This window comes from Tanticharoenia sakaeratensis NBRC 103193 (genome assembly GCF_000963885.1).
In the GTDB taxonomy this organism is placed as follows: Bacteria; Pseudomonadota; Alphaproteobacteria; order Acetobacterales; family Acetobacteraceae; genus Tanticharoenia; species Tanticharoenia sakaeratensis.
This window is the reverse complement of record NZ_BALE01000009.1, coordinates 55839-113509: the sequence shown is the minus strand read 5'-3', so window position 1 is coordinate 113509 and position 57671 is coordinate 55839. Positions and strand designations below refer to the sequence as shown.

Here is a 57671-nt window from a genome sequence, read left to right as displayed (position 1 = left end):
GGCGGGCAAGGTTGCCAAGCGCCTGCCCTCGAAGATCGAGCGCACGGCCAAGCGTGCCGACGAACTCGCACGCGGCATGATCACAGGCGGCACGTTGTTCGAGGAGCTGGGCTTCTATTATGTCGGTCCGGTCGATGGTCACGACCTGAACCAGCTCGTCCCGATCCTGCGCAACCTGCGCGATGCGGACGACAAGGGACCGATCCTTCTGCACGTCATCACCGAGAAGGGCCGCGGCTACAAGCCGGCGGAAGCAGCAGGAGACAAGTACCACGCCGTTAGCCGCTTCAACGTCATCACCGGTGAGCAGAAGAAGGCACCGGCCGGCCCGCCGTCCTACACATCGGTGTTCGGACGCGAGCTGGTTCGCCGTGCGACGACCGATGAACGGCTGGTGGCTATCACCGCAGCCATGCCGAGCGGCACCGGACTGGACGCCTTCGCCAAGGCGTATCCCGAGCGCTTCTTCGACGTGGGTATTGCCGAGCAGCATGCCGTGACGTTCGCGGCCGGCATGGCGACCGAGGGCCTGCGTCCGTTCTGCGCCATCTATTCTACGTTCCTCCAGCGCGCCTACGATCAGGTCGTGCATGACGTGGCCTTGCAGAACCTGCCCGTCCGTTTCGCGATCGACCGCGCAGGTCTCGTGGGTGCGGACGGCGCGACGCATGCCGGTTCGTTCGATCTGAACTATCTCTGCTGCCTGCCGAACATGGTCGTCATGGCACCGAGCGACGAGGTCGAACTCCTGCACATGTCGGCAACCGCCTGTGTCTATGACGACGGTCCGTCCGCGATCCGTTACCCGCGTGGCAACGGCCTCGGGCTTGATCTTCCCGAGGCGGGTGAAGTCCTGCCGATCGGACGCGGTCGCATCGTGCGCGAAAATGCGCGTGGCGGGATTGCGATCCTCTCCCTCGGCACGCGTCTTCAGGAATCGCTCAAGGCCGCCGATCTGCTGGCAGCCCAGGGACTGGCGACGACGGTCGCGGATGCGCGTTTCGCCAAGCCGATCGACACGGCGCTGGTGGAGCAACTCGCACGCGAACACGACGTGCTGATCACGATCGAGGAAGGCGCTGCCGGCGGGTTCAGCTCGCTCGTCGTGCGTCATCTGGCAGAGACCGGGCTGCTCGATCAGGTCAAGTTCCGGCCGATGGCACTGCCCGACACGTTCATCGACCACAACACGCCCGAAGCGCAGTATGACGAAGCTGGGCTCAACGCGCGTCATATCGCCGAGACGGCGGCATCGGCGCTGGGCGTGAAGATCGCGGCCCAGCAATCGGCCTGAAATCGTGGCGAAACGTCGGGCCGATCAGCTCCTCGTGGAGCGCGGCCTCGTCGAGAGCCGGACCCGTGCGCAGGCACTGATTCTCGCCGGCCTCGCCTATAACGGCGACCGGCGGATCGCAAAAGCCGGCGACCTCCTGCCCGAGGAGGCCGCCGTCTCCCTCAAGGGGCAGGATCACCCCTGGGTGTCGCGTGGCGGGCTGAAGCTCGACCACGCCATGACGGAATTCGGCCTGGATGCGACGGGACGGATCTGTCTGGACGTCGGCGCATCGACCGGCGGCTTCACGGATGTTTTGCTGACACGTGGCGCTGCGCGGGTTTTCGCGGTCGACGTCGGCCATGGCCAGCTTGCCTGGAAGCTGCGTTCCGATCCGCGCGTCACCGTTCTCGAAAAGACGAACGCTCGCGGTCTCGACGCAAACCTGATCCCTGAACCCATCGGTGCGCTGGTGTGCGACGCAAGCTTCATCGGCCTGCGGACCGTGCTGCCCGCGGGCCTCAGCTTGTGCGTGCCCGGGGCCTGGGCAGTGGCGCTTATCAAGCCGCAGTTCGAGGCGGGGCGCGCAGAAATCGGTGCGAAAGGCGTCGTGCGCGATCCGGCCGTCCACCAGCGTGTGTGTGACGAAATAGAGGCCTGGTGGCGCACCCTGCCGGGATGGCGGGTCGTGGGTATCGCGACCAGCCCGATTACCGGCCCGGAAGGCAACCGAGAGTTTCTGATCGCCGCCGTTCGCGAAGCTGGCGAGGCCGGCGCCTAAAGGCGCGGGTCCAGTCGCGGGAGGACGCTGCTCCGTCTGCGAAGGCCCGCATCGGATATCCGTGCGCGGTCCGGCAATGCTCGTCGGATATGAGCCGATCTCGAGCGCTATCGCCCTTCTGTCATCAGACGTTGTCGCGGACAGGCCTCGAGAAGCCAGACGAGCCTTCAGCGGTCAGTCCTGATTCTGACAATCTCCTGATGGGGGCAACATCATTAATCCCCCTTTACGGGACTCTCTGACCTGCTGCGCGTCAGGACCAGGTCAAACAACTCGTTCATGATGTCGAGCTTTTCGTGCCCCATCCCGACGCCCAGTGATACGTGCTTCAGGATGGCGTGCGTATCCTCCATCATCAGGACTGGATGTGACCCGTTAAGGGATTTTCCCCTTAACATCTCGATGTCCACACTCTCGGACTGTATTGCCGCATAGTTCATGATCGGCTGATCGCCGAACCGGTCGGTCTCGTAACGCCGAGTCAGGGCCGCGACCTTCAGGATATTGGTGAAGATCCTTTGCGTGGCGTCATGATCGTTGAACATCATGATGCCCGATGTCGCACGCAGGAACGGTTGCGCACCCAACTCGCTGCCAAATCCCAGCATCCACCCGCCATGCCAGTTGAGGGCCGTTTCGGATTCGGTGTCATTGAAGCTGCAGATGTCGGCTCGATCTTCGCGATAAAGATGAAGCCCGGGATCACACGCCGCGTCGATGACCAAAGACGAGATATCGCCGGATACGATGATGTCGATATCCAGATAGATAACCGGACAATACTTCCTGATGTTCCGCGAGAAGATATGATACCGTTCGTATAAAGGAGAGTGGCTTGTCGGGCTTTCGACCCTAACATTTCGGGTATAGGGGTTCAAGATATAGGAGAGGGTGGTGCGCTCGTCGCGATCTGCGATGATGATGATGTCTCCATTATACTGCCCGAATAACCTCAGCGAGGTCACGGCAAGTGCCATGCATTTGTAATACTGATCCGAGCCGAAGACACAGAAATAGACGACCGGTTCGATGCGGATGAACGAACGTCTGCGCTCGAAGGAGCCGAAGATCTCCACCTCATTGTCGCGGGCGCCCTGACCCAGAATCGGACCGGGCCGTCCGCTGAGCCTGTATTCCACCGGCCCGCACGCGACAAAGGTGTGCGCCTCCCGTTTTCTGAAGCCGTCGAACAGAACACGTTGCCTGGAGGACGTCTCATGCCAGCTCTCGTCGGAGGCCCGTCTCAGCCAGTCAAAGGTTTCAAAGGCAATGAGCGCGTAGCTCTCCCAAGGAAGCACATGGCTTTGCGTGAATGCTGCCGTGCCATCCGGCATCGCGGACAGGTTTAGACTGGACGAATGGAAGGAAATGGCATCATGCGGGCTGCCGCCGAGGCCTATGACCAGCGGCGTTCCCGCTTCGGAAAAAACGGGACTTTCTGCGACGCCGTCTGAGATCATGGCCTCCAGGCGGCCGAACCGGTTCCGCCGCAGGAACCACGCGCCGCCTTCAACCTGGAATACCAGAAGCGGGCTGAACTCAGACTCTGGAGCCGCATGAAGGAGTGTCCCCGCTTCGGAGACGCACAGCAGTGTCTCATGATGCGTGACGACGCAGGATGTGGCTTCGAGCGGGATTGCAAAAGCGCCGCCAGCTCGCTGGGACAGGGCATTCGCACCTGCCGCAGGCTCCGCGGACTGGGCCGCAGGCGCGTCGCCCGGTTGAGGCTGGCGGTCAGCCGGGCGTTCAGGCGTCTCGTCGGAAAACGCGGTCATCAAGACGAGGCTCCATGGTTCGAACAGGCGTGCCAACCCCGATCATGGGAGATACGGCATCGGATCAGAGCCCGGCAAGGCGATTGACCTTGAATCTCCCTCCCTCCGCCGTGCTATGGCTCCGCCCATCATGAATGCCGTGTCCCCTGCCCTTGCCACCGACCTGAACGACGCCGAACGCGAACGCATCCGTGCGAAGGCGGCGCTGTTCGCACCGCCGCCCGCCGTCCTGGAAGACGGACGCCGGGAGCTCGTCGGCCTTTCGCGCGAGGAACTGGCGCAGGCACTGGCCGATATCGGCGAAAAGCCGTTCCGCGCAAAGCAGCTCTGGCACTGGATATACCACCAGGGCGCGACCGATTTCGGGCGCATGAGCACGATCGCGAAACCGCTGCAGGAAAAACTTGCCGAGCGCTTCGTGATCGGACGGCCGAGCACGTCCCTCGAGCAGACGTCGACAGACGAGACCCGCAAGTTCCTGTTCCGCTTCCGCGACGGACAGGAAGCGGAGACGGTCTATATTCCCGATCGGCGCGAGGACCGTGGCGCGGTCTGCATCTCGTCGCAGGTCGGCTGCACATTGTCGTGCACGTTCTGCCATACCGGCACGCAGAAGCTCGTTCGTAATCTGGGCGCGGCCGAGATCGTGGGCCAGTTCATGGCGGCACGCGACAGCTACAACGAATGGCCAAGTCCCAAGGGAGACACGCCCCGGCTGCTGTCGACGATCGTGCTGATGGGCATGGGCGAGCCGCTCTACAACTACGACAATGTCGCCAAGGCCATGCGGATCATCATGGATGGCGAAGGCATCGGCCTTTCGCGTCGCCGTATCACGCTGTCCACCTCCGGCGTCGTACCGATGATGGATCGCTGCGGCGACGAGCTGGGCATCAACCTTGCGATCTCGCTCCATGCGGTGACCGACGAACTGCGCGACCAGATCGTGCCCCTGAACCGCAAATATCCGATCACGGAGCTGATGGCGGCCTGCCGTCGCTATCCTGCCGCCTCGAATGCGCGGCGTATCACGTTCGAATACATCATGCTGCGCGGGATCAACGACAGCGAGGCCGACGCGCGCGAGCTCGTGCGGCTGATCCGCGGGCTGCCGGCCAAGGTGAACCTGATCCCGTTCAATCCGTGGCCCGGATCGGACTACAAGCCGTCCACGAAGGAACAGCTTGCGAAATTCGCGCAGATCGTCATGGACGCGGGCTATGCGGCGCCGATCCGGATGCCGCGCGGACGCGACATTCTTGCGGCCTGCGGGCAGCTCAAGACCGAAAGCGAACGCGCGCGCGCCAGCGCACGCTGATACGACGCCGCCGCGTCGTTCAGGGCTGCGTGGTGCAGATCATGGCGGCCCGCGTCTGGCCCATTTCGGACGTGAAGCGTGCTTCGTTGCCGCGGGTCCACCATGTCACGGCATCGACGGTGTATTTGCCGCCGTCAGCCGAGATCACCTCGGTCATGACATGCGTGCGTCCGTTGACCGGCACGATCGCGAGGTGGATGTCGTCCGTGTTGATGTATTCCACGCGAAACGGACCGCTCGGCAGCATTGCCTGAAGTGCTCCGATTTCATCGAGTGACGCGCCGTTGCGGTCGAGCCGGCAGCGATACACGTTGGTCAGCCGCTGCACTGCCGCGCCGGGCTCAAGTGCGATCGTCAGGGCCTGCTGCGGACGTGTCGAGGCATCTGCCGTGCTACCCAGCGCCAGCACGCCGAGCAACAGAGAGATCCTGCGAACCGCGATTCGTTTCATCTTTTCGTTGTCACCGACAGCGCGCGGTTGATCAAGTGGATCATCTGGCGCCGACGGTCATCGCTTCGCTCGAGGCCAGACCGTGCCCGACAGGGCCTGCATCCCGGTAGGCCGGCCCGAACGTGCCGATTGCGCTTCCCGTCACGGGATCATTGGCGAGCGGGATCCTCGGGTCGTCGCCCGGGCGGGAATGACAGCCACCGCCAATCGATCGAAGTATGCACAGTATCCGTCCCGCCGTGGTCCACCGCTCCGGCGGTGTGTGCATGGCAACAGGCATCGGTGCGGGCTCATAGCGCGATATGCCGATAGCCTCGTGCCGGACCACCAGTGACGGCGCAGCAATTGCCGGGGTGTCGCTGCGTGGCATGGGAAGCAGCGTGGAAAATGCGCCGGGTCGCGCCGGCACGGCATGCGCGCCCGGTATCGCCAACAGGACACCTGTTGCCAGAAATGCCGACGCGATCCGCCATTTTGTCATCATCATTGACCCATTCGGGAGGTCGCCTGCTCGGGGCGCTGGTCGTGCGGCTTGCGAAATGCTATCGGGACGCCTCATTACAGTTCGGAGGATCAGCCATGGCCGCGCGGCAGGTCAAGAAAGTCGTACTCGCCTATTCGGGCGGTCTGGACACTTCGGTGATCCTGAAATGGCTGCAGACGGAATACGGCTGCGAGGTCGTGACGTTCACGGCCGATCTGGGTCAGGGCGAGGAACTCGAGCCCGCGCGCCGCAAGGCCGAGATGTTCGGCGTGAAGGAAATCTTCGTCGAGGACCTGCGCGAGACCTTCGTGAAGGACTTCGTGTTTCCGATGTTCCGCGCGAACACGCTGTACGAAGGCCAGTATCTGCTCGGCACGTCGATCGCCCGCCCTCTGATCGCGCAGCGCCAGATCGAGATCGCGGAGATGGTCGGCGCCGATGCCGTAGCGCACGGCGCGACCGGCAAGGGCAACGATCAGGTCCGCTTCGAACTTGCCTACTATGCGCTCAAGCCTGACGTCACGGTCATCGCACCCTGGCGCGAGTGGGATCTGACGTCGCGCACCAGACTCCTCTCGTTCGCAGAAGCGAACCAGATCCCGGTGACCAAGGACAAGCGCGGCGAAGCACCGTTCTCGGTGGATGCGAACCTCCTGCACTCGTCCTCCGAAGGCAAGATTCTCGAAGATCCCGCTGTAGCGCCCGACGAGATCGTCTTCCAGCGCACGATCTCGCCGGAAGCAGCACCGGATGTCGCGACTGAAATCGCGATCGACTTCGCAGGTGGCGATCCGGTGGCGATCAACGGCGAGACCATGTCGCCCGCGACGTTGCTGACGAAACTCAACGAATATGGTCGTGCCAACGGCATCGGCCGGCTCGACCTTGTGGAAAACCGTTTCGTCGGCATGAAGTCGCGCGGCATCTACGAGACGCCGGGCGGCACGATCCTGCTGGCTGCGCACCGCGCAATGGAGACCATCACGCTCGATCGCGAAGCGGGTCATCTCAAGGACAGCGTGATGCCGCGCTATGCCGAGCTGATCTACAACGGCTTCTGGTTCTCGCCCGAGCGCCGCATGCTGCAGGCACTGATCGACACGAGCCAGCATTCGGTCACCGGTCGCGTGCGGCTGAAGCTCTACAAGGGCAATGTGATCTGCGTGGGTCGCGAGAGCCCGAACAGCCTGTATGATACCCGTGTTGTGACGTTCGAAGAGGACGAGGGCGCCTACAACCAGGTGGACGCGCAGGGCTTTATTAAGCTGAATGCGCTGCGGCTTCGTCTTGGCGGCCAGATCGGCCGTCGTGGCGGTGCACTCTGACGCGATTGTCGCATTTTCCTGGCTTGTGCCCGACTGGATAATCGAACATCTGATCTGATGATGCCTGATCGTCTCAAATCCCTCCGCATCCCGGCCGTCGCCCGCATGGCCGCTCTGGCTCTTGTCGCCGCAGTTCCGCTTGCGGGATGCGGCGGGCAGCAGGAGCAACCCGAGCTGACGCCCGAGCAGTTCATGGCGCAGGTCTATACCCAGCCAGGGGTGAAGAAGCTGCCGGATGGACTGGCCTACAAGGTCATCCAGTCTGGTCCGAAGGACGGCGACCAGCCGCACAAGGGCCAGATGATGATGCTCATCTATGAGGGCCGCCTGCCCGATGGCGGGATCTTCGACAGCTCCGAACAGCACGGCAACGGCGCCTACATGCAGATGCCGCTCGACGGCCTGGTGCCGGGCTGGATGGAAGCCCTGCCCATGATGCACGTGGGCGATATCTGGATGCTCTACGTGCCGCCCAACCTCGGCTACGGCAAGCGCTCGATGGGCATCATCCCGCCCAACTCCCCGCTTGTCTTCCGCGTCCAGCTGCTCGGCGTGGGCGGCAGCGACGGTTAGCCGCCGCCGCACGCGCCGACGTTACGTCGACGCGTGTTCGCCCGGCACGGTAAAGTGCTTGTCGCAGCGCGCTTCATAAAGCTCGCTATCGCCCGTCTCCAGCCGATGACCGGTTTCGGCCCGCTTGGCGCTCCAACGCGCCGGTTCATTGCAGACATGGCAGCGCGCCAGCAGGTGTTCGTGCCGGTCCGCGAGTTCCGCAAGCCGCGCCATCACGGCGAACGGACGACGCCGATAATCCATATCCAGCCCCGCGATCAGCAGATCGACGCCAGATGCGCGCGTGCGGAGAATGTCGTCCACCACATCGCCGTTGTAATGGGGCGCCACCATGAAATGCGCTTCGTCCAGCACGACGAGACGCGCACGCATGGCATCTTCGGGCCAAGCCGACACGTCGCGCGCGGGACAGGGCGGTGTTGCGCGGCTCGTCAGCTTGTCGCCGCCACGCGTATCGAATGCAGGCTTCAGAACGAGCGTGCCTTCGGGATCGCGGCGAACGGCGTCGATCAGATGAGCGGATTTGCCTGAAAACATGGGCCCGCTCAGCAGGGTCAGGGTCCCCGTCACGAGGCAGGCCGCATACGTGTTGCGCGGTTCCGGCCCTTGCTCTCGGTCCATTTGACGTGTCTTGTCATCTGCGTGCCATTCATCGATCGTTCACTGCGTCTGCCGCTCCTGCTTGCCCTCCTGATGGTGGTCGCATTCGTGATCTCGCGATGTGTCGCGGATCGCGATCTCGGCTATCGCAACTTCGGCGACAACTGCGGAATCTGTCATCACGGCGGAACCGGTCAGGCTGGCGAAACACCCCAATTGTTCGGGCGCGTCGACCTGATCGCAAAAACGCCGGAAGGCAAGCGTTATCTGATCGATGTTTTGCTGAACGGACTGAACGGTCCGATCACGGCCAGTGGGCAGAGCTACAACTATTCGATGCCGTCCTTCCGGCGGCTTGACGATGCAACGATCGCGCAGATCCTGTCCTACGCATCGGCCCACGGCCAGACCCATCCGGCACCCGTGTTCACGGCGGCCGAAGTCGCGAATGCACGCCACGAAAGCATGCCGTCGTGGAAGGTTCACGACCTGCGCGACAAACTGGCCGCAACCACGCCGCTGCCCTGAGGGTCGGTTTGGGCCTCGGCCTCCTCCATATCCTCGCCCGGCAGTATATGGGGTCGATAGGCTAGGATTGCGGCCAGTGCCGCCGTTCCCGCGAAAACGCTCATCTCGATCGCACCGGCCAACGTGCGGCCTGTTGCAAACCACGGAATGAAAAAGCCTGACCAGGCCTGGCCCAGGGACGCCGCCGCATAGCTCGTGCCCATGCCGAATGATCGTGTTGCGGATGGAAAGCGCTGTGACAGAAAATGCGGGATGACGGCCCAGATGCTGTTGCCGAACGCGCCGACTGCCAATGCCGTCATGAACATGAGTGGATAGCTATGGACCGTGACGAACGGGATGATGACCGCGATCGTGACCAGAAAATAGGCATAGAGAACCGGTCGCTCTCCAAACCGCGTCGCGAGCGCTCCACAGACCGGCTTGCCGACAAGCGAGCCTGCGCAATAGGCCGCAACCAGCGGGAAGACCTGTCCGGGTGTCAGGTGCTGCACCGTGCGCAGCAGCGTCGGATAAAATGTATAGAGCGCGGCGTTCTGAAACTGCACGACGGCCATGAAGGCGATGGCCTGCAGGGCCGCGCCATCAAGCCTGAACATGCCAAATGCAGGTTGCGGTTCGGCAGGCCGGGGCGCTTTGCGCAGTGCCAGCCAGACAGGACTTTCGGGCACGCCGATACGGATGAAGATCGCCAGAAGGGCCGGTGCCACGCCTAACAGAAACAGGGCGCGCCAGCCGTAGCGCGGCAGGATGACAGCCTGAGCCGCCGCCGCGCAGAAGAAGCCGAATTCGTATCCCATCATCATCAGGGATGACGCGAGTGCCCGCGCGCGAGGCGGCACGCTTTCCATGAGGAGCGCGGCCGACGCCGTCCATTCGCCACCGAAGCCGATGCCGAACAGGAACTGGATACCGACCATCACGACATATGATCCGGCCATGGCTGTGGCGCCCGAGAATGTCGCGAACCAGACGACCCCGATCATGAACGTCAGCTTGCGGCCATAGCGATCCGCAAGCCAACCCCATCCCGCGTTGCCGAGCACGCGCCCGATGCTCTGGGCCGCGATGATCAGCCCCATCGCTGTCAGATCGACGCCCAGCGACCGCCCCATGTCCGGCAGGCAGAGCAGCAGCGCGACCTGATCGAACGCATCGAGAAACCAGCCGAGGAACGCTGCGAAAGTTACGCGCCAGTAAGGCCGCAGGAGTGCGAGAGGCGACCGCTGGTCATCATCCATCCCTTACACCGCCCCCATCTGGCTGGTCAGGGCGCGGTCGAGGTATTGGCCCGCGCGGATCAGCGCCAGATGGGTGAAGGCCTGCGGGAAATTCCCCAGATGCTCGCCAGCCGGGCCGAGTTCTTCCGCGAACAGTCCTACATGGTTGGCATAGGCTAGCATCTTCTCGAACAGGAAACGCGCCTGCAGAAGATCGCCGGATCGGGCCAGACATTCGATGTACCAGAATGAGCACATGGTGAACGTGCCCTCGATGCCGTTCAGGCCATCCTCGTTGACCCCGTCCCGGGCCCGATAACGGTAGACGTGGCTGTCATCGAGCAGAAGTTCGCCGACGGCGCGCAGGGTGGAACGCCAGCGCGGATCGCCATCACCGATGAACCCGACCAGAGGCATGAGCAGGCACGACGCATCGATCGTATCGCTGCCGATCGACTGCCCGAAGAACTGCCGCTCCTCGTTCCAGAAGTTCTTGTGCACGTCGTTGTAGATCGCATTGCGCTCGCGCGTCCAAAGCGCGATGTGCCCGGGCAGCCCCCTCTCCTGCGCCAAGCGGATCGCGCGGTCGAACGCCACCCAGCACATGACACGCGAATGCAGGAAATGCCGCCGCCCGCCGCGCACTTCCCAGATGCCCTCGTCCGGCTGGTTCCAGTGGTCGCACAGCCAGTCCATGCCGACCGTGACGCTCATCCAGTCTTCGTAGCTCAGGCGCTCGCAAAACCGGTCAGCCATATAGACCGCGTCCAGAAGCTCTCCGTAGATGTCGAGCTGAAGCTGGTCTTCGGCTGCGTTGCCGATCCGCACGGGTTTCGATCCGAGATACCCCTTGAAGTGGGTCAGGTCGGTCTCGGTGGAGATGCGTCGGCCGTCGATGCCATACAGCACGCGAAGACCCTCGTTCTCGAATGCCTCGCCACGACGCGCGTGCATCCAGCGTATGAAATCGGTGGCTTCCGCCCGATGTCCGGTCTGCATGAAGGCATAGATCATGAAGGACGAATCGCGGACCCAGGTGTAGCGATAATCCCAGTTCCGCTCTCCGCCCACGGTTTCCGGTAGCCCGAACGTCGCCGCCGCGACCATCGATCCGAACTCGGCCGACGTCAGTAGCTTGAGGACAAGGAGCGATCGCGTGATCGGATCATGCCAACGTCCGCGATACGGCGAACGGGCCACCCACTCACGCCAGAAATTGGCCGTCGACTTGAATGATTCCGACAGCAGGGGCACGTCCGAACACGGATTGGCGCCTTCGAGTTCTGCATCGAGCGTGAAGATCGCACTTTCGTTCACGCCCAGCGTGAAACGGGCGACGCCGTCCCCGTTCTCGATCAGGATCGGCACCGACGCGCACAGGCGCAGCGTCGGCAGCCTCGCGCCTTCGGGCAGGAACAGGACAACCTGATCGTCGATCCGGCGTACAGTGTGTCGAGCGCGCGCATAGTCGAAACGCGGTGCACAGCGCATGGTGCAGGCGATCTCGCCCCGCACCGACTTGATCCGGCGGACCAGACGCTGGATCTGGTTCTCCGGTCCGAGCGGCATGAAATCGGAGATCTCGCTCACGCCCTCGTGGGACAGCGTGCGCGTCAGAAGGATGTTCGTATCCGGCACGTAGAACTGCGTGTGACGACCACCGTCGAGCGTCGGTGCGAGCTCGAAGACGCCGCCGTCATCATCGAGCAGGCGTGCGAAGATCGACGGGCTGTCGAAGCGCGGCCAGCACATCATGTCGACGGCGCCGTCCAGCGCGATCAGCGCCGTGGTCCGCAGATCACCGATGACCGCGTGATTCTCGATCGGCATGAACGGTGGCGAAGAGAGGTTGCGCGTTTCACTCATGGCCAGCTTCCCGGACCAGTGTCCCCAGCGGCAGCCAGCTTCGTCCGTCTCGCTCAAGCAGCGCGTCGGCTTCATCTGGCCCCTGCGAGCCTGCGGCATACGATTTGGCCTGCACGGCGCCGTTGAGCAGGTTTTCCACCGCGCTCCAGCAGGCCTCGATCGCATCCGCACGCTGAAAGAGCATCGGATCTCCGATCATGCAGTCGTAGATCAAGGTTTCATATCCAACATTGGCAGCCTCGCCGAAGAAGTCGCGATAGAGGAACGTGCTATGCACGGGTGCGAGCGTGATCTGGGGGCCGGGTTTTTTGGCCACGAATTCCGTCCGGATGCCGTGCTCGGGATCGATCATCAGGCGCACGACGTTGCGCTGCTGGGACGCGTCGATGTCCTCGTCAGCAAACATGCGGAACGGTGCCGGCCGGAACACGATCGCGATCTCGGTTTCCCGCGCGTGCATCCGCTTGCCGGTCCGCAGATAGAACGGGACCCCGCCCCATCGCCAGTTCTCGATCTCGACCTTCATGGCCACATAGGTCTCGGTGCGACTGTCGGCCGCAACGCCCGGCTCGTCGAGGTAGCCGGGCAAGGCCTGCCCGTCGAGCGTCCCGGCGCCGTATTGACCCATCACGCAGTTCTCGACGGGAATACGGCGGATGGCCTGCAGCAGCTTCGTCTTTTCCAGACGAACGGCGTCCGCCCCGAGCGAGTTGGGTGACTCCATCGCGACCATGCACAACAGGTTGAACAGGTGGTTCGGCACCATGTCGCGCAGCGCGCCCGTATGGTCGTAGAAACCTGCCCTGGCCTCGACGCCGATGGTCTCAGCAGCGGTAATCTGGACATGGTCGATATACTCGCGCCGCCAGACAGGCTCGAACATCCCGTTGGCGAAACGGACCGCCATGATGCTCTGCACCGTCTCCTTGCCGAGAAAATGGTCGATGCGGAAAATCTGGTTCTCGTCGGCGCTTGCGAGGATCGTCTCGTCGAGGGCGCGCGCGCTTTCCAGATCGTGGCCGAACGGCTTTTCAATGATCACGCGCCGATAGCGGTCAGGCGTCTCGCGCAGCATGCCGGCGCGGCCGAGTTCATCGACGATCCCGCCGAAGAACCGTGCGGCCACGGCCAGATAGAAGATGACGTTGCCGTCCCCGACCTTCGATATCAGCCCGTCGAAAAGCTCGGATTTCGTGAAATCTCCGGCGTGAAACAGGGCACTGCGCGTCAGGCGCAGCCATGTGTCATCCCTGATGTCGCCGAGAGACGCTTCCGCCGTCTTGTCCTCGGCGAACGATTCGATTGTGGTGCGCAGGTTCGCCGTCCACTCTTCCGCCGTTCGTTCCTGAAGATCGACGCCGACCAGACGGAACTCCGCGGGGAGCGCGCCGGCGGCTGCCATATTATAGAGTGATGGGACCAGCAGCCGCTTGGTCAGATCTCCGCCCGCCCCGAATATGACCATGGTGCAGGGAGCAGGCGGCTTGCGCTCACGCAGCGCGCGGGGAGTGTCGTCCGTATTCGTGGCCATTATGTCGCCCTTCGGATGCAGGCGGACAGCCTGCGATCAACCCGGTTAAAGCGCCAAGGGCCGGGCGGCGTTGCGATCCGCCCGCTCAGGAAACGACAACGTGAAGAATGAGCGTTCGGATACCCGAGGGGGCGACCCGAACGCCGCGATTCAGGCGAGCGTCTCGATCTTGCGCTCCAGCGTCTTGTGCAAATTCTCGAACGCCTCGTCGAAACCGGCGAGCCCATCCTTCAGCAGCTTGTCGGTCACGCTCTTGAGGTCGATGCCGCACTCGGCGAGCTGCTTGAGAACGCGATGCGCCTCAGGATAGTCGCGCACCATTTCGCGCCGCACCTCACCATGGTCGCGGAACGCGTCATAGGTCGGCAGCGGCATGGTGTTGACCGTATCAGGCGCCACCAGTTCCTCGACGTAGACCACGTCGCGATAGGTCTTGTCCTTGGTGCTGGTGCTGGCCCACAGAATTCGCTGCGTGTCTGCGCCGGCAGCTGCGAGCTTCTTCCAGCGCGCGCTGGCCATCACCTTTTCCCAGTGCTCATAGGCCAGCTTGGCATTGGCGATCGCAACCTTGCCGCGCAGTGCCTTCAGCATCGCGGCGTCGCCCTCGCCCTTCGCGATCTTCCTGTCGATGATCTCGTCGACCAGCAGATCGACGCGGCCGATATAGAAAGATGCGACGCTTGCGATCCGACTGATGGAATGTCCGGCGTCCAGTCGTCGCTCCAGACCCCGCACATAGGCCTCAAGCACGGCGTGATAGGCGTCTTGTGCGAACAGGAGCGTCACGTTGACGTTGATGCCTTCCGCCGTCACCTGCTCGATCGCGCGCGCGCCCGCAGCCGTGCCGGGGATCTTGATCATCAGGTTCGGCACGTTGACCGCCTTCCACAGGCGGCGCGCCTCGGCAATCGTGCCTTCCGCGTCATGGGCCAGCAGAGGCGAGACTTCCAGGCTCACATGTCCGTCGGCACCATCGGTTGCGTCGAACACCGGACGCAGGATGTCGGCCGCGGCGCGGATGTCCGTGACGGCGAGTTCTTCATAGAGTTCGCCGGCCGTGACGCGATGCTTCGCCAGGATCTTCCTGATCTGGGCGTCGTAGGCATGGCCGTAGCCCATGGTCTTCTCGAAGATTGCCGGGTTCGAGGTCATCCCATGCAGCCCGTCATGCTCGACCATGCGCTTCAGGCTACCGTCTTCGGTATGCGTGCGGTTGATGAAGTCGAGCCACGGGGACTGGCCATGCTTGAGGAGGGCCGCGAACCGGCCTGCATCGGCCTTGGGGGCGCGTTGGAGCATCGTGTCTTCCTGTGCGTTACGGCGGGCGCACAGACCATCCCAAGACCTCATTGCCTCCGGCGCCTGTCCGCCGGCCTTCTGGCTTCGGGACCAAACGGACCCTATGGTCTTGTTGCAGTGTGCCAAAGTGTGAAACTGCAAATCTCATGGGCATGTGAAGAACTTTACGCACTTGTCATGCACGCGCACGAGATCGTGTCTTGGAGTGCCATAATCCGACATCCCTGCCATCGCCGCGAGGTCCCTTGACCGCCTGCGCGCGTCAGCCGACAAATCGCGCCATGCAACGTATCTTCTCCGGCATCCAGCCGACCGGCGTCCCTCAGCTCGGCAACTATCTCGGTGCGATCCGCAACTGGGTGGCGCTGCAGGCCGATCACGAGTGCATCTTCTGCCTCGTCGACATGCACGCGCTGACCGTATGGCAGGACCCGGCGAGCCTTCGGGCCCAGACACTGGCGCAGACGGCCGTCCTGCTGGCGGCCGGCATCGATCCGAAAGCTCATATTCTCTACAACCAGTCGGCCGTCTCGGCCCATGCGCGGCTGGGGTGGATCTTCAACTGCGTGTCACGGCTCGGCTGGCTGAACCGCATGACCCAGTTCAAGGACAAGGCCGGCAAGGACCGCGAGAACCATTCGGCGGGCCTCTACGTCTATCCGAACCTCATGGCCGCCGACATTCTGGCGTTCCACGCGACGCGCGTTCCGGTCGGCGACGACCAGCGCCAGCATCTCGAACTGGCCAACGACATCGCGCAGAAATTCAATCACGACTATGGCGTCGATTTCTTCCCGGCGATCGAGCCGCTGATCCCGGGCGAGACCGCGCGCATCATGAGCCTGCGCGACGGCACGAAGAAGATGTCCAAATCGGACCCTTCCGCCCAGAGCCGCATCGAACTCACCGACACGGCGGACGAGATCGCGCTCAAGATCCGCCGCGCCAAGACGGATCCCGAGCCCCTGCCCTCTGACGCCGCTGGTCTCGAGGGCCGACCGGAGGCACGCAACCTCGTGTCGATTTTCGCTGCCCTTTCCGGCGAGACCATCGATACGGTCCTGGCCCGTCATGGTGGATCGGGTTTCGGCCCCTTCAAGCAGGCGCTGGCCGATGTCGTCATCGCAGCGGTGGCGCCGGTCGCGGACGAGACGCGCCGTCTGCTGGAGGATCCCGCCCATCTCCAGGGGGTCCTGCGGGACGGTGCCGCGCGCGCCGAAGCCATCTGCGAGCCGATCGTGAAGGACGCGGAACGCATCGTGGGTTTCCTGCGCTGACGCAAGGCTTCTGCTGCCAGGCATGTGCGATGCCTGTCCCAGTCCGGCGGCGTCTGCATTTCCGGTGAACTTCCGGGCGCCGGACATGCTCTAACCTGCTGACACATCCTGCTGCGGGAGAGCCACCAATGCGCCAGAAGTTTCACCGCCTCACGATCGAGACCCGGGGCAAGGGTCTGTACATGTTCACGAGCGGGATCGAAGGTTTCGTTGCCGAAAGCGGAATCTCCGCCGGCCTCCTGACGCTGTGGTGCCTGCACACTTCGGCCTCCCTGACCGTGCAGGAGAACGCGGACCCTACGGTTCGCAAGGACGTCGCAGCGTTCTTCGACGAACTCGTGCCTGAAGATCGCACCTATATCCATGACGACGAGGGCCCGGACGACATGCCGGCGCACTTGCGTTCCATGCTGACCAACACGCAGCTGAGCATTCCGGTTCATGGTGGTCGGCCGACGCTCGGCATGTGGCAGGGCGTCTATCTGTTCGAACACCGCAGGCAGCCCCACAGGCGCACGGTCATTCTTCACCTGATCGGTGAATGAAGCCGCTGCTCAGCCTGACAGCTTGAAGCGCGCGTTCCGTTTCCGTTCAGCAATCGTGTGGCCCGCCTCGGACGCCGGGACGCCGACGCGCCCAAGGCGTCAAACGCACGAGCCGGCGGCAACGGCGCACCACGGCAAGACAACTTTCTGCGTCGGAGTGACAGAGCCGGCCCCGATAGTCCGCCCGAGACATGTATCGGTCCAGGTGTTCGCCGTCACACCTTCGGCCGATTCAGTTGCAGCAGTCGGTCTGTCTATCCGCAGCAGCACATGTCCAGGCCCATCGACCCGAACCTGAGGTGCAGCTCGCCGCGACACGAAGCGTCCGAGCAACCGTGATGCCGCTTTCGTCTGGAAGGCCGCCGAACCCGTCCGGAACAGCGCCTCCGACGTCTCACATTGCTGCCGTCATTCCGCCCAGCCCGGAACACGGAACGATGCCGGGCAGTTGTCCTGAAGATCGGGTGACGGCGCGTAGGATGCAGCCGCTGGGAACCGGTCCAGAGCATCGGGCCGAAGCGTGAACCACAGCTGCTCCAGAACGGGACGTCCCATGCTGTCGCGTCCGCACCGCAACTGCAGGGCGCGCGTCGCGGTGGCGCCGGTGTTGCGGGCGAACAGCGCGAGCAGATCGTCATGCCCAATCACCCTGCCGGCATCCTGCTCGAGCGCCTGTCCGGTCGGACTCGCCGCAAATCGGTCACGCAGCGTCAGGCCCGCGACAAAGAAGTGATCGGCGTCATAGCCGAAGCATCTCCCGTGCTTGTTCCACTCATGCGCGGGCAACGAATGCGCCACGTGCGCCGTCGCTGCATCGAGCCTGCGGGCGGTATCCAATGACAATGGGGGCATGGCATCTGCCGGTGGCAGATAGACGTCACACCCCCGTTTCCACCAATCCTGCACCGGCATGTGGGCCGCGATCAGGTCGTGCGTCTCGGAAGCCCAGAGGCCGTGGAGCCCGATCAGGGGCGCATGTGGCTGGTCGGCCAGACACTGGCCCTGCCCGCAGAACCCGGGCTGCCAGGTCAGCGCCAGCGTGTCGTGATCGAAGTCGGCATGACGGGTCGCGACCAGAGCAGGCGCCGACCCCGGGCCGGACATCGGGGCGCATGCGGACAGAAGTCCCGACAAGGCAAGAATACTCAACAACAGATGGCGCATCGGGGCCCTACATTAAATGACATAATCGCGGGCATTGTGTGATGTTCGTACATCAGGCACCCGTGGATTGGTCTTCACCGTAAACCATGAGGGAGAAGCATGATCGTCGACAAGCGCCGCGGCGCCATCATCCTCGTCCGCGAGACACTTCCGCCTCTGCTGATCCTTGCATTGTGGGATTTTGTCGTGGTGATCCTCTTCCAGGTCTATCATCAGGACTGGATGGAGCAGCCGGTACTGCCGATCTCGGTCATGGGATCGGCCCTGGCGCTCGCCCTGGGCGTGCGCAACAACGCGGCATATGCGCGTTGGTGGGAGGCCCGGACCCTTTGGGGAGCGATCACCAACAACTGCCGCTCGTTCGGTCGCGAGGCAGCCAGCCTCCTCGAGGGACGCGCCGATCTGGCCCGCGCCATGGCCGCCTATCCGCATGCGCTGCGCGCTGCCCTGCGCGGCAACAACATGCCGTCCGATCTCGAGCGTCTCCTGCCGTCCGACATGCTGACCCGCGTCATGGCGCGGACGAACAAGCCCAACGCCGTGCTGTACGAGATCGGGCTCGGCGTGCAGGCCACGGTTGCCGAGCGCGGCATCGACGGTGCGGTGCACGGGACGGTCGACCGTATTCTCTCCGATCTCGCCAATGCGCAGGGCGGCCTCGAGCGGATCCGCAATACGCCGCTGCCGGTCCAGTATTCCCTTGTCCCGCTTCTTCTGGTGCACGTGTTCTGTATCGTACTGCCACTCTCGGCGGTGCAGACATTGGGCTGGATCACGCCGCTCGGCTCGAGCCTGATCGGCTTCGTGTTCCAGGCTCTCGACAAGACGGGACGGGACCTGCAGGAGCCGTTCGCGCGCTCGATGCACGCCCTGCCGATGCTGGCGATGTCGCGCACCATCGAGACCGACCTTCTGCAACCGATCGGCGAGACGCCTGAACCCGCGCCGGGGCCGCAGCATGGTGTGCTCTGGTAGCAGGTCCGGCACGCATGACAAACGGGCCCGCGCGTGCTATATCGGACGATGATGAATACCTTCCGCACGCCCCCAAAGGGGGGCATGACCGATGCGATGGCGCGCACTGCCGCTGCATTGACCGCGACCCAGGCCGGATCTCACTCTGCTGACGCCGACCCGTTCCGCGAAGGCGATTCCATCGTCTACGCGGCTCATGGTGTCGGCCGGGTGGACCGGATCGGCGTGGATGAAATTGCGGGAACACAGCTGGAGATGATCCAGATCTCGTTCCCCGGCAACCAGATGACGTTGCGTATTCCGCTGTCGAAGGCCCGCAAGTCCGGCCTGCGGAAGATCGTGTCGCGCGACATCGTGGACAAGGCGATGGCGATCATCAAGGGCAAGCCGCATGTCAGCAAGGGCATGTGGGCCCGTCGTGCGGTCGTCTATCAGGAGAAGATCAACTCGGGCGATCTGATCCAGATTGCCGAGGTCCTGCGCGACCTGCGCCGCAACGTGGACAGCCTCGATGGCAGCTTCTCGGAGCGCAAGCTGTTCGAGGCCGCACAGGAACGCTTCGTATCCGAGGTCGCGGTGCTGGAGAATTCCGATCCGGCGACTGTGCTGCAGGCGCTGACGGAGACCATGAAGGCTGCCTGACCCCGATCTGCCGGTCGTCACCATACTGACGACCGGCATCGGCTTTCCATTCCGGCAGAACTCACGAGCGCGCCCGACGCGCTTTTTTTATGTGCGTTTCACCAGTCCGACGTAGCGCACCGGCATATGCCGTAACCTTGCACGCCAAGCCGCCATGCAGGGTGGGCCGCATCTGTCCTTCACGTTTTTTGGATCCCTCGACGCGAAAGCGCGTTTGCAGCGGACCGGTGAGTTCCCGTTGCATTCGGCGGCACGCTCACCATCCGGATTCATCAGACGAAGGCCACGTGATGCCCGATAATCGTTCCGACCGCTTTGCCGGCAAATCCGTGCTTGTGACCGGCGCCTCCCAAGGCATCGGCGAAGGGATCGCGCTCGCATTCGCCGAGCAGGGTGCCCGCGTCGCGCTGAACGGCCGCAAGGAAGACAAGCTGCGTGCCGTGCAGGAGAAACTGCCGCGCGTGTCGGGCGGTGACCATCCGATCGCAGCCGGCGACATGTCGAAGGAAGATGACGTCGACCGGATCATGAAGGAGAGCCTGGAGGCGTTCGGCGGCCTCGACGTTCTTGTCTGCAACGCAGGCATCATGATCCCCTCCCCGTCTGAGGACGTGACGCTGGAGGACTTCAACAAGGTTCTCGCAGTCAATCTGACCAGCGTCATGCTGTGTTCGCGCGCCGCGCTGAAATACTGGCGCGCGCATGACAAGACCGGGACGATCATTGTCAACAGCTCTGTTCATCAACAGATCCCGAAGCCGCAGTATCTTGGCTATTCCGCAAGCAAGGGCGCGGTCGGCAATGTCGTGCGCACGCTCGCTCTCGAATATGCCCGCTTTGGCATCCGCGTGAATGCCGTGGCACCCGGCGCGATCGTGACGCCGATGAACGACGCGTGGGTCCACGATCCAAAGCAGCACGAAGCGGTATCCAGGCACATCCCAATGCGCCGCCCGGGCGAAAGCCGCGAGATCGCGGACGTCGTGACATTCCTCGCGTCCGAAGATGCAAGCTACATCACAGGCCAGACGATCTTCGTCGATGGCGGCCTCACGCTGTATGCCGATTTCGAGCAGAACTGGTCTTCGTAAAGCCTGCCCATAGTGGCAGCGCATGGGTTCGTCATGCTAACGAAACCATATGTCGCCCTGCGCCGTTTTCCGAAGGCAGGTCGTCCCGGAGCTGTCTGTCATCATGCCTGATCGTGTGTCTGTCCTGCTGGTCGAAGACGATTTTCTGATACGGGCCTGTCTTGCAGAGTTCCTGCAGGATCAGGACCTCGTCGTTCACGAGGCCGACAGCCAGGCGGAGGCCCTGCTGCATCTTGACAGCACGGCGCCTGTTTCGGTCGTGATCACCGACATATCGCTTCCGGATGGTGACGGACGTGCTGTCGCCCAGCACGCGCGTGCGCGACGGCCCACCATGCCGGTGATCTATATCAGTGGGTATGGAGATACCGTGGCACGCGAACACGACGCGTTCTCGCGGTTCATCTCCAAGCCTTATTCCATGAGGGACGTGCTCGACGCCGTCCGCGCATTGACGCAGGCAGCCCCTGCACGACAATAACGCGTCGTGAACGGGGAGCCTGAAGCGGTTGGGCCAATGACTATCGCGGATATCTCTCCTGACGCCTACAATCCTAAAGGTCTGAGCAAGGAACAGTTACAGGCGCGATTGCAGGACGCACGTAACGCGTTCCAGCATAACGATCTGGTGCGTGTCGCCGAACTCGTGACTGAAATCGCGGCCGAGCGGCCGCTTGCGCAGCATCCCATCGAAATTCTTCTGGACGATGCTATCGCAACGTTCCGTCGCGCGGATATCCTGCCGGTCATTGAACGATGCCAGGCGCTTGCGCCTCAGGACGCCCGTCTGTGGGATACGATGGGCAACGTCCTTACACAGCTGGGCCGCCATAGGGACGCGCTGAACGCGCTCGAAAAGGCGCTCGAAATCCGCCCGGGCAATCACAATACCCGCACGCTGATGACGGTGGCCCTGTTCGAAGCGGGGCGTGATCTCGAGGCGATCGCCATCACGCGTGCGCTTGCGCAGGAAAATCCCGACGGTCACGGAATCTGGTCCAATCTGGCATCCATGCTGGTCGCACGGGGCGAATTCGACGAGGCCCTGATGCAGTATCAGCGCGCCATCCGTCTCAAGCCAGATGATGCGCGCATTCGACTGAACTACTCGATTGGCCTGCTGAAAGCCGGTCGGTTCACACAGGGCTGGGCCGAACATGAGTGGCGGATGCGGCTGCCGGGCCATACCGACCTGCCCGGCGACCGCCTTCTGCCGAACATCACGAGCACGCTCGACCTGCGAGGCAAGCGCGTGCTCGTGACGCAGGAGGAGGGTCTGGGCGATACGCTTATGTATCTGCGATATCTCGCCCCCCTCGCCCGCCGAGGTGCGATCGTACGCGTCTGGGGCGCGGAGACGCTGGATCGCCTGACGTCTCGCGTCAAAGGTGTGGCCGAAACGCAGGTCGGTGGTACACTTCCGCCTTACGATTATCACTGCCCGTTCATCAGCCTGCCACGCGCGTTCGCGGGCACAGACACGCCGTTCGGCGATCCGGTGCCCTACATCACCGCGGATCGGGCGCTTTCAGCGCGATGGGCCAGGCGTCTGGCACCGGATCGCAATCTGCGTGTGGGGATCGTCTGGGCCGGCGCGCCGCGTCCGGAAAACACGGGCGCCTACATGGTCGATCGCAGGCGCTCGATGTCGCTTTCGATGCTTGCGCCGCTTACGCGTGTGCGCGGCGTTACGCTCTACAGCCTGCAGAAAGGCGATGCCGCACGCCAGCTCGCGACCTTCCCGGGGTACGTCGTCGATCTGATGGACGAAGTGCGTCATATGGATGATACCGCAGCCCTGATCGACAACCTCGATGTCGTGGTATCGGTCGATACGTCGGTCGTCCATCTGGCCGGCGGGATGGGTTGTGACGTGATCCTGATGGACCGGGTGAACAATTGCTGGCGCTGGCTGCATGGCCGCGATGATTCGCCGTGGTATCCTCAGATGCGCATCATCCGGCAGACCCGGCATCAGGTATGGGACGATGTGGTCCGCCGGGTGTGTGCGGATTTGCGTGCACGTGTTTCGGCCCGCCAGGCCGCTTGAGGCGAATGAACCACATGATCGATCCGCTTTCCCCCGCGGCCCATGACCGGATCCGGACGTTGCTGAAATCCTGCGGTCGCCGCCTGCTTGGGATTGCAGGGCCGCCCGGCAGCGGGAAGTCGACGATCGCTGCGGCAATCGCGAAGGCGTACCCCGATGATGCGGTCGTGGTTCCCATGGATGGCTTCCATCTGGCCCAGATGGAACTGGAGCGTCTCGGTCGTGCGTCCCGCAAGGGAGCCCCCGACACCTTCGACGCGCGGGGCTACGCAGCCCTGTTGCAGCGGATCCGGACCGAGACAGACGCGACCGTTTACGGACCTTATTTCGCACGCGAGATCGAGGAGCCGATCGCCAGTGCCATTCCCGTCGAGCCCGATCGGCGCTTGATCGTCACTGAGGGCAATTACCTGCTCTTCGACGGAGACTGGGCCCGAATCCGGCCCCTTCTGGACGAGACGTGGTTCGTGGCGACCGATCCTATCCAGCGCGATGCCTGGCTTCTGGCGCGCCATATCGCCTTCGGCCGCACGCCGGACGCCGCCCGCGCGTGGATCGATACGACCGATGCGCCCAATGCGCTGCTGATCGATGCGACGCGGGTGCGGGCGGACTGGACCGTCTGCTGATGCGCCTTCAGTAGTCGAAGCCGTAGGACAGCCCGACGCTCGAACCCGGATCGTTTTCCGGCGTCGTGAAGCCGTTCACCTGACCGCCCGTGCCGACAGTCGTGTTGAGCTTCAGGCGTTTCGTCAGGCCGATCTGAACCTGTGCCTGCGTGCCGGAGCCGGAGGTCGCCTGCTTCGCGCCGACATACACGCCCTTCATCACGTTCTTGCCGGCTTCGACGCTCGTGCCGCCGTTGTTCACGCCGGAACCGCCGCCCACGGCCAGACGGTCGAGGCCAAGCGCACTCTGGACCTTGCCCAACGGATCGAAGGAGGAGCCGCCGGTCAGTGTCGCCAGTGCCGCACCCAGTTCCGCAAGCTGTGTCGTCGACAATGAATGGCTGTCGGTGCCGAACAGCAGCAGGGACAGCACCTGTTCCTGCGGAAGCGACGGATTGGAAGTGAAGCCGATCTTCGGGGCGCTGGCATAGCCGGTCACCAGAAGGCTTGCGAGTGTCCCCTGCGCATTGCGGTCGGCGCGGAAATCCAGCGTGGGATCGAGCTTGTGGTTGACGCCTGTTCCATTGAATCCGACCCGCCCGTGCGTGAAGTTGAGGTTAATGCCGGCGAGGTTGAAAGCGCCGCGGACCAGATCGAATCCGCCACTGACGAGCGGCGCATCGGCGAAACCGCCGACATGCAGGTTGCCGCTCATCTCCGCATCGAGGCCGTGACCACGCACATAGAACTGTCCGGGCGAGACGACATTGACGTTCAGTCCGACAACGACCTTCGAACCGTCGGCCGATGTCTGCGCCTGGCCCGGCCGGATGACGTTGAGCTGCGGGACGGAGGCCGGCATGGAGCTCGGGATATTGATCGTGGCGCTCGGGATGCGGACGGTGCCGTCGACATCGAGACGGCTGGATGCCTGGCCATGGATGCGCAGATCGGTGCCGAGCGTTGCGGTCAGCAGGTCGCTCGTAACCGGCTGCGCATGGTCCGCGGTGATGTGAAGATCCACCGGCAGGTTGGGACGGAACGCGCCTACGCTGCCGCCGATGCCGATCTTGCCGCGTCCGGCATGGGCCGTGAAATTCTGGAAGGTGAACGTATCACCTGACGCCACGATGGCGCCATTGATGGCGGACAGGCGTACACCCTGCGCATAGTCATCGAATTCGGCCCCGGACAGCGTGACCTGACCTTGGGCCTGAGGCTGCTGCGCGGTTCCCGTCACGGTCAGATTGAGCGCGACCTGCCCGGTCAGCGCCATCGCCTGCGCGCCGAGCACAGCATTAGCAACGCTCAGATCGACATGCCCCTGCGACGTCACGGCAATCGGCCCGGATGTGCTCGTCGGCACCGTGCCGTGGGTGGACAGCGCAATCGCACGGCCTGCCGCAATCGACGCGTCAAAGCGCGCTGTCGTGCCCAGAAGGTCTGCCGCTGCCGAGACATTGGCCGCCGGCAGCGAAGCGGCGGGACCGGTGTTCATCCCGAAATTGCGGGCGGTCAGCGACACGTGCCCCATCGGGCGCGCGAGCGTGCCGGTCACCTGCGCGGTCATGGCCAAGGTGCCATGTGCGGAAAGCGACGGGTCGAACGGCTTGGCGAGCGCCGGTGTCACATGATCGATCGTGGCATGGACATCAAGTTTCGGCTTGAACGTGCCCGCAATATCGACGGATGCCGGTGCGGCGCCGGGCGGTGCGACGCTCATGCGCAGCCGATCGACACCCATGGTCTGCCCGAACGAGACAAGTGCCGGGGCAAGCACGCGCAGGTTCTCGCCTTTCGCCAGGGCTTTCAGGCGCTGCACGCGCACCTGCTTCTGCGGCAGGTCGAGCAGGACGGCCGTGTCGAGACTGGCGGGTGCACCGGCCACATTCTGCAAGGCTGCGCGTGCCGTCAGGGCCAGCGCCTTCTGCTTGCCCTGCGCCGTCGCCTGGGCCGAACCGGTGATGCCGCGAGCGCTCAGGCCGGCCAGGGCGAGACGGAGATCAAGATCCGGATCGCCTGCCGGATCGGACACGGTACCGTTGAGCTGAAGCTGTCGGACGCTGGCCTGTGCCGCGGCAAGAGCCGCGTCGAGCTTGAGCGCAACCTTGGCAGGCACGGACGGATTGGGGGCAGCCGTCTGCACCGAAAGTGTGAGATGGCCGCCAAGCGCCTGCCCCGCCAGACGGCTGAAATCGGCCAGCCGCGCGATCTTCACATCCAGATTGCCGAGCGGCACCTTGGTGCCCGGCGCCAGGCGAAGGGCACCTTGCCCTGCGAGACTGTTCCAGTGCAACGCGCGCAGGGTCAGGTGCCGTGTCCGGTCGGGATCCTGCGACAGGGCCGCATCGAGCGAGAGTGGTGCACGATCCAGGACACCGGCGGCCGTCACTGTTCCATCAGGCGCGGACGGCAGATGCGAGAACGCCGCATCGAGCGTCAGCGGGCCACGCGGCACGCTCGCAGTGCCAAAATCGGCGGCCACATGCGTGCGTGCGCTGAGATCGTTCGTGGGACCTTCGGCATGAAGCGTGAGGTCCGTACTGCCGCGCAAGCTGGGCGCAACGCGTGTCAGGTCGGTCAGGCCCAATGTCAGGTCGGTGCGCACGTTCATGACCGACGCCAGATCGACCTGTGCCGTATCCTTCAGGTGAATCGCCTGACCGTCCAGCGTGAAATGCTGTACATCCAGTCGTTTGAAGGCCGTCTTTCCCGTGCCCTGCGGCGTCATCGTCGCCGCCAGCGAGAGCGTGCCGCTCTTCCCGATCAGGCCGACTGCCTGCTTCAGACCGTCCGTAAGACCGATGCCGCCGTCCAGTGCCGCCGTGATCGGGCCGTTTGGATCAGTTGGCAGCGCGAATACCAGATGCAGCTTCGTGTGACCTGACAGGTCGGTGTGACCCAGCGCCGCGAAGGGCTTGAGGTCGGGCAACGTCAGATCGAATGCACCGTGCGCTGCAGGCTTCGTATCGGCCTGACCGGCCAGTTGCAGCAGCGGATGGGTAACGGACAGCGTAACGGGGCGGGTCGGCGCATTGGGAAAAGCGACGACGTCGGCCACGAGCGGAGACGCGGCCAGCAGCGTGGGCTGCGGCCCGGGCAGACGGAGCCCTTCGGCGGTCAGGTGCAGATGAGTGCGGGTCTGGCTCGCATCCGCAGTCTCCTGCCCGTCGAAAGCGAGCGTCACACCGGACGCCTTGGCGCCGGATGCCGCCAGATCGGAGATGGTCAGCGTTCCCTGCCCGGCCGGTGCCTTGAGATCGCCGTGGATATGGGCGTTCAGCGCGATCGAGTTCCACGAGACGCCGGCGGTGGGCGTCATCGCAGGCGCGCTCGCATCCAGCGCCAGGTCGCCACGCGTATGCAGCAGATCGAGCGTGCCGTTGGCACCGACATGGACAGCACCCGCGCCTATGGCAAGCTTCAGGGCCGCGCCATCACGGGGACCGTTCAGATCGAGCGCGATCGACGCCGGGTCGAACTGCGCCATATGAGCGACAGATGTAACGTAGCCCGCGACGCCATCCGTCACGGCCAGATGCACGCCGACCGCGCGTTCGGGCGTGCGGGCTGTCAGTTGCAGGCCGCCGGGCGCGTCCAGTCGCCGCAGATCAAGACCCAGATCGCTGACCGGCAGCGTCTCGAGCGACACGCCGTTCGCAAATGGCGCGATGGAGGCGATATGCGCGTGTCCGTCCAGCGAGAAGACACCCGCGACGCCTGCAACATCGTGTGCGATCTCGATGCGGCCGACATGCACCCGGCCGAGATCGACCGCAAAGTTCGGCAGGCTGCTCTTGCCGTTCGAGGGCTTGGCGGGTTGTGCGGGCGCAGTGGATGGCAGAGGCTTGCGCGCGATCGCGATCCGTTCGGCTGACAGAAGGCCGATGCGCGCATCCTCATGCATGAGAGAGAGCGGAGACCAGTCGAGCGTCAGCCCGTCCAGCGTCAGCCATGGGCCACGGGCGTCACTGATCGTGACGCGTCCGACATGCAACGCGTCGGGGAAGCGGCCGCCGAACCCGTCGATCGTCACCATGCCGCCGGTCAGGTCATGCGCCTTGCGGGCGATCAGTCGCTGGCCCGGCCCGATGTTCGCGCCGATCAGCACGACAGCGAGGACCAGCACCACGAGCGTCAGCGGCACGCCGAGAATGATGCCCGCAGTCCATGCGGCAATCCGTCGCACGCGGGAACGGTGCGGCCTGATCTGGTCTTCGGTCATCAGAAATTCTCTCCGAGGCCGATATACAGTTCCCACTTGTCGCCGCGGGCGGGTCGGTTCATCGGGACCGCGATATCCACGCGGATCGGGCCGATCGGTGTATAATAGCGCACGCCGCCGCCGACGCCGACGCGCAAGGTGCCTTCGAACGGGCTGCTCCCGCTGCCCACCTGCCCGGCATCGGCAAAGGCTGCCGCGCCGAAGCTCTTGCCGATGCGCTGGCGGAACTCGACTGATCCGGCATCGAGCGACGTGCCGCCGATCGCATATTTGGTGTTGCCGAACTGCGGGCCCACGCCCTGATAACGGAAGCCGCGCACGGTTGCCGGACCACCGGCATAGAGACGCTGATCGGGCGGGATCTGGTAGGTCGATGCGCCCTGCACCGATCCCACGATCCCTCGTACGGCGATCACGGTGCGGCCGGGCCGGGTCAGGCCAAGCCGGTGAAGATCGAAATAGGTCGAGCCGATCGCATTCAGCAGGACGAAGAACGCCTCGTGATGCTCGAGCGATTCGGAGGGCGTCGCGTTCAGTGACAGCCGGATACCGTGCGTCGCCGGCTCGATCGGATTGGCGAGGTCCGTGCTGTCATATGTGGCACCCAGCGGAACCGACGCGATCAGATAGTTATAGGTCTCGTTGAACTGCTGGATCTGCTCCTGCTCGGCCGAGAGCGAGCCGGAAATACTCCAGTGTCTGGTCAGTTTGCGGATCACGCCCGCCCGTGCGAGCAGGGCCGTCTGCCGATAGCTGTAGAGAAGCTGTCGAATGCCCTCGAGACGGATGCTCAGGTTCTGATCGCGCCGCAGCCAGTCCGGCTTCATCAGGTCGGCATAGACGTCGTATCCAAGGCCCTGCTGGGCCGTGCCCCCGACGCCCGTGACGAGTGCCGTCAGGCGCAGCTGCTCCGCATTGCCAAAGAGATTATGGTGCGTCCAGGTGACGCCCGCCCGGCCGCCCAGATCGGTCGAATAGCCGACCTCGGCAGATACCGTATGGCGTTTCGCCTCCTGAAAATCGAACGCGACCGGCATTGCCTGCGACACCCCCGGCGTCCCGCCCGACACGTCGGGCACCAGCGGCGGATTGTCCCGCGCGCCGACCGAGCCGAAGACGCCGATGGCCGCGAGATCCTGCCGTGCGGCCTCGATCGCCGATGGCTGGTAAAGCTCGCCGGTGTGGATCGTCAGGCGCCGACGCAGGAACGCGGGGTTCACATGTTTCAGCCCGTCGAAGGTGATGGGGCCGATGTCGACGATCGGACCCATATGGACGTCGAACACGAGGTCGAGCGTGTGTGTCTGGGGCTTGAGATAGGCACGCGGCGTGGCGACGCTGGCCTGCGCGTGGCCTTCTTCCTGCAGCACCGTCAACAGATGCCCCTGCGCTGCCAGCACGTCAGCCGCGTTCGCGGGTTGTCCGGACGACAGACCGAACGCCCTGTTCTCCGTGGATGACAGGGTAACAGGCTCGGTTTGCACCGCGACGGGCGGAGCCGCAGACGCCTTGGCCGCGTGGCCGGGCTTCGCATCCTTCGATTTCGGCGCGGTGTCGTCCGCCTCCTCGGTGTCTGCGGCGGGCGCCGGCGCCTGCAGCGTGATGTGGCCGATATGGAACAGCGGGCCGCGTGACGCGGAGATCGTGATCTCGGCCGAGCTCTTTGCCGGCAATCCGCTCAGCCAGTTCGGAAGCTCGGGATCATTGCCGGCCAGTGTCCGCTGAGGACCGCCCCGGGTGCCGACGCTGATGGTGACCGTACCGTCGTAATAGCCGTAGCTCTGCATGGCCTGCGACACGCGGTCGTAGTCGCCGCGGATACGCCCAGCGAGCGCGAATGGTCCGATCGCCTTCGTCTTTGCAAGCGATACGAGCATCGAGGATGCCTGGATTGCCGCGTCCACATCCGCCTGGCCCGTGGGCTTGACCGTGACGTGATAGGGCTCCGGATCTGCCGCGAGCGCAGGCCCCGACAACGGGTCCGTGACGGCACCGATGCCGATGACGGTTGTCGCCAGCAGACGACGTGTGATGCGGCCGTGGACGAATATGTGGCCAAGAGACGGCGTCGCGCCGGACTTCGAATGCACTCTGCCTCCCCTGTCGTTCCGTCTCGCACACGAATGCGGCAGGTCGACGGTTGCCGAGCCCCGGCCGGTAACGCACCGGACCGCGATCCGGATGCGCAACAAAGACGCGTATTACTCCTGTGGCAGGCGTTTGGGCCGTATGTCCGGCATGGAGTCAAGCGGGAGATGAGGCCGTGGGATTGATTGCTTCGCGCCGATGCTTCGCGGTATGTCCGGGCCATGTCGCATCGCTTTAGATCCGCAACACCTCCGGCTCGATGAGCATGGCCGACGCCAGCCCACAGAATCGAACGTCAACGCACGCGGCGCAGCCAGCCTCGGCAGACGTGCCGACACATGCTGACGCACGGCCGCTGCAGGCGCGTGACGACGCCGCAAAGGCCACTGTCCGGGGGCGGTCCGTGGAGCATGGAAAGAGCGCGTCCGCGACACGCGTCCGGCGTGTTCTGCCGACCGCCGATATTGACGACGCCCCTCATGCGGGCGCGGCGTCCGTATGGCGCAAGATCCGGGCCACGCGCCGGCTGCTCGGCGTTCTGGTCTGGTCCATCATCGGATGTACGACACAGACGATTCTCGTGCGGCTGCGCGGTCCTTCGAAGATCTGGTTTGCGCGGTTCTTCTGGCGCACGACCTGCCGCCTGATCGGTCTCGAGATCCGCATCGAGGGCGCGCTGGCCGGGACGATCCGCGATCGGGCCGCCGTGGCGCGCGGCGAGCGCCCCGTCATCTTCGTCGCCAACCATTCGTCTTGGCTTGATATCCCCGCGATCGGCAGTGTGCTGCCGACTGTCTTCGTGGCCAAGGACGAGGTCGGCCGCTGGCCGATCATGGGAACGATATCGCGGCTCGGCCGGACGATCTTCGTCAGCCGTCAGCGCAACAATACCGGGCGCGAGCTGTCGGAGATGACCAATCGTCTGGCCGACGGCGATAATCTGATCCTGTTTCCTGAAGGCACGTCCTCGGATGGTGGTCGCGTGCTGCCGTTCCTGTCGTCGTTCTTCGCCATCGCGAAGCCGGGACGGCTCGATGCACGTGCGCTTCAGACGACCGACGCCATACCGGCCGTGCCGCCCGTCGTGATCCAGCCGGTCAGCGTGGTGTATGATCGTCTTGAAGGCCTGCCCGTCAGCCGCAGCCGTCGTTCGGTCTTTTCCTGGTATGGGGACATGGATCTGGCGCCGCATGTCTGGAAATTCTGTCAGTGGCGCAACACGCGTGCGACCGTGATCCTGCATCCACCGCTCTATCCGGACGCGTTCCGCACGCGCAAGGCACTGGCGAATGAAGCCTGGCGCGTGATTTCGGATGGTGCCGCCGATCTGCGCCATCGTTGAAGCCGGCGGATACTCGCGCGACTGACGGTCACGTAAAGCGTCACTTGACTCCTCACGCCTGAGTTCTCCCAAATACCGTCGTGGACCAGTTGGTCCCATGGCCGTCGGGAGGATTCGCTCTGGTCCCTCTGTTCTTCGCGCAGCACGCCCCTCACCCGCGATCTGGCGTCATGGCCGGTGCGGTCGGCGCTTTCTGCGGAAAACAGGCTTGATCGACGGGCCGATCCGAACGATCTCTGCGCCGATTGCGGCCCTTTGTGCCGCGCGCGCCATTGGGATCAGACAACCGTGACCTCCTCCGTGCCTGTTTCGCGACCGGATTCGACCTCGGATCGTTCCCTCAAGGGCCTTCACGTCATCACGTGGGGCTGCCAGATGAATGTGTACGACAGCGCCCGGATGACGGATGTGCTGCGCCCCTTGGGCTTCGTGCCGGTCGATCGACCGGAAGATGCCGACATGGTCATCCTCAACACCTGTCATATCCGCGATCGGGCGGCCGAGAAGGTCTTCTCGGAACTCGGCCGACTGCGGAAGGTGCGTGAGGCGCGGGCCAAGGACGGCCGCGGCACGGTTCTGGCCGTGGCGGGCTGCGTGGCACAGGCCGAAGGCGCTGAAATTCTCGCGCGTGCGCCCTATGTCGACATCGTGCTCGGGCCACAGACCTACCACCGGCTCCCGGAGATGGTGGCCCGCGCTGCGCGTGCGGGACAGGCCGTCATCGATACGGATTTCCCGGCCGAGCAGAAGTTCGACTTCCTGCCGGAGACGCAGGCCGCACAGACGCCGGGCAACCTGACCGCCTTCCTCACCATCCAGGAAGGCTGCGACAAATTCTGTTCGTTCTGCGTCGTGCCCTACACGCGCGGCGCCGAGACGAGCCGGCCGGTTGCGTCCGTCATGGCCGAGGCGCGCCGCATGGTGCGCTCCGGCGTGCGGGAGATCACGCTGCTCGGGCAGAACGTGAACGCCTATCATGGCCTCGACGACGCCGGAGAAGCCGCGACGCTCGCATCCCTGATGCATGACCTGAGCGCCATCCCGGGGCTCGAGCGGATCCGCTACACCACGTCTCATCCGCGCGACGTCGATGATGCGCTGATTGCGGCCCACGGCGATCTGCCTGCCGTGATGCCGTTTCTGCATCTGCCGGTACAGTCGGGCTCGGATCGGATCCTCAAGGCGATGAACCGGGGACACACGGCCGACGAATACCGGTCGGTGGTCGCGCGTCTGCGCGAAAAGCGGCCGGATCTGGCGCTGAGCTCGGACTTCATCGTCGGGCACCCGGGCGAGACGGAGGAAGACTTCGAGGCAACGATGCAGCTCATTCGCGACATCGGTTTCGCTCAGGCGTTCTCGTTCAAGTATTCGTCCCGTCCCGGAACGCCTGCGGCCGGCGCGCCGATGCAGGTGCCCGAGGAAATCAAGGATCGCCGCCTTCAGGCGCTTCAGGCCCTGCTGCGCGAGCAGCAGGATGCATTCAACGCCGACCTGGTCGGCCGGACGGTTCCGGTGCTCTTCACGGGCACCGGCCGCAAACCCGGACAGATCGTCGGACGTTCCCCCTATCTCCAGCCGGTGCATGTCGACGGATCGGTGGAGTTGATCGGCCATACGGTCGATGTTCGAATCACCCAGCGGAACAGCAATTCGCTGGGCGGCGTCCTCGTACAGGAGAGAGCCTGCGCTTGAGCCAATCTTCGGCAACGAACCTCCCCATCCGTCCCCTCACGGATCCCCGCACCCTCTCGCCGCAGGCGATCGGTCAGCGTACCGCCGCCCTGCGTTTTGACGACAACATCCTCCTGCAACAGCTGCTCGGCGATCATGATCGCCACCTGTTGCGTCTGGAGCGCGGGCTGGAGGTGCGATTGTCGTGCCGCGGCAACAAGATCGCGATCACGGGCGATGCGCACCGGGTCGCCCATGCGCAGGCAACGCTTGTCGCGCTATACAATCGTCTCGAGCATGGCGGCGTCATCGACAGTGCCGAAATCGACGGGATTATCCGCCTCACAGGACGCGCGCAGGAAGAACCGGACATGAACGATGCGCCTGCCCTCGCCATTTCCGGCTCAGGTCCCGACGCCCGGCGCGACGATCCGCGTCTGCCGCTGATGGATCTGCCTGCAATCCGCACCCGCAAGGGCGCGATCATGCCTCGCTCGCGCGGTCAGGCCGGCTACATGGACATGCTCGCGCGCTCGGAGCTTGTGTTCGGTGTCGGTCCTGCAGGTACGGGCAAGACCTATCTTGCTGTGGCACAGGCGGTCGCCATGCTTCAGGCCGGTCAGGTGGACCGGATCGTGCTGTCCCGCCCCGCCGTCGAGGCCGGTGAACGTCTGGGCTTTCTGCCGGGAGACATGCGCGAGAAGATCGATCCCTATCTCCGCCCGTTGTATGATGCTCTTCACGACATGCTGCCGGGCGAACAGGTCGTGCGGCGCATGGGCACCGGCGAGATCGAGGTGGCGCCGCTTGCCTTCATGCGCGGACGGACACTGGCTCATGCCTTCGTCATTCTCGACGAGGCGCAGAACACGACGCCCGCGCAGATGAAGATGTTCCTCACCCGCATGGGACAGGGCACGCGCATGGTGGTGACGGGCGATCTGAGCCAGATCGACCTGCCCCCCGGTGTCGGCTCCGGACTGCGCGAGGCGATCGAAACACTTGAGGGTTTGCCCGGAATCGGCATAACCCGGTTCGCATCGCAGGACGTCGTGCGCCATCCGCTGGTGGCGCGCATCGTCGATGCCTATGATCAGCGTGCGGCGGCCTCCCGGGAACTTTCCCGGGGAAGGCGCCGGGAGACCGATGGAACCTCGAAGTAGCACGCGGCTTACGCCGCAGAATCCGCATCTCCCTCCCGTCGTGGAGGGAATGCATCCGCCTGTGTGCCTGGCGGACCCTGAAGACCCTCTCGGGCCGGGCGCCTTTTCAGGCGACATCCTGATCGAGGACGCGCGTTGGCGCGCTGCCGTGCCGGGGCTCGAACGCCGGCTGCAGCGTGCGCGCGACATGGCGTGTGACGCGCTCGGGCTCGCGTATCCGAATGTCCTGCTGTCCTCGGATCGGGCAGTACGGCGCCTCAATCACGATTTCCGTGGTCGCAACAAGCCGACGAATGTTCTGACCTTCGAGGCCGGACAGGGTCTGCCGGGCGATATCGTGTTCGGTTTCGAGACCGTCCGGCGAGAGGCGCAGGCCGCGTCGCGGCCGGTTGCGAACCATCTTTTGCATCTGCTCGTCCACGGGGCCTTGCATCTGGCTGGCCACGATCATCATGAAGCTGGCGAGGCACGGCGGATGGAGATGCACGAGGCACGCCTTCTCAGTCGTCTCGGCGTGCCGAATCCCTGGGCAGTGCGGGAGGCCCGGTCGTGAGCGAGAGCGACAATACCGAATCGGGCCGTGCCCGCTCCAAGGGCATCCTGTCGTTCCTCGGCATCGGCCGGCGCGAGCTCGACCTCAGACGCTCGATCGCGGCCCTCGTCCACGAGGCATCCGAGCCGGGTGAGGATCCCTCCATTCCGCCGGAACTCGACCGACAGGAACGGGCCCTCCTGACCAATGTGCTGCGTCTCCGCGAGATCACGGCGGATGACGTGATGGTGCCGCGCGCGGATATCATCGCCATGCCGGCAGCGGTGACGCTGACGGAGGCGCTGGACATCATGCGGCGCGAGAACCACTCGCGCATGCCGGTCTATCGCGAGCAGCTCGACGATATCGCGGGAATGATCCACGTGAAGGATCTGCTCGCCTATGTCGGCCACGAGGACCAGTTCGACATCTCGAAGCTGCTACGGCAGCCGCTGATGATCGCGCCCCAGATGCAGGTTCTGGACCTGATGCTGCAGATGCGTCAGCGCCGGATGCACATGGCGCTGGTGATCGACGAGTATGGCGGCATCGATGGCCTGGTCACGATCGAGGACCTCATCGAGACGATCGTGGGCGATATTTCGGACGAGCACGACGAGCCGGTGGGCAACATGCTGACCGAGCGTCCGGACGGCACGTTCGATGTGGATGCGCGCCTGCCGGTCGAGGAGCTCGAGCAGCGTCTCGGCGCGGTCCTCACGCCGATCGAGCGTGAGGCGGAAATCGAGACGGTCGGCGGGCTCGTGTTCCGTCTGGCGGGCCATGTGCCAGCGCGGGACGAGGTGCTGACGCACGAAAGCGGCCTTGTCTTCCGCGTCATCGATGCGGACGCGCGCCATATCCGCGCCCTGCGCATGCGGGTGCCCGAGGGATGGGAAAACCAGCCCCTGCCGGAGCGCGGCCACGAGGACGAAAGCTGAGGGACAATCAGGGGCCTGCGTGCCGCGGCCCCTTGACGCGCGGCACGCTTGACGCGACAGGGGCCTGCGGCATCATGCGCGCTGCAGTGCCTCAATCCGATCCGGAGATTTCGATGACCCTCAGCCGCCGCGTCCTCCTCGCCGCGACCCCGGCCCTGGCCGCGACCGCATTCGTTCCCCGCATGGCACGGGCAGCGGCGGATCCGCGTCTGGCACCGCGCATCATCGGCAATCCGGATGCCAAGATCCTCGTGCAGGAATGGTTCTCGCTCGATTGCCCGCACTGCGCGCATTTCGCACTGAACGTATTTCCGGAAGTCCGGTCGAAGCTCGTGGAGACGGGCAAGATCCGTTACCAGTTCAACGATTTCCCGCTTTACAAGCTGTCGTTCTACGCAGCGATGGTCGCGCGCGCCCTGCCCGTTGATCGGTACGAGCCGTTCATCATGTCCCTGTTCTCGAGCCAGGAGGCCTGGGCGTTCCAGCAGCAGGACCAGGGCGGCGATCCGCTGGCGCCGCTGCAGCAGCGCGCGGCCCTCGCCGGCATGTCGGCCGACCAGTTCCACAGCGTGATCAACGACCAGACCTACCTGCAGGCATTGCAGGCGTCCGAAGATGCGGCCCAGCAGCAATACAAGATCGAGGGCACGCCGTTCTTCCGCTTCGGCAACACGTCATATCCGAATGATCCGGAAACGTTCGAGCACTTCCAGCAGATCCTCAGCACCGCATCCTGAAGCGTCGCATCTTCGCTGATCCTGACCCGGTTTCATGGCTGCCCATATCGCCCGCCTCCGAATCGCGGGGTTCAAGAGCTTTGCCGATCCCGCGACCATCGAGGTCCGCCCCGGCCTGACCGGCGTCATCGGACCGAACGGCTGCGGCAAGTCCAACGTGGTCGAGGCGCTGCGCTGGGCCATGGGCGAAAGCTCGGCCCGTGCCTTGCGTGGCGGCGAGATGGACGACCTGATCTTTGCAGGCACGGGCACCCGCCCGGCCCGTAATCTCGCCGAAGTCACGCTCTCGGTCGAGGAAGCCGCAGGCCTCGGTCCGGCGCCGTTCGAGGCCGAACCGGAGCTGCAGATCGCCCGTCGCGCCGAACGTGGCAGCGGTTCGGACTATCGTATCAATGGCCGTGCCGTGCGTGCGCGTGACGTGCAGACCCTGTTCGCCGACCTGTCGTCCGGCGCCCGCAGTTCGGCTATGGTCAGCCAGAACCGCGTGGGGCAGCTGATCGCGGCCAAGCCGGAAGATCGCAGGGCCACGCTGGAAGAGGCGGCCGGCATCACCGGGCTGCATGTCAGGCGGCATGATGCCGAGCTCAAGCTGCGCCAGACCGAAACCAATCTGGCCCGCGCCGAAGACCAGCGCACGATCCTGGAACGCAGCGCCGAAAGTCTGTCCGCCCAGTCCGGGCAGGCCCAGCGTTATCGCACGATTGCCGCAGCCCTCCGCGAAGCCGAGGCGAACCTCGAGGCCCTGGTCCACGCCCGTGCCATTCGTGATGCCGAGCGGGCAACCGATGCTCTGGCGCGCGCGAAAACCGCCCTTTCCACTGCCGAAACCGAAGCCGAGCGGGCCACGATCGCCGATCATGAGGCAACGCGCGCGGTCGGCCCCGCCCGGGAGGCTGCGGACACGACGCGGGCAGCACTGGAACGGCTGCGTGTCCAGGCCGAGACGGCGCTCGAGGCGATTGCCCGCGCCGAGGCCGATGCGCAAGGGGCGCGGGAACGGGCGGAAACCGGCGCCGCAGACCTTGCCGGCGCGACGCGACGTCACGACGAGATGGCAGCGGAACGCGCGCGCCTTGAAGCGGACCGGGACGCCGCGATACTCCGGCACAAGGCACTGCCGGAGGCCATGGCGTCACTCCGGACCGCGCTGGAACGCGCGGCCGCCACAGCCGAGACGCAGGCGCGCGCAGCCGAAGCCCAGGGTGTTGCAGCCCGGCAGGCGACGGATGCGCGCGACCGGCATGAGGCTCTGCTTCGTGAAGCTCAGGAAACGCTGGCGGCCCGCACGGCCGAGGTTGCCCAGCTCGAAGACGAGCTTGAAACACTGACGCGCGATACACCGGATGCCGCGTCCGTCGCCGCAGCAGACTCGGCCTACGAAAACGCAGTGAGCGCGCTGGCAACGGCCCGAACCGCCCGCGAGGACGCCGAAGCCGGACTGGTCGACGCGCGTCTCGCGGCAGAGCGGGCCAAGCGCGCGCATGAAGCGGCCCGCACGCATGCCGACACGCTAGCGGCAGAAGACGCACGCCTTTCGCAACAGGACCGTGCGCTGCGAGAGCAGATCACGCAGCATGAAGCGGCGATCGCAGCCGCGCGCAAGAGCCGTCCCGACGACACGGCACTCGCCGCCCACACCGTCGCGTTCGAACAGGCGACAGAAGCACTCGCCACCGCCCAGAGGAATGAGGACGCGGCAGCAGAAGCCCTGTCCGCCGCGACCCAGGCGCGTCTCGAGGCCGAGTCTGCGGCACGTGATGCCCAGGCGCGACAGAAGCTCGCCCGAGAAGCGCTGGCCGCCGCCGAAAAGGCCGCAGAGGCAGCATCGGGTCAGGCATGCGCAGCCGGGACGGCGTTGGAGAACGCCAGGAGCGCGCAGCCCGATCCCGAGCGTCTGGCAGAGGCCGAAGCGGCACAGACGCAGACTGAACGAGCCTTCGGCAACACGATCTCGGAGATCGAGGCCGCGGAAGTGCGGCTGGTTTCGCTGCGCAAGGTCCTCTCGAAAGCCGAAGACGCCGCCCGCGCCCACGATTCGGCGCTTGTGCGCCTGCGTGCCCAGCATGAGGGCCTGATCGCAACGCTTGCCGCCAGCGCACCGGCCGAGGCAGGTGCGACAGGCCGGACGGCCGCCGAGGCGCTGGATGTGCCCGAGGCGCTGATCGCGGGTGTCGCCGCTGCCCTGGGCGACGGGCTGGACGCCACCCTGCCCGGCGAATCCGCGGATGCGGCACGGCGTTGGGTCGCACTGCCGCCCGTAGCCGGGCAGGCACTGCCGGACGGTGCGGTCCCGTTGGCCTCATTGGTCGCGCCACCCGCCGGGCTGGAACGCGCGCTCGGTGCGATCGGACTTGTGCCGGACGCTGCGACCGGAGCCCGCCTTCATGCGGCGCTGCAGGCCGGCCAGACCCTGATCACCGCCGAGGGGGCATTGTGGCGCGCCGACGGCCTGGCGGCGCGCGCCGGTGCACCGAGCCCGGCGGCCCGCCGCCTGGCTCAGCAGGCGCAACTGGCGGCCTGCGCGCGCGAAATAGCCGAGGTCGAGACGCAGACCGGGGCGATCGAGACGGCCTTGAACGCCGCACGCACGGCGTTTGCGGCCGAGGATACGAGCCTGCGCGATGCCCGCACGCGCAGGCAGACTGAAGAACGGGCAGCTTCCGATGCCCGATCAGCCGCAGCACAATTGCGGATCGCAGCCGATTCGGCCCGGGCGCGTCTCGAGACGGCGCAGTCGCAGCATGAACAGGCTCTCGCACGCGAAGCATCAGCGGATGCCACGCTCCAGCAGGCAAAGGCTGCGGTCGATTCCGTCGCCGACCATCGAGACCTCGAAACACGAGCAGCCCGCGTTCAGGCAGAGCAGAACGCGGCAGGGGCAGCCTTGTCCGATGCGCGACGCGTGCGGGAAGCCGCCCGGGCCCAGCTCGATTCCGCGCGTGCTGCCCGCGAGGATTCTCTGGCCGCAGAGCGTAGTGCACGCGGGACACTGGGCTTGCGCGAACCCGCGCTCGAGAATGCGCGTGCGGCACTGGCCGAGACGCAAAGCAGGCTTGCGGCGCTGGCTGACGCGCGCGCAAACGCGGCCGATCCCGCCACGACTGCCGCCGCCGATGCGGCTGCCACGGCCGCTCTGACCGATGCGACCTGTCTGCGCGACACGGCCGCGACCGACGAGGCGCGTGCGCGCAATGTCACGGCGCAGGCCGAAGCCATCAGGCGGGACGTTTCCGAACGTGCCATTGCGGGTGGCAGTCGTATCTCGGCCCTGTCGCCGCGCCTCGAAGCCCTGCGGACGAGTCTTGCGGCGGCGCGGGACGCACACGCAGCACTGCTGGCGGCCGCAACACAGCTTGAAGACCCCGATGTGGCCCATGCCGCATGGCAGGACGCACGGGCGGCAGCCGATGCGGCACGCGTCGATGAAAATGCGCTGCGCGCCGAACTGGCGACGGTCTCTGCCGAACAGGCACAGACCGATGCGGCGCTCGAGGCCCTGACCCGGCGGATCGACGATCTCGGTCCGCGCTTGGCTCAGTTGGCCGCCGACAAGGCGACGCTCGAGGCGCGCGTATCGGCCTTGCGCGCCGAGGCCGAAGCCGCGACCCACAATCCGGCGTCCCTCTCGGCAGACCACGCGGCGCGCGCGCGGGCCTGTGCCGAGGCGGAAGATGTCTGGCGCGCGGCCGACAGGCACGCTGAGGCGTGTGTGCGCGCCCAGAGCGAAGCGGCCGTAGCACGACGCGAGGCTGATGCCGGCCTTGCCCGCGCCCGCGCGGAGCTCACCGCCAGTGCCGAGCGTGCGACACAGGCTGGCGAGGCACTGGCGCGGCTCCTTGGCGACGAGCCGGACCGGCCTCCTCCCGCCATCACGCCCGAAGATTTGTCGGACCAGACGGAAACCAGCCTCAAGCGCAAGATCGCCCGCCTGCTGCGCGAGCGCGACGATCTCGGCCCGGTCAATCTGCGCGCCGATCTCGAGTTCGATGCGGCCCGGGAGCAGCTTGAGACGCTGACGCGCGAGTGTGGCGAGCTGACCGAAGCCATCGAACGCCTGCGCGGATCGATCGGGTCGCTGAACAAGGAGGGCCGTGCGCGCCTGTCGGCGGTCTTTGCCGAAGTCGACAAGCATTTCCAGACGCTGTTCTCGCGCATGTTCGGCGGCGGTCGCGCGCATCTGGCCCTGATCGGGAGCGACGATCCCCTTGAGGCAGGGCTTGAGATCTATGCCCAGCCGCCCGGCAAGCGCCTGTCCGCACTGTCTCTTCTGTCGGGCGGGGAACAGGCGCTGACCGCACTGTCGCTGATCTTTGCGACCCATCTGTGCAATCCGGCGCCGATCTGCGTGCTGGACGAGGTCGATGCGCCGCTTGATGATGCCAATGTGGAGCGCTTCTGTGCGCTGCTGGCCGACATGGCGGCGCAATGCGGCACGCGCTTTCTCGTGGTGACCCATCATCAGACGACAATGGCGCACATGGATCGGCTCTACGGCGTCACGATGCAGGAGCGCGGCGTCAGCCGGGTGCTGTCGGTCGATCTGTCGCGCGCGGTCGAGATGGTCGCCCCTGCATGATATTAACCCGATGGTCGGGCTCTTCGGGTATATTGATGCGGTAATGGCATGACACTTTCGGGCGGCGCGCGCGTTACCCGGTGTCCGGCCTGACCCTTTCAATTCTGCAAACGCGAGACCGACCATTTCCGAGTTTCCGCTCCCGTCTGTCGCATCGACGCCCCAGCCGTCCTCCCAGACGGCTCTGGGCACGGTCGTGCGGGAACGCGGCCTGCGGATCGTGGGCGACGTGCATGGCGATATTCATGCCTTCGAGCATGCCGCCCATACGAACCGCTTCGTCATTCAGCTCGGCGATCTGGTCGATCATGGACCAGACAGTGCGGGTGCGCTGCGGCTGATGCTCGACATGATCGAGGAAGGCCGTGGCCTGTTCGTCGCGGGAAACCATGACCGCAAGCTCGGCCGGGCGCTGGAGGGGCGCAAGCTCCGCCGCGATCGCGCCCTGGAAGACACGTTGCGCCAGATCGCCCGGGCGCCGGACGAAGACCTTGGAGAACGTGCGCTGGCTGCCATCGCGCAGGCCCCGGCGTGGCTGCATTTCGGCCGCATCACGCTGCTGCACGGCGGCTTTCACACGCGCATGCTGCATGAGCCACCGCCGCCGGTCCTGGGCGAGGTCACTCCCCTGCTCTCACGCGCCCTGTTCGGCGAAACGACGGGCCGGATGCAGCCGGACGGCTATCCGGAGCGGCGTCTGAGCTGGATCGATCATATTCCTGGTGGACACACGGTCTATTGCGGCCATGATCGTCGTTCCACCGACGGCAGACCCTGGGTCAGGACCGGTCGCCGTGGCGGGCGCGCAATCTTCACGGATCTCGGCGCCGGCAAGGGCGGCCATCTGGCCTGGATCGACCTCGACGAGTTCTAGAACTGCAAGGGATCCGAAACCGCTCCATGTCCGTGACACCAGAAGACGCCCGCGCCGAGCTGGAGACGCTGCGCCAGAGCATCGACAACATCGATGCGGCGCTGGTCCATATGCTGGCCGAACGCTTTCGCCAGACCAAGGCCGTCGGCCGCCTGAAGGCCACCGCCCAGATGCCGCCTGCCGACCCGGCACGCGAACAGCACCAGATCACACGCCTGCGGAAACTCGCAGAGGATGCCCATCTGGACCCGGATTTTGCGGAGAAGTTCCTCTCCTTCATCATCCGCGAGGTCATCCGGCATCATGAGGCGATCGCGCGGGACGCCGCTGCATGAACGAGCGCGACGCGGAAGGCCGCCGTCTCTTCCTGCTGCGCCATGCCACGACCGGCCCGGCGCGCGAGATGGGCGATGATGCCGATCTCGCCCGGGTGCTGACGTCGTCCGGCGAGGCGGAGGCAAGCAGGATCGCGGCGCATCTCTCGCGCATGACGGACTTGTCGACGCTGGAAATTCTGGCCAGCCCCGCGCGTCGGACATGCCAGACGGCGGAGCGGGTTGCAGATGTGTTGGCGGCAGACGGGCCGCGCCCTGCCATCACGACCGACCCCGCGCTCTACAACGCGGATTGCGAAACGATCCTCGATGTCATTCGCGAGACAGGAGCGGATGCCTCCCTGATGGTGGTCGGGCATAACCCCGGCCTTTATCATCTCGTGCTCAAGCTGGCGGGGGATGCCATCGACGCACCGGAGTTTGCGTCCCTGACGCAGGGATACCCGCCCGCGAGCCTCGCGATTTTCGATATCACGGGCGACTGGGGCGATCTGCGGCCCGGGCGTGCGGACCTGACAGGGCTGCTGCGGCCGTAAGCGCTATTTGCCAACCCGGCCCGTGCCATTTATTGCGTCTCGACAAGGTTTATCGACACGAACGGAACGATCGGCATGGACGAAACAGCACGGCACGCCACAATCACCCTGGATGGCCGGGTCATGAACCTGCCGGTGCTGTCGGGCACGATCGGGCCGGATGTCGTGGACATCCGCAGACTGGCGGCCGATGCCGGTGTCCTTGCCTTCGATCCCGGTTACGGCGAAACGGCCGCCTGCCGCAGCGCCATCACCTATATCGACGGCGAGCAGGGCATCCTGCTCCATCGCGGCTATCCGATCGAGCAACTCGCGCTGCAGGCGAGCTTCCCCGAAGTCGCTTATCTGCTTCTCTACGGCGAGCTGCCGACCGAAGCCGAATATGCGGCATTCCGGCACGACATTTCCGAACATTCCCTGCTGCACGAGCAGATTCGCAATTTCTTCAACGGCTTCCGCCGCGATGCGCATCCGATGGCGATCCTCTGCGGAACCGTAGGCGCACTCTCCGCCTTCTATCACGAGGCAATCGACATCTCGAACGAGGCGTCGCGCGATCTGTCGGCGCGTCGCCTGATCGCCAAGCTTCCGACGCTTGCCGCATGGGCCTACAAATATACGATCGGCGAGCCGTACGTCTATCCAAGCGAAGAGCGGACCTACGCGGGCAATTTCCTCGCCATGATGTTCACCCAGCCGAACAAGCGATACGTGGTCAACCCGGTTCTGGCCCGGGCGCTGGATCGTATCCTCGTCCTGCACGCCGACCATGAGCAGAACGCGTCGACCTCGACCGTGCGTCTTGCAGGCTCGACCGGTGCAAACCCGTTCGCCTGCATCTCGGCCGGCATTGCGGCGCTGTGGGGGCCTGCCCATGGCGGCGCGAACGAGGCCGTGCTCGGCATGCTTGCGAAGATCGGTACGAAGGACAAAATTCCGGAATTCATCGCGCAGGTGAAGCGTCGCGGCAGCGGTGTGCGCCTGATGGGATTTGGCCATCGCGTCTACAAGAACTTCGATCCGCGCGCGAAGATTCTTCAGGCGACATATCATGAAGTGATGGCGGAGCTGGGCCTCGCCCGTGATCCGCTGCTCGATCTGGCGGTCGAACTCGAGCGCATCGCCATCGAGGACGAATATTTTGTCAGCCGGAAGCTCTACCCGAACGTCGATTTCTATTCAGGCCTGATCCTGAAGGCCCTTGGCATCCCGACGTCGATGTTCACGGTTCTGTTCGCTGTCGCGCGAACGGCTGGCTGGATCAGCCAGTGGCGGGAAATGATCGGGGAAGACGGCCAGCGCATCGGCCGTCCGCGCCAGCTCTATATCGGCGCTCCGCCGCGCGACTTCATCCCGCTTGCCGAGCGGGTCTGAACCCCCGGCGACGTTCGTCCCAGCGAGTGCCGATCAATCGCACTCGCATCCGGGCGTCGCGCCCTTGTCCTGGCGGACGACATGATGGTCGATCCACTCGGACACCAGACGGCGCGCTTCGGACAATGACGCTTCCGGATGATGGATCCGGTAGAGCGTCGTGCACGCCCCGAACGCCGCAAGATCCGGCTGACCGACCTCACGCAGTTCCTGATAGGCGGTGACGACGGCGCGTTCACACTTGCGCCCGATCCTGCTGACTTCGACCGACACCGCGTTATTCCCCGAGTTGCGAAAGATTTGCAATTGGACGTAGCATAACGGGTTGCGACGGGCCCCTGCAAGTGCACTTGCGCATCACCCCTTGCACACAGACGTATCAGCTTACCAATACGGGCCATATTCGTTATGCTCGGCGTCTGTTCAGCCCGATAAACCCCTTCTGGAGTCCGCACCGCGTGAGCCAACCCGCCGGCCCCCTCACCTCTTCCCAGACGACTCCATGGGACCGCGACGCTGCGTTGACCACCGCGCGCATCCTGCTCGAGATCAAGGCGATCAACTTTCGTCCCGAGGATCCCTACACCCTGACCTCGGGCTGGCGCTCGCCCGTCTATATCGACTGCCGGCGGATCATCTTCTTCCCCCGGGCGCGCGCGAAGATCGTCGAACTGGGCGTCGAGAAGATCCAGCGGCACATCGGCTTCGAGAGCATCGATGCAGTCGTCGGCGGCGAGACGGCCGGCATTCCGTTCGCGGCATGGATCGCGGACCGGATGATGGCGCCGATGGCCTATGTCCGGAAAAAGCCCAAAGGCTTCGGCCGCAACGCGCAGATCGAGGGCGACGTGCCGGAAGGCATGCGCACGCTTCTGGTCGAGGATCTGACGACCGACGGCGCCTCCAAGATCCAGTTCGCCAATGCGCTGCGCAACGCCGGCGCGATCGTGAACCATACCTTCGTCGTGTTCTTCTATGGCGTGTTTCCCGGGGCGCATCGCACGCTCGGGGACATGAACATTGCCCTACATTCGCTGTGCACATGGTGGGACGTGCTGGAAGCCTGCGCCGGCCAGCCCTATTTCTCGGAAAGCGACAGCGCCGAAGTGCGGCGTTTTCTTGAAGATCCATGCGCCTGGTCGAAGCGGCACGGCGGTGTCGGAAGCGTCGAGGAAGCACAGGCACTGAAGGACAAGGCCGGCGCCTGATGGACGGTGCGGTCGGCCGGCTGCTCGTCTTCGATTCGGGGATCGGGGGACTCGGTGTCGTCCGGGCCCTGCGGAACACGCTGCCCCACGCGCGCATCGACTATCTCGCCGATACCGCGCTGTTCCCATATGGCGAGCAGCCGGATGCGCCGCTGACCGCGCGGATTGTCGATCTGATCGACATAGCCTGTCGGGCGCGCGCCTACGACCTTGTCGTCGTCGCCTGCAACACCGCCAGCACGATCGCCCTGCCCGCCCTGCGGGCCAGGCTCGGCGTGCCTTTCGTTGGCTGTGTGCCGCCGATCCGATGGGCCGGTCGCGTCTCGAAGACCCGCACCATAGGGTTGCTGGCCACGTCAGCGACAGTCCGGCGACCATACGTCGCCGAGCTACGTGCCCGTTTCGCGCCCGATTGCCGTCTCGTGCTGCATGGCGCCAGACATCTGGCGGATCTTGCCGAACGAGCGTTCGTCGGAGAACTCGTGGCGGATGCGCTGATCGCGCAGGAACTCGACGCGTTGCTCGGCCAGCCGGGCGGCGATGCAATCGATGCAATCGGACTGGGCTGCACGCATTATTCCGTGCTCCTGCCGCAGTTCGAACGTCTGTCTGCGGAACGTGATCGGACATTCCTGTGGCTCGATCCCGCCCCTGCCGTTGCGCGGCACGCAGCGGCGATCCTCTCGGCCATCGGGCCTTTCGCCTGCCGCGATCAGGAGCCTGAACGGGTCACGCTGACCGCGCCCGCGCCGCGTGGCCGCGAATTCAGTCTCGCACTGCGGGCCTTGGGGTATGCCGGCAACGATTGCCTCGAGACAGTCGCCGCCTGAGGTTCAGCCTCCGGCGCGCAGCATGCGTGCAGCTTCCGCCATGTTCGCAATCGCGGACTTCAGCTCGGTCCAGCCTCGTGTCTTGAGCCCGCAGTCCGGGTTTACCCACAGCCGCCCCGCCAGCAATCGCTCGGATGCGGCCCGCAGCAGCCCGACCATGTTCAATACCGACAGCATGGCTGGTGAGCGACTCGGCGAGGCTTTCGGCGATCAAGGCGGTTCGGACGGCATCTGCCGAGGATTATTTTGAAACACATGCCGCAAACCGGGATGTCATCCGGTCGTTGCACGTCGCAGAGCAGGAGGTGGAAGCGACAATCGCTGCCATCCTCCTTGCCGGACCTCTCGGGTGCGTGCTCGATGTGGGAACAGGGGCAGGACGGATGATCGAGCTTCCGGCCGATCGCGCTTCCGAACTGACAGCGCTCAATTGCAGCCCGGCAATGCTGCGGGTCGCGCGGCGCAAGCTGGACCGCGCCGGCCTGACGAAGATCGCCCTCAAGCAGAGCGACATGTATGCGCTTCCGGTCCCCGCGCGTGTATGCGGTCTCGCGATGCTGCATCAGGTTCTGCGTTACATCCAACGCCCCGCAGCTGCCATTGCCGAAGCCTCGCGCGTTCTCGAGCCAGACGCTCCACTTCTGATCGTTGATTTCGCTACCCACACTTTTCGCAAGTTGCGCGAGAACCACGCGCATGTGCGGCTCACGTTCTCCGATGGCGAGATCGAGAGATGGCTGAGCGCCTTCCCCTGGAACCCGGTTACCCGCAACCGACGATCCATACCGGCGCGGCGCACGATCCGTACGAGAGTTATACGGCCAAATGGACCCGTGCCGACGCGCGCCAGATCAAGGCGATGTCCGATCCGAACGTGCCGACCGGCGCGAATTCGATGCCGTCGGCGCTGACGATGCCCGCGATCCCCGTCAGCTTCCCGACCATCGGCGGGACGGTCTGGGTCTGGGACACCTGGCCCCTGACCGATGCGGACGGCAACCAGTACAGCTACAATGGCTGGGACGTCATCTTCTGCCTGACGGCGCAGCAGAACGCTGGCTACGGTTTTGACGACCGCCATGTCCATGCGCGCATCGGCTTCTTCTATCGTCGCACCGGAATCCCCGAGTCCAGACGGCCGGTGGCCGGCGGCTGGATCTACGGCGGCAATGTTTTCCCCGATGGCGCCAGCGCGCAGGTCTATACCGGCCAGCCCTACACGCAGCAGGCCGAATGGTCCGGCTCGACCCGTCTCATGCAGCTCGGCGGCAACCAGCTGACGACGTTCTATACCGACCTTGCCTTCAACCGGGATGCGTCCGGCGGCAACATTTCCGCTCCGCAGGCGACTATCACGAAAACGGACGGTCAGATCCACGCCGATTTCCATCATGTCTGGTTCACGGGCTTTACGACGCACACAGCCCTCCTGCAGCCTGACGGCGTCTATTATCAGACCCGCCTGCAGAACGAGTTCTTCTCCTTCCGCGATCCGTTCACCTTCCATGATCCTGCGCATCCGGGCCAGACGTTCATGGTGTTCGAGGGCAACTCGGCGGGTGTTCGCGGCGAGACACCCTGCGATGCCTCGGATCTGGGCTACCGGGCCAACGATCCGTACGCCGAGACGGTCGATGCGGTGAACACATCCGGTGCGATCTATCAGCGCGCCAATATCGGCCTCGCCGTCGCGACGAAGCCCGATCTCTCGGCCTGGAAATTCCTGCCGCCGCTCGTGTCGGGCAACTGCGTGAACGACCAGACCGAACGTCCCGAAATGCATATCGTCGGGAACCGCTATTATCTGCTGACCATCAGCCATCGGACGACGTTCGCTGCCGGGATCGACGGCCCGGACGGGGCATACGGGTTCATGGGTTATGGCATCCGCAGCGACTATGTTCCGCTGAACAGGAACAGCGGGCTGATGCTCGGCAATCCGACCGACCTCAACACAGCGGCCGGTGCCGACTACGCGCCTGACCCGAGCCAGAACCCGAACGCGTTCCAGAGCTACTCGCACTATTACATGCCGGGCAGCCTCGTCGAATCGTTCATCGACACGGTCCAGACCCGGCGCGGCGGCACACTGGCACCGACGGTGCAGGTCTTCCTGCGCGGCGCGGGCTCGTCCATCAATCTTGGCTACGGCGCCGGTGGTCTCGGCGGCTACGGCGACATCTCGCCCAACAGGATCAACATCGACTTCTGGGATCTGATCCAGAACCTGTCGTCGCCGACCACCGTGTCCGCTGCCCTGTCGGCAGGCCTTGCGACCACGCAGGGAGCGTCGACGGCGCGGGCCACCGAGCAGGCTGCACGGGACTTCCTGTCCGGCGCATCGGTGAACTGAACTTCATCCCGGCCCGCAGGCTTCCTGCCTGCGGGCCGGACCGAAGAACGGCTCCGATTTTTCCGATTTCAGTTCCGACGCATGCGGCTGTGGGCAACGTCGCCCGTGGCCGGATCAGCGTGCCCGGCTGACCGTGTAGGACGCCGTCTCGACTAGAAGCCGCTTGATCTCGCTGTCGGGGAAGCTCGCCAGAGCGGCCACGGCCATTTCGGCATAAGTCGCGGCTCGGGCCAGCGTGATCTCGATCGCCCCGGTCTGCGCGATCAGGTCAAGTGCACGAGGCAGGTCGGCTTCCGTCTGCTCCCCGCTCTCGATGACGCGGCTCCAGAATGCCCGCTCCTCCTCCGTTTTCGCCGCATGGAACGCAGCCAGGACAGGAAGCGTGATCTTGCCTTCCCGCATGTCGTCCCCGACCGTCTTGCCGAGCGTCTGCTGGTCGGCAGCGTAATCGAGTGCATCGTCGACAAGCTGAAATGCCATGCCGAGATTGGTGCCGAAGGTCTCGAGCGCCAGTTCGTCCGCTTCCGGCCGTCCCGCGACAACGGCCCCGACGCGACAGGCTGCCGCGAAAAGTGCAGCTGTCTTGCCGTGGATCACGTCGAGATAGCGATCGATCGGCGTCGAGAGATCGTTCTGGGTCGCCATCTGCAGCACTTCGCCTTCAGCGATGGTGGCGGATGCGTTGGACAGGATCGCCATGACCTTCAGCGACCCGTCGTCGGTCATGAGCTGGAAGGATCGGGCGAACAGGAAATCGCCGACAAGCACGGACGCCTTGTTGCCGAAAACCGCATTGGCCGACGCCAGACCGCGACGCAGGGTGCTTTCATCGACCACGTCATCATGCAGAAGAGTTGCCGTATGGATGAATTCCACGCACGCCGCGAGACCTACATGGCGCTGCGCGTCAGGGCCGGGCTCGTATCCACAGAGGCGTGCGGAGGCGAGCGTCAGCAGCGGTCGCAGGCGCTTGCCTCCGGCTGCTACCAGATGCGCGCCAAGCTGCGGGATCAGCGGGACCGGGCTATCCATCCGGGCAACGATCGCCTTGTTGCAGGCGAGCATGTCGTCTGCCAGATAATCGGCCAGGGCATGCAGCGCGCTCTCGTGACCGGATTTCTCCGGCCCGGGGTTCGCCGACGCACCAGCGTCCTGCAGATCAACGGCTACACCCAAGACAGCTCTCCAGTTCAGGCTCGAAGGCAGGGGAAGATATGAGCGGCACGTTCAAGGCGGTCAACCCGCCCGCCGTCTTTAAGACGGCCGTGGGCGCCCATGATTTCGGGGCGGGCAGCGCACCTGATGCCACGGTGGGCGATTCGATGACATCCGACTCGCTTCTGGACGGTCGTGTTGCCTACCGGCAATTTCGACACGGACATCGCACGGGGCTCGAGCCGGTGCTGATGGCGGCGTTCGTGCCCGCCCGTCCCGGGCAGTGCGTGCTCGAGGCCGGATGTGGCGCAGGCGCGGGTCTTCTGTGCCTTGGCGCGCGCGTGCCCGGTCTGTTGGGCGTTGGGCTGGAGGGGGACGGAGCGACCGCAGCCCTTGCCCGGATGAACCTCGCCGCCAACGGCTTCGGTGCGTGGCCCGTTCATCACACATTGCTTCCAGACGTCTCGTCGCTCGAATCGTCCCGCGGCACGGTGCACCACGTGTTTGCAAACCCGCCATGGCATCGCGCCCAGGCGAGCGTTCCGGATCAGGCACGACGCCGCCTGGCGCGGACCGCGCCTGCCAACGTGCTCGATATCTGGATCGGGGCACTCAGGCCGTTCCTTCGGCATCGCGGCACGCTGACGCTCGCCCTGCCCTCCGCACTGATGGATTCGGCTTTTGCCGCGCTACGTGCGGAAGGATTCGGCTCGGCCGTTCTCATGCCGCTCTGGCCGAAGACGGGGCGCGCGGCGCGACTATGCCTGATCCGCGCCGTGCTCGGTGGGCGCGGCGACGCCATTCTGGCGCCCGGCCTCGTGCTGCACGATCAGGACGGGCGTTTTACAGATGCCGCCAAAGCCATCCTGCGCGATGGCGCAGCTCTTGCGATCTGAGCTAACTCTGAACATCCCGGCCGGGTCGGATACTTCTGATCGGCACCGTCTTCATGAGGCGCGGGACTACAGCGGGATCGATCGTCCGTTCGGCGCAGTCAGCCAGCGCAAGCGTAGTCGCAAAAACCTCGCCTTCGGACCGTCGAGTACCGCCGCATACGGCCGACTTCAGGAAGAGGCTTTGGTGAAAGACAGGTCCGGCATCAGCGCGTGCTGATGCCGGATTGCGTTTTGGTTCAGCTGAAGACGCTGCCTTCGAACGCTTCTTCCCAGGTGCCGCTGGTCGAGGCGCGGGAATACTCGGTGGCGCGATTTTCGAAGAAGTTCGCATGCTCGACGGCGTTGAGCAGGTCGTCCAGCCACGGAAGCGGATTCTCCGTCGTGTCGTAGATCGGATCGAGGCCAAGCTGCGTCATCCGGCGGTCCGCGATGAAACGGATGTAGGTCTTCACCTGATCGGCACTGAGCCCCTCGACCGCGCCCATCTCGAACGCGAGATCGATGAACGCGTCCTCGTGGCTGACCGTCGTGCGGCAGATCTCCGCGAGTTCCGCCCGGAAATCCTCGGTCCAGATTTCGGGGTTTTCGCGGACAAAGGTGCGGAACAGGCGGATCATCGACAGGCAGTGCAGCGTCTCGTCGCGGATCGACCACGTGACGATCTGCCCCATGCCCTTGAGCTTGTTGAAACGCGGGAAGTTCAGCAGGATCGCGAAGCTTGCGAAGAGCTGCAGCCCTTCCATGAACGCCCCGAACGCCGCCATGGTCTTGGCGATTTCACGCTTGTTGTCGATCGAGAACGACTGCATGAAATCGTACTTGTCCTTCATCTCCTTGTACTTGAGGAAGGCCGAGTACTCAGTTTCAGGCATGCCGATCGTATCGAGCAGATGCGAATAGGCGGCGATGTGGATCGTCTCGATGTTCGAGAACGCGGACAGCATCATCAGCACTTCGGTGGGTTTGAACACCTGGCTGTAGTGCTTCATGTACGCCGAGTTCACCTCGACGTCGGCCTGCGTGAAGAACCGGAAGATCTGCGTGACCAGGTGGCGCTCGCCTTCCGTCAGCGTCCGGTGCCAGTCCTTGACGTCATCCGCGAGCGGAACTTCTTCCGGCAGCCAGTGAACACGCTGCTGCGTCAGCCACGCGTCGTAGGCCCAGGGGTAGCGGAAGGGCTTGTAGACCGGATTGGCGGTCAGGAGATCGAGACGCTCGGTCGACTGGTCGACCGGGGTCGATGGGGCGGGTTCGCTCATAGGCGTTTGCTCCGGTGATGGCCGAATGACCGGCGCGGCGGGCTCCCGTCGAAGGGAGCAGGATGGGCGCGAGCATAGGCGCCCGCGAAGTGATTCGCATCAGCGCATCGCAGCGGGAACGGCATCAATATGTGTACGCGGGAAAACGACTGCGTTCCGCGGTGGTGGTGACATATTCCGTAACTCGTTTATGACGCAGCATTTCAAAGTGTATGTCGGGCAATACGGCCGGGCTGCCGTTCCGACGCGGAGTACGTCATCCCATGCTGTGGCAGAATACGGCGGCCTCAGAGCCCGCAATCTGGATTCGGGGCCTGTCCTGCCGGCCCGCGCATCTCGGTGCGATTCTGTCGGCAGGCGCCCTGTTCGTCCTGCCAATCGTCCTCGCCGATACCTGCTACATGGACGACGCACCCCGGACCATGGACGGTTACGGGTGGACCAAGAGCGGGCGTCCGCTTGCCAGCCTCCTGATGGCATTTCTCGGCTTCAGAAGTCGCAATCTGCCCGATCTGGCGCCGCTTGGGCAGTTGGCCGGCATTGCCTTCCTGTCCTTCGCAGCCTGGGTGTTCGCCGCCCGTCTCTTCGAGGCCCGGCGGGCCGAGGGGATGCTGCCCCGTCTTGCCTGCGCCCTGCCGGTGTTCATGCAGCCGTTCTTTCTGGAGAATCTGTCGTATCGCTATGACTGCCTGCCGATGTCGCTGGCGCAGGGTCTCGGCTTTCTCGCCCCTGCCCTGTTCTGCGGTCGCACGCGCCGCGACGGGGTCGGGATCTGCACGTCCCTGCTGGCGATCCTGACCCTATACCAGATCGGCATCGACAGCTTCGCGGCGGCGGTTGCCTTGATCTTTATCCGCAGATGTCAGGATGGCGACGCCCGTGTCGGGCTGCAGACGGCAGGATTCCAGATCGCCTGCATGGTCCCGACGCTTCTGGTCTATCGCGTGCTGATCGCCCCCTTCCTGCGCGGAACCTACACGAACGATCATGATCGTCTGCTCGGGCTTCATGATGGCCTGGTCGCGGGGCTGAGCGAGAACGTGCGCAACGCCGTGCATCTTCTCGGATGCCTTGGCTTCGATGCGGCGTGCATTCTGCTGTACGGCCTTTTTGCCGTTGCCGCTGTCGCCGTCTGGTCGCTGGCACTCAGGACGGGGCGGAACGGATCGCTGGCGGCGAGCCTCCTTCTCATGGTGTCGCCGTTCGTGCTGATCCTGAGCGCGCCGGGGCTGACCCTTCTGCTCCGCCACAGCATCATCGAGCCCCGGACCATGATGGGATTTTCAGGCGTCATGGTTCTGATCGGCCTGATGGTCGCGGACGGTCAGCGCTGGATGCGCGTGGTGGCCGTCCTGCCTCTCGTGTTCTGCCTGACGTTGTCGTTCGCCTATGGCAACGCGATGCACGAGCGGAACCGGTTCGACGACGGGTTGGCCCTGTCGCTTGCAGATCGACTGTTCTCGCTGGGCTTTACCTCAAATGACCAGGTCATGGTCTACGGCAAGGCGCCACGGTCTCCGGAAGCCGACAATGCCACCGCGATTTTCCCTGCGCTGGCCAGTCTTCTGCCGCGTGACCAGCTGGATGACGACGGCTTTTTCGGTACGTCACGTTTTCAGCGAAACGGCCTTCCGGTCGCGGATCACGACCATGCGGACTGGCTGGCCGCGCGGGCGTTCATAGGCCCCGACACCGCCGTGTATCGCGATGCGAGCTACAGCGTGTTCCGGCACGCTGGCATATTCTGCGTCGTGTTTGCCGCTCGCTGACGGACGCTGGGGTCATTAGAGCGCGCGGAGAAACTCTACCGAGTGATCGAGAGTGTCGCGTGCTTCGAGCCGGTCGAGGTCGAACTGATATTCGTGGCCCAGTCCGGCGCCCGCCGGCATGAACAGACGTGTAACCGGTGTGCCGGCCTGTTGCAAACTGTCGGCAAGAGCGACCGACTGCGGATAGAGCGTATCTGCATCGCCTGCGGCAATCAGGGTCGGCGGGAGGCGCACGCCGGGCTGGGAAAGCAGGTCGGCTGCAGGCGACTTCCTGGCGTAGGCGCCCAGAAAGGCACGCCGGATATCGCGCATGTCAGGCGGCGTGTCGCTCAGGCGTGTGCTGAACACACCGCAATACAGCATCTGGCCTGCGAGACGCCGGGCTGGCGTGACCGGAGTGAAGCCTGCCGCGCGGGCGTAATGCGGCATGTGGGCTGCCAGCATGAAGCTCATGGCGATATGCGCGCCCGCCGAGTCACCTGCTAGCACGAACGGGCGCTGCGTATCACGGGCAAGACAGGTCAGCGCAGCATCGAGATCGCGCAACGGGTTGGGGAATTGCGCGCGGGGGGTCAGCATGTAGTCGATGGCAGCTGCATCGAACCCGCGCTCGGCGAACAGCGCGCAATAGGGTCCGACATGACGGCGTGACCCGGCGATCCATCCGCCGCCATGAATCCACACGACCAGCGGCGTAGTACTGGCGGCACTGGGCGCCAGATAGACGTCGGCCTTGTAGGGACCGCGATAGCGCAGGGTCCGAGGCGATGGCGGGCTCGGGCCGAGATGGCGTTGCATCATCTGAGCCAGACGCACGTTGCCGCGGTCGAACCCGAGCCGGATGAACGGGATGGCAGCCGGCCCGTTTCGGGCGGCCAGCCACCGGCTCACATCCATGAGCCGATCGTCGAGGAATGTCATGAAGAGGCTGCCTCCCCGCGCCTTACTGGCAGGCGAGGCATTCCTCGTAATCCGGACCATCCGCCTTCGAGCGGGCGGCAACCGATGCTGTCGTCGCCACGGGCACTTTCTCGTCCTCGTCCATGATGTCGCGCTTGACCGCGATCGTGCTGACCGTATCCGCGCGCTGCACGGACAGGGAGCGACAATAGTAGAGCGACTTCAGTCCCTTCTTCCAGGCCATCATGTGGATCTGGTGCAGGTCGCGCTTGTGAACGTCGGCCGGCAGGAACAGGTTGACCGACTGTGCCTGGCAGATGAGCGGCGCGCGGTCGCAGGCATGCTCAACCACCCAGCGCTGGTCCAGCTCGAAGGCCGTCTTGAAGACGTCCTTTTCCTGCTGGTCGAGGAAATCCAGATGCTGGACCGAGCCCTTGTTCAGCGTGATCGAAGACCACACCGCGTCCGTGTTCTGCCCCTTCTGATCGAGCAGCTTGGTCAGATGCCGGTTGCGCACCGTGAACGAGCCCGAGAGCGTCTTCTGCAGGAAGACGTTGGCTGCGATCGGCTCGATCCCGGGGCTGGCATTCCCCGCGATGATCGAGATCGATGCCGTCGGTGCAATGGCGAGCTTGTTGGAAAAACGCTCCATGAAGCCGTATTCGGCGGCATCCGGACACGGGCCGCGCAACTCCGCGAGATGCTTCGAGGCTGCGTCCGCCTGGCTCTTGATCTGGGTGAAGATCTTGCGGTTCCAGACCTTGGCGATCACGCTCTCGAACGGGATGTTGCGGGCCTGCAGGAACGAATGGAATCCCATGACGCCCAGGCCCACCGAGCGCTCGCGCGCGGCGGCGTATTTGGCGCGCGCCATCTCGTCCGGCGCGCGGTCGATGAAATCCTGCAGCACGTTGTCGAGGAACAGGAGTACGTCCTCGACGAAGTTCGGCTCGTCTTTCCACTCGTCCCATGTTTCGAGATTGAGCGACGACAGGCAGCAGACGGCCGTCCGGTTCTTCCCGTGATGATCGATGCCGGTCGGCAGCGTGATTTCGGCGCAGAGATTGGAGGTCTTCACCTCCAGCCCGGCCATCTTGTGGTGCTCGGGGCGCGCGCTGTTCACGTGGTCGGAATAGATGATGTAGGGCTCGCCCTGCTCCATCCGCGCCGTCAGGATCCGGATCCACAGCTGACGCGCGGAGACGGAGCGGATGACCGACTGGTCCTTCGGCGACCGCAGTCCCCATTCCGCATCCGCTTCGACGGCGCGCATGAAGTCGTCCGTGATCAGCACGCCGTGATGCAGGTTGAGCGCCTTGCGATTCGGATCGCCGCCGGTCGGACGGCGCATCTCGACGAATTCCTCGACCTCCGGATGCCAGACCGGCAGATACACGGCGGCCGATCCACGGCGCAGCGAACCCTGGCTGATGGCGAGCGTCAGGCTGTCCATCACGCGGATGAACGGGATCACGCCGGAGGTCTTGCCGTTGCGGCCGACATTCTCGCCGATCGAACGAAGGTTGCCCCAGTACGAGCCGATGCCGCCGCCCTTGCTGGCCAGCCAGACATTCTCGTTCCAGAGGCCGACGATGCCATCGAGGCTGTCTTCGGACTCGTTCAGGAAGCACGAGATCGGCAGACCGCGGGTCGTACCGCCATTGGACAGGACCGGTGTCGCCGGCATGAACCAGTGACGCGAGATATAGTCGTAGATGCGCTGGGCATGGCCAGCATCGGCGCCATAGTAGGACGCGACACGGCCGAACAGATCCTGATAGTGCTCGCCCGGCAGGAGATAGCGGTTGTCGAGGGTGGCCCGGCCGAAATCGGTCAGCAACGCATCGCGCGAACGATCGACACGCACCGGATGATGGCCCGGCAGCTGCACGATATCATCCAGCATGCCCTGTTCGAGCATGCTGGGTTCAGGATCGTCCGACGGCGCCGGTCGCCCGTCCGGGCGGCGGTGCGAATCTGCGCTCACAGAGCCCTGATGGTCGGCCGTCGTCGTGTCTGAAATGGCCGTATCGTGCTCTAGCAGGCTCATCGCCGTCATCCCTGTCTGCCGTGACCGGTCCCGCGCTAAACCGCGTCCGGCACCACATTTCGTCTGTTGATGGGTCCAGACTACCAGATGTGGACGGTGTTGCGTCAAGCGTGGGTTAGGGGGCCAGAGGACCCGATCCGGGCGCAGGCCGCATGAAACCAGCAAACCCGGAGGCAAACATTTTTTGTGCCACGCGTTCGGCATCACGAGACCCCGCCCTCTGGACAGGAGGTCTGGAGTCCATGGAGTCGGAAGAAGGATATCACCATGAGCATCGACAAAACCGCATCAGCCCACTGGGAAGGCGGCCTGAGGGACGGAACCGGTCAGATCTCGACCCAGAGTGGTGCCCTCACGGGTCAGCCCTACGGCTTCAATACCCGATTCGAAGGCAGGCCGGGCACGAATCCGGAAGAACTGCTGGGCGCGGCCCATGCAGGCTGTTTCACCATGGCGTTGTCGATGATGCTCGGTGAAGCCGGACTGACCGCGACCGCGCTCGACACCAAGGCAACCGTCTCCCTCGACAAGAAGGGCGAAGGCTTTGCGATCACCAAGATCCACCTTGCCCTGACCGGCACCGTGCCGGGCGCCGATCAGGCCAGGTTCGAGGAGATCGCGACCAAGGCCAAGGAAGGCTGCCCGGTTTCGCAGCTGTTCAACACCGAGATCACGTTGTCAGCGACGCTCGCAGCCTGAACGCGCCTGCCGGGACGCCTTGTTTCCGGCGCTCTGCCAAGGGACAATCCGTCCCTTGGCGTTACAGTGCTCAAGCACGGACGTCGTGGGTTTGTCGACCAGACGCCCGCGCCCTTGGCCGCCCTCCTCCGCCGCGATGTGCGATCAGGATGGCACGCACGTCAGCGCTTGAAGCGCGTCGTCTGCGGGATCAGCGTCTCCTTCATTGGCAACCGCTCGATGTGGGACGCGCCGTAAAGCCCTTGGCCGCCAAGACAGACCGTCAGCACTTTCCGCGCATCGTCCAGTATTGCCCCACGACCGCTGCAACGTAGCAGCACGTCATTCCCTATGTAGCGCGGCGCTTCTTCGACCACAGCTCAGCCGCCTTTGTGTCGCAGGTGCCGACGACACAAGTATGGCGCGGGCGTCTGCCGAATACGCTGTGTGGCATCAAGGCTATCCCTGCCCAACACATATACGATGCAAATCGCAAACCCCGCGACCGGTTTACACTTGTGTCAAGGCGTGTCTCAGGCCGGCTCCTGTCGGCGACGCATCCAGATCGCAAAGGCGATACAGACGGCCGTTCCGATCAGGCCGCCCCACAGCGCCTGGGACGCCCATGCCTGCATCGCCGCAGCATGCCAGCCGTCCGCAAGGCTGGCGGTCTGGGTTTGGAACGACGCAGAATTGTCAGCCATCGTCAGATCGATATGGGCATTGATGGCCAGTCCGTCGAAGCAGCGGGTGAAGCACCGCTCGATCCAGGTGCCGATCATGGATTGACCGGTCGCGAT

At 64.6% G+C, this 57671-nt stretch carries 49 protein-coding genes and 2 pseudogenes (2 of these 51 cut by a window edge); 32 read left to right on the top strand and 19 right to left on the bottom strand.

All coding sequences use genetic code 11. The features are described 5' to 3' along the window. Both dxs and B8446_RS03160 read left to right on the top strand, forming a co-directional pair. Nucleotides 1-1294 carry the 3' portion of a 1-deoxy-D-xylulose-5-phosphate synthase gene (gene dxs / locus B8446_RS03165; RefSeq protein WP_048847123.1) on the top strand. 692 nt of this gene lie to the left of the window's left edge, so the window shows 1294 of its 1986 coding nt (coding positions 693-1986); the start codon falls outside the window, past its left edge; its stop codon occupies nt 1292-1294. Between the two features lie 4 nt (nt 1295-1298). Next, nucleotides 1299-2054 carry a TlyA family RNA methyltransferase gene (locus B8446_RS03160; RefSeq protein ID WP_048847121.1) on the top strand — a complete coding sequence of 252 codons (756 nt, stop codon included), beginning with the start codon at nt 1299-1301 and terminating at the stop codon, nt 2052-2054. A gap of 215 nt (nt 2055-2269) precedes the next feature. On the opposite strand, the gene B8446_RS03155 is transcribed toward B8446_RS03160, so the two are convergent. After that, nucleotides 2270-3829, bottom strand: coding sequence for a glycosyltransferase family protein (locus tag B8446_RS03155; protein ID WP_148505823.1), 1560 nt, complete (start codon nt 3827-3829; stop codon nt 2270-2272). A 130-nt stretch (nt 3830-3959) separates the two neighbouring features. Between B8446_RS03155 and rlmN the strand changes: the two genes are divergently transcribed. Further along, the gene (gene rlmN / locus B8446_RS03150; RefSeq protein WP_241767609.1) at nt 3960-5147 is read left to right on the top strand and encodes a 23S rRNA (adenine(2503)-C(2))-methyltransferase RlmN; all 1188 of its coding nucleotides are present in this window, start codon (nt 3960-3962) and stop codon (nt 5145-5147) included. Between the two features lie 19 nt (nt 5148-5166). Here the strand turns inward: rlmN and B8446_RS03145 are convergent, their stop codons facing one another. After that, nucleotides 5167-5598: an MliC family protein gene (locus tag B8446_RS03145; RefSeq protein WP_048847116.1), complete on the bottom strand. Its 432-nt coding sequence runs from the start codon at nt 5596-5598 to the stop codon at nt 5167-5169. Nucleotides 5599-5638: 40 nt separating this feature from the next. After that, nucleotides 5639-6085 carry a hypothetical protein gene (locus B8446_RS03140; RefSeq protein WP_048847114.1) on the bottom strand — a complete coding sequence of 149 codons (447 nt, stop codon included), beginning with the start codon at nt 6083-6085 and terminating at the stop codon, nt 5639-5641. A gap of 92 nt (nt 6086-6177) precedes the next feature. Here B8446_RS03140 and B8446_RS03135 point away from each other — a divergent pair, with 92 nt between their 5' ends. Continuing rightward, nucleotides 6178-7407: an argininosuccinate synthase gene (locus tag B8446_RS03135; RefSeq protein ID WP_048847112.1), complete on the top strand. Its 1230-nt coding sequence runs from the start codon at nt 6178-6180 to the stop codon at nt 7405-7407. Between the two features lie 105 nt (nt 7408-7512). Then, nucleotides 7513-7980, top strand: coding sequence for an FKBP-type peptidyl-prolyl cis-trans isomerase (locus tag B8446_RS03130; protein WP_148505832.1), 468 nt, complete (start codon nt 7513-7515; stop codon nt 7978-7980). 21 nt (nt 7981-8001) lie between these two features. Here B8446_RS03130 and B8446_RS03125 read toward each other — a convergent pair whose 3' ends face one another. Next, on the bottom strand, nt 8002-8601 hold the full coding sequence (locus B8446_RS03125; protein WP_048847109.1) for a thymidine kinase: 600 nt from the start codon (nt 8599-8601) through the stop codon (nt 8002-8004). A 21-nt stretch (nt 8602-8622) separates the two neighbouring features. Between B8446_RS03125 and B8446_RS03120 the strand changes: the two genes are divergently transcribed. Then, a complete protein-coding gene (locus tag B8446_RS03120; RefSeq protein WP_241767608.1) occupies nt 8623-9108 on the top strand; it encodes a c-type cytochrome in 486 nt (161 codons plus the stop codon). Here the strand turns inward: B8446_RS03120 and B8446_RS03115 are convergent. The 4 genes from B8446_RS03115 to tal form a co-directional block, all read right to left on the bottom strand. Further along, nucleotides 9063-10349, bottom strand: a complete 1287-nt coding sequence (locus tag B8446_RS03115) for an MFS transporter (RefSeq protein ID WP_084712026.1) — start codon at nt 10347-10349, stop codon at nt 9063-9065. The two genes, B8446_RS03120 and B8446_RS03115, sit on opposite strands and share 46 nt — an antisense overlap. Nucleotides 10350-10352: 3 nt before the next feature. Continuing rightward, nucleotides 10353-12194 carry a glycoside hydrolase family 15 protein gene (locus tag B8446_RS03110; protein ID WP_048847108.1) on the bottom strand — a complete coding sequence of 614 codons (1842 nt, stop codon included), beginning with the start codon at nt 12192-12194 and terminating at the stop codon, nt 10353-10355. After that, entirely contained in the window at nt 12187-13725 is a 1539-nt protein-coding gene (zwf, locus tag B8446_RS03105; protein WP_048847106.1) for a glucose-6-phosphate dehydrogenase, read from the bottom strand. Before zwf ends, B8446_RS03110 begins: the two co-directional genes overlap by 8 nt. A 150-nt stretch (nt 13726-13875) precedes the next feature. Beyond that, nucleotides 13876-15024: a transaldolase gene (gene tal, locus B8446_RS03100; RefSeq protein ID WP_048847104.1), complete on the bottom strand. Its 1149-nt coding sequence runs from the start codon at nt 15022-15024 to the stop codon at nt 13876-13878. Nucleotides 15025-15305: 281 nt separating this feature from the next. Here tal and trpS point away from each other — a divergent pair, with 281 nt between their 5' ends. Both trpS and B8446_RS03090 read left to right on the top strand, forming a co-directional pair. Then, on the top strand, nt 15306-16301 hold the full coding sequence (gene trpS / locus B8446_RS03095; RefSeq protein WP_048847102.1) for a tryptophan--tRNA ligase: 996 nt from the start codon (nt 15306-15308) through the stop codon (nt 16299-16301). A 128-nt stretch (nt 16302-16429) separates the two neighbouring features. Then, the gene (locus tag B8446_RS03090) at nt 16430-16846 is read left to right on the top strand and encodes a secondary thiamine-phosphate synthase enzyme YjbQ (protein ID WP_048847100.1); all 417 of its coding nucleotides are present in this window, start codon (nt 16430-16432) and stop codon (nt 16844-16846) included. Nucleotides 16847-17254: 408 nt separating this feature from the next. Here the strand turns inward: B8446_RS03090 and B8446_RS03085 are convergent, their stop codons facing one another. After that, nucleotides 17255-17950 carry a ribonuclease T2 family protein gene (locus B8446_RS03085; RefSeq protein ID WP_241767607.1) on the bottom strand — a complete coding sequence of 232 codons (696 nt, stop codon included), beginning with the start codon at nt 17948-17950 and terminating at the stop codon, nt 17255-17257. A gap of 159 nt (nt 17951-18109) precedes the next feature. Between B8446_RS03085 and B8446_RS03080 the strand changes: the two genes are divergently transcribed. The 6 genes from B8446_RS03080 (at nt 18110) to B8446_RS03055 (ending at nt 23397) form a co-directional block, all read left to right on the top strand. Then, nucleotides 18110-18985, top strand: a complete 876-nt coding sequence (locus B8446_RS03080; protein ID WP_048847097.1) for a bestrophin family protein — start codon at nt 18110-18112, stop codon at nt 18983-18985. 51 nt (nt 18986-19036) lie between these two features. Beyond that, the gene (locus B8446_RS03075) at nt 19037-19627 is read left to right on the top strand and encodes a CarD family transcriptional regulator (protein ID WP_048847380.1); all 591 of its coding nucleotides are present in this window, start codon (nt 19037-19039) and stop codon (nt 19625-19627) included. A 290-nt stretch (nt 19628-19917) separates the two neighbouring features. Next, nucleotides 19918-20718: an SDR family NAD(P)-dependent oxidoreductase gene (locus tag B8446_RS03070; protein ID WP_048847095.1), complete on the top strand. Its 801-nt coding sequence runs from the start codon at nt 19918-19920 to the stop codon at nt 20716-20718. Nucleotides 20719-20821: 103 nt separating this feature from the next. Then, entirely contained in the window at nt 20822-21199 is a 378-nt protein-coding gene (locus tag B8446_RS03065) for a response regulator (RefSeq protein WP_048847379.1), read from the top strand. Between the two features lie 36 nt (nt 21200-21235). Further along, entirely contained in the window at nt 21236-22768 is a 1533-nt protein-coding gene (locus B8446_RS03060) for a tetratricopeptide repeat protein (protein ID WP_084712025.1), read from the top strand. A gap of 14 nt (nt 22769-22782) precedes the next feature. Then, entirely contained in the window at nt 22783-23397 is a 615-nt protein-coding gene (locus tag B8446_RS03055) for a nucleoside/nucleotide kinase family protein (protein WP_048847093.1), read from the top strand. A 7-nt stretch (nt 23398-23404) separates the two neighbouring features. Here the strand turns inward: B8446_RS03055 and B8446_RS03050 are convergent, their stop codons facing one another. Together B8446_RS03050 and B8446_RS03045 are read right to left on the bottom strand one after the other, a co-directional pair. Continuing rightward, the gene (locus B8446_RS03050; protein WP_048847091.1) at nt 23405-27601 is read right to left on the bottom strand and encodes a translocation/assembly module TamB domain-containing protein; all 4197 of its coding nucleotides are present in this window, start codon (nt 27599-27601) and stop codon (nt 23405-23407) included. Further along, nucleotides 27601-29604: an autotransporter assembly complex protein TamA gene (locus tag B8446_RS03045; protein ID WP_053053679.1), complete on the bottom strand. Its 2004-nt coding sequence runs from the start codon at nt 29602-29604 to the stop codon at nt 27601-27603. Before B8446_RS03045 ends, B8446_RS03050 begins: the two co-directional genes overlap by 1 nt. Before the next feature lie 413 nt (nt 29605-30017). On the opposite strand from B8446_RS03045, the gene B8446_RS03040 reads away from it, so the two are divergent. The 11 genes from B8446_RS03040 to B8446_RS02990 all read left to right on the top strand — a co-directional run bounded on the left by B8446_RS03040 (nt 30018) and on the right by B8446_RS02990 (nt 43773). Further along, nucleotides 30018-31031, top strand: coding sequence for a lysophospholipid acyltransferase family protein (locus B8446_RS03040; RefSeq protein ID WP_241767606.1), 1014 nt, complete (start codon nt 30018-30020; stop codon nt 31029-31031). 288 nt (nt 31032-31319) lie between these two features. Then, nucleotides 31320-32726: a tRNA (N6-isopentenyl adenosine(37)-C2)-methylthiotransferase MiaB gene (gene miaB / locus B8446_RS03035; protein ID WP_048847370.1), complete on the top strand. Its 1407-nt coding sequence runs from the start codon at nt 31320-31322 to the stop codon at nt 32724-32726. A 68-nt stretch (nt 32727-32794) separates the two neighbouring features. Further along, nucleotides 32795-33868 carry a PhoH family protein gene (locus B8446_RS03030; RefSeq protein ID WP_048847368.1) on the top strand — a complete coding sequence of 358 codons (1074 nt, stop codon included), beginning with the start codon at nt 32795-32797 and terminating at the stop codon, nt 33866-33868. Next, the gene (ybeY, locus tag B8446_RS03025) at nt 33852-34421 is read left to right on the top strand and encodes an rRNA maturation RNase YbeY (RefSeq protein WP_241767605.1); all 570 of its coding nucleotides are present in this window, start codon (nt 33852-33854) and stop codon (nt 34419-34421) included. Before B8446_RS03030 ends, ybeY begins: the two co-directional genes overlap by 17 nt. After that, nucleotides 34418-35341 carry a hemolysin family protein gene (locus B8446_RS03020; RefSeq protein ID WP_048847087.1) on the top strand — a complete coding sequence of 308 codons (924 nt, stop codon included), beginning with the start codon at nt 34418-34420 and terminating at the stop codon, nt 35339-35341. The genes ybeY and B8446_RS03020 overlap by 4 nt, the downstream gene beginning before the upstream one ends. A gap of 113 nt (nt 35342-35454) precedes the next feature. Continuing rightward, complete coding sequence (locus B8446_RS03015; RefSeq protein ID WP_048847366.1) at nt 35455-36078, top strand: thioredoxin domain-containing protein; 624 nt, start codon at nt 35455-35457, stop codon at nt 36076-36078. 34 nt (nt 36079-36112) lie between these two features. Beyond that, nucleotides 36113-40654 carry an AAA family ATPase gene (locus B8446_RS03010; protein WP_048847084.1) on the top strand — a complete coding sequence of 1514 codons (4542 nt, stop codon included), beginning with the start codon at nt 36113-36115 and terminating at the stop codon, nt 40652-40654. 196 nt (nt 40655-40850) lie between these two features. After that, complete coding sequence (locus B8446_RS03005) at nt 40851-41528, top strand: metallophosphoesterase (protein ID WP_373277125.1); 678 nt, start codon at nt 40851-40853, stop codon at nt 41526-41528. Between the two features lie 26 nt (nt 41529-41554). Then, a complete protein-coding gene (locus B8446_RS03000) occupies nt 41555-41863 on the top strand; it encodes a chorismate mutase (RefSeq protein ID WP_048847080.1) in 309 nt (102 codons plus the stop codon). Next, nucleotides 41860-42399: a SixA phosphatase family protein gene (locus B8446_RS02995; RefSeq protein WP_048847078.1), complete on the top strand. Its 540-nt coding sequence runs from the start codon at nt 41860-41862 to the stop codon at nt 42397-42399. The genes B8446_RS03000 and B8446_RS02995 overlap by 4 nt, the downstream gene beginning before the upstream one ends. A gap of 75 nt (nt 42400-42474) precedes the next feature. Next, on the top strand, nt 42475-43773 hold the full coding sequence (locus B8446_RS02990) for a citrate synthase (protein ID WP_048847076.1): 1299 nt from the start codon (nt 42475-42477) through the stop codon (nt 43771-43773). Between the two features lie 33 nt (nt 43774-43806). Here B8446_RS02990 and B8446_RS02985 read toward each other — a convergent pair whose 3' ends face one another. After that, entirely contained in the window at nt 43807-44046 is a 240-nt protein-coding gene (locus B8446_RS02985; RefSeq protein WP_048847074.1) for a hypothetical protein, read from the bottom strand. Between the two features lie 185 nt (nt 44047-44231). Between B8446_RS02985 and B8446_RS02980 the strand changes: the two genes are divergently transcribed. Both B8446_RS02980 and murI read left to right on the top strand, forming a co-directional pair. Beyond that, nucleotides 44232-44981, top strand: a complete 750-nt coding sequence (locus B8446_RS02980) for an orotate phosphoribosyltransferase (protein ID WP_048847072.1) — start codon at nt 44232-44234, stop codon at nt 44979-44981. Next, nucleotides 44981-45811 carry a glutamate racemase gene (gene murI, locus B8446_RS02975; RefSeq protein ID WP_048847069.1) on the top strand — a complete coding sequence of 277 codons (831 nt, stop codon included), beginning with the start codon at nt 44981-44983 and terminating at the stop codon, nt 45809-45811. Before B8446_RS02980 ends, murI begins: the two co-directional genes overlap by 1 nt. A 3-nt stretch (nt 45812-45814) precedes the next feature. On the opposite strand, the gene B8446_RS02970 is transcribed toward murI, so the two are convergent. Beyond that, on the bottom strand, nt 45815-45988 hold the full coding sequence (locus B8446_RS02970) for a hypothetical protein (protein ID WP_084712023.1): 174 nt from the start codon (nt 45986-45988) through the stop codon (nt 45815-45817). Between B8446_RS02970 and B8446_RS16745 the strand changes: the two are divergent. Next, nucleotides 45946-46473, top strand: a pseudogene (locus B8446_RS16745) (class I SAM-dependent methyltransferase); the annotation flags it as partial. The gene B8446_RS02970 and the pseudogene B8446_RS16745 sit on opposite strands and share 43 nt — an antisense overlap. Nucleotides 46474-46568: 95 nt before the next feature. Then, a pseudogene (locus B8446_RS02960) lies at nt 46569-48164 on the top strand (glycoside hydrolase family 68 protein); the annotation flags it as partial. Nucleotides 48165-48278: 114 nt separating this feature from the next. Here B8446_RS02960 and B8446_RS02955 read toward each other — a convergent pair. Beyond that, entirely contained in the window at nt 48279-49340 is a 1062-nt protein-coding gene (locus tag B8446_RS02955; RefSeq protein WP_048847065.1) for a polyprenyl synthetase family protein, read from the bottom strand. A gap of 38 nt (nt 49341-49378) precedes the next feature. Here B8446_RS02955 and B8446_RS02950 point away from each other — a divergent pair, with 38 nt between their 5' ends. Continuing rightward, complete coding sequence (locus B8446_RS02950; RefSeq protein ID WP_241767604.1) at nt 49379-50215, top strand: tRNA1(Val) (adenine(37)-N6)-methyltransferase; 837 nt, start codon at nt 49379-49381, stop codon at nt 50213-50215. 236 nt (nt 50216-50451) lie between these two features. On the opposite strand, the gene B8446_RS02945 is transcribed toward B8446_RS02950, so the two are convergent. Further along, a complete protein-coding gene (locus B8446_RS02945; RefSeq protein WP_048847064.1) occupies nt 50452-51474 on the bottom strand; it encodes a ribonucleotide-diphosphate reductase subunit beta in 1023 nt (340 codons plus the stop codon). A gap of 263 nt (nt 51475-51737) precedes the next feature. Here B8446_RS02945 and B8446_RS02940 point away from each other — a divergent pair, with 263 nt between their 5' ends. Beyond that, nucleotides 51738-53243: a glucosyltransferase domain-containing protein gene (locus B8446_RS02940; RefSeq protein ID WP_158507516.1), complete on the top strand. Its 1506-nt coding sequence runs from the start codon at nt 51738-51740 to the stop codon at nt 53241-53243. Between the two features lie 15 nt (nt 53244-53258). On the opposite strand, the gene B8446_RS02935 is transcribed toward B8446_RS02940, so the two are convergent. Together B8446_RS02935 and B8446_RS02930 are read right to left on the bottom strand one after the other, a co-directional pair. Then, on the bottom strand, nt 53259-54164 hold the full coding sequence (locus B8446_RS02935) for an alpha/beta hydrolase (protein WP_048847060.1): 906 nt from the start codon (nt 54162-54164) through the stop codon (nt 53259-53261). A gap of 22 nt (nt 54165-54186) precedes the next feature. Further along, on the bottom strand, nt 54187-56064 hold the full coding sequence (locus B8446_RS02930; RefSeq protein ID WP_241767618.1) for a ribonucleoside-diphosphate reductase subunit alpha: 1878 nt from the start codon (nt 56062-56064) through the stop codon (nt 54187-54189). A gap of 396 nt (nt 56065-56460) precedes the next feature. Between B8446_RS02930 and B8446_RS02925 the strand changes: the two genes are divergently transcribed. After that, a complete protein-coding gene (locus B8446_RS02925) occupies nt 56461-56892 on the top strand; it encodes an OsmC family protein (protein WP_048847058.1) in 432 nt (143 codons plus the stop codon). 161 nt (nt 56893-57053) lie between these two features. On the opposite strand, the gene B8446_RS16210 is transcribed toward B8446_RS02925, so the two are convergent. After that, nucleotides 57054-57212 carry a hypothetical protein gene (locus tag B8446_RS16210; RefSeq protein WP_158507515.1) on the bottom strand — a complete coding sequence of 53 codons (159 nt, stop codon included), beginning with the start codon at nt 57210-57212 and terminating at the stop codon, nt 57054-57056. Between the two features lie 192 nt (nt 57213-57404). Beyond that, nucleotides 57405-57671 carry the 3' portion of a hypothetical protein gene (locus tag B8446_RS02920; RefSeq protein ID WP_048847056.1) on the bottom strand. The gene runs 711 nt beyond the window's last position, so 267 of the gene's 978 nt are visible here — the last part of the coding sequence; its start codon lies beyond the right edge, outside the window; it ends in the stop codon at nt 57405-57407.

What these genes read in the sequence shown, in the direction of transcription:
- B8446_RS02945 (WP_048847064.1), bottom strand. Translation starts at nt 51,474, where the DNA reads ATGAGCGAACCCGCCCCATCGACCCCGGTCGACCAGTCGACCGAGCGT.
- B8446_RS03075 (WP_048847380.1), top strand. Translation starts at nt 19,037, where the DNA reads ATGAATACCTTCCGCACGCCCCCAAAGGGGGGCATGACCGATGCGATG.
- B8446_RS03090 (WP_048847100.1), top strand. Translation starts at nt 16,430, where the DNA reads ATGCGCCAGAAGTTTCACCGCCTCACGATCGAGACCCGGGGCAAGGGT.
- B8446_RS03015 (WP_048847366.1), top strand. Translation starts at nt 35,455, where the DNA reads ATGACCCTCAGCCGCCGCGTCCTCCTCGCCGCGACCCCGGCCCTGGCC.
- B8446_RS02995 (WP_048847078.1), top strand. Translation starts at nt 41,860, where the DNA reads ATGAACGAGCGCGACGCGGAAGGCCGCCGTCTCTTCCTGCTGCGCCAT.
- B8446_RS03140 (WP_048847114.1), bottom strand. Translation starts at nt 6,085, where the DNA reads ATGATGATGACAAAATGGCGGATCGCGTCGGCATTTCTGGCAACAGGT.
- B8446_RS03050 (WP_048847091.1), bottom strand. Translation starts at nt 27,601, where the DNA reads ATGACCGAAGACCAGATCAGGCCGCACCGTTCCCGCGTGCGACGGATT.
- B8446_RS02940 (WP_158507516.1), top strand. Translation starts at nt 51,738, where the DNA reads ATGCTGTGGCAGAATACGGCGGCCTCAGAGCCCGCAATCTGGATTCGG.
- B8446_RS03110 (WP_048847108.1), bottom strand. Translation starts at nt 12,194, where the DNA reads ATGAGTGAAACGCGCAACCTCTCTTCGCCACCGTTCATGCCGATCGAG.
- B8446_RS03070 (WP_048847095.1), top strand. Translation starts at nt 19,918, where the DNA reads ATGCCCGATAATCGTTCCGACCGCTTTGCCGGCAAATCCGTGCTTGTG.
- B8446_RS03065 (WP_048847379.1), top strand. Translation starts at nt 20,822, where the DNA reads ATGCCTGATCGTGTGTCTGTCCTGCTGGTCGAAGACGATTTTCTGATA.
- B8446_RS03130 (WP_148505832.1), top strand. Translation starts at nt 7,513, where the DNA reads ATGGCCGCTCTGGCTCTTGTCGCCGCAGTTCCGCTTGCGGGATGCGGC.
- B8446_RS03060 (WP_084712025.1), top strand. Translation starts at nt 21,236, where the DNA reads ATGACTATCGCGGATATCTCTCCTGACGCCTACAATCCTAAAGGTCTG.
- B8446_RS03010 (WP_048847084.1), top strand. Translation starts at nt 36,113, where the DNA reads ATGGCTGCCCATATCGCCCGCCTCCGAATCGCGGGGTTCAAGAGCTTT.
- B8446_RS02930 (WP_241767618.1), bottom strand. Translation starts at nt 56,064, where the DNA reads ATGCTCGAACAGGGCATGCTGGATGATATCGTGCAGCTGCCGGGCCAT.
- B8446_RS03085 (WP_241767607.1), bottom strand. Translation starts at nt 17,950, where the DNA reads ATGTCCGGCCCGGGGTCGGCGCCTGCTCTGGTCGCGACCCGTCATGCC.
- B8446_RS03080 (WP_048847097.1), top strand. Translation starts at nt 18,110, where the DNA reads ATGATCGTCGACAAGCGCCGCGGCGCCATCATCCTCGTCCGCGAGACA.
- B8446_RS03125 (WP_048847109.1), bottom strand. Translation starts at nt 8,601, where the DNA reads ATGGACCGAGAGCAAGGGCCGGAACCGCGCAACACGTATGCGGCCTGC.
- B8446_RS03055 (WP_048847093.1), top strand. Translation starts at nt 22,783, where the DNA reads ATGATCGATCCGCTTTCCCCCGCGGCCCATGACCGGATCCGGACGTTG.
- murI (WP_048847069.1), top strand. Translation starts at nt 44,981, where the DNA reads ATGGACGGTGCGGTCGGCCGGCTGCTCGTCTTCGATTCGGGGATCGGG.
- trpS (WP_048847102.1), top strand. Translation starts at nt 15,306, where the DNA reads ATGCAACGTATCTTCTCCGGCATCCAGCCGACCGGCGTCCCTCAGCTC.
- ybeY (WP_241767605.1), top strand. Translation starts at nt 33,852, where the DNA reads ATGGAACCTCGAAGTAGCACGCGGCTTACGCCGCAGAATCCGCATCTC.
- B8446_RS03155 (WP_148505823.1), bottom strand. Translation starts at nt 3,829, where the DNA reads ATGACCGCGTTTTCCGACGAGACGCCTGAACGCCCGGCTGACCGCCAG.
- rlmN (WP_241767609.1), top strand. Translation starts at nt 3,960, where the DNA reads ATGAATGCCGTGTCCCCTGCCCTTGCCACCGACCTGAACGACGCCGAA.
- B8446_RS02935 (WP_048847060.1), bottom strand. Translation starts at nt 54,164, where the DNA reads ATGACATTCCTCGACGATCGGCTCATGGATGTGAGCCGGTGGCTGGCC.
- B8446_RS03135 (WP_048847112.1), top strand. Translation starts at nt 6,178, where the DNA reads ATGGCCGCGCGGCAGGTCAAGAAAGTCGTACTCGCCTATTCGGGCGGT.
- zwf (WP_048847106.1), bottom strand. Translation starts at nt 13,725, where the DNA reads ATGGCCACGAATACGGACGACACTCCCCGCGCGCTGCGTGAGCGCAAG.
- tal (WP_048847104.1), bottom strand. Translation starts at nt 15,024, where the DNA reads ATGCTCCAACGCGCCCCCAAGGCCGATGCAGGCCGGTTCGCGGCCCTC.
- B8446_RS03145 (WP_048847116.1), bottom strand. Translation starts at nt 5,598, where the DNA reads ATGAAACGAATCGCGGTTCGCAGGATCTCTCTGTTGCTCGGCGTGCTG.
- B8446_RS02990 (WP_048847076.1), top strand. Translation starts at nt 42,475, where the DNA reads ATGGACGAAACAGCACGGCACGCCACAATCACCCTGGATGGCCGGGTC.
- B8446_RS02925 (WP_048847058.1), top strand. Translation starts at nt 56,461, where the DNA reads ATGAGCATCGACAAAACCGCATCAGCCCACTGGGAAGGCGGCCTGAGG.
- B8446_RS02950 (WP_241767604.1), top strand. Translation starts at nt 49,379, where the DNA reads ATGAGCGGCACGTTCAAGGCGGTCAACCCGCCCGCCGTCTTTAAGACG.
- B8446_RS02970 (WP_084712023.1), bottom strand. Translation starts at nt 45,988, where the DNA reads ATGCTGTCGGTATTGAACATGGTCGGGCTGCTGCGGGCCGCATCCGAG.
- B8446_RS03115 (WP_084712026.1), bottom strand. Translation starts at nt 10,349, where the DNA reads ATGGATGATGACCAGCGGTCGCCTCTCGCACTCCTGCGGCCTTACTGG.
- B8446_RS03000 (WP_048847080.1), top strand. Translation starts at nt 41,555, where the DNA reads ATGTCCGTGACACCAGAAGACGCCCGCGCCGAGCTGGAGACGCTGCGC.